The 42,499-nt window shown below is 71.0% G+C and carries 36 protein-coding genes; 27 read left to right on the top strand and 9 right to left on the bottom strand.

Features of this window, described 5'->3' with window-relative positions; translation table 11 throughout:
* The first annotated feature begins 301 nt into the window (after positions 1–301).
* The 3 genes from ABTX18_RS30780 (at position 302) to ABTX18_RS30790 (ending at position 5,243) form a co-directional block, all read left to right on the top strand.
* Positions 302–841 (top strand): alkyl sulfatase C-terminal domain-containing protein, encoded by a 540-nt coding sequence (locus ABTX18_RS30780; protein WP_352126075.1) that lies wholly within the window; start codon positions 302–304, stop codon positions 839–841.
* Between the two features lie 179 nt (positions 842–1,020).
* Positions 1,021–4,389: an ATP-binding protein gene (locus ABTX18_RS30785; RefSeq protein WP_352126076.1), complete on the top strand. Its 3,369-nt coding sequence runs from the start codon at positions 1,021–1,023 to the stop codon at positions 4,387–4,389.
* A gap of 317 nt (positions 4,390–4,706) precedes the next feature.
* Entirely contained in the window at positions 4,707–5,243 is a 537-nt protein-coding gene (locus ABTX18_RS30790; RefSeq protein WP_352126077.1) for an AAA family ATPase, read from the top strand.
* Positions 5,244–5,257: 14 nt separating this feature from the next.
* Here the strand turns inward: ABTX18_RS30790 and ABTX18_RS30795 are convergent, their stop codons facing one another.
* Complete coding sequence (locus tag ABTX18_RS30795) at positions 5,258–5,680, bottom strand: secondary thiamine-phosphate synthase enzyme YjbQ (protein WP_352126078.1); 423 nt, start codon at positions 5,678–5,680, stop codon at positions 5,258–5,260.
* Between the two features lie 157 nt (positions 5,681–5,837).
* Between ABTX18_RS30795 and ABTX18_RS30800 the strand changes: the two genes are divergently transcribed.
* Entirely contained in the window at positions 5,838–6,908 is a 1,071-nt protein-coding gene (locus tag ABTX18_RS30800; RefSeq protein WP_352126247.1) for an NAD(P)-binding domain-containing protein, read from the top strand.
* A gap of 61 nt (positions 6,909–6,969) precedes the next feature.
* On the opposite strand, the gene mltG is transcribed toward ABTX18_RS30800, so the two are convergent.
* Together mltG and ABTX18_RS30810 are read right to left on the bottom strand one after the other, a co-directional pair.
* Positions 6,970–7,830, bottom strand: coding sequence for an endolytic transglycosylase MltG (mltG, locus tag ABTX18_RS30805; RefSeq protein ID WP_352126079.1), 861 nt, complete (start codon positions 7,828–7,830; stop codon positions 6,970–6,972).
* A 105-nt stretch (positions 7,831–7,935) separates the two neighbouring features.
* Entirely contained in the window at positions 7,936–9,744 is a 1,809-nt protein-coding gene (locus ABTX18_RS30810; RefSeq protein WP_352126080.1) for an ABC transporter ATP-binding protein, read from the bottom strand.
* Positions 9,745–9,947: 203 nt separating this feature from the next.
* Between ABTX18_RS30810 and ABTX18_RS30815 the strand changes: the two genes are divergently transcribed.
* Positions 9,948–10,391, top strand: a complete 444-nt coding sequence (locus ABTX18_RS30815) for a MarR family winged helix-turn-helix transcriptional regulator (protein ID WP_352126081.1) — start codon at positions 9,948–9,950, stop codon at positions 10,389–10,391.
* Positions 10,392–10,493: 102 nt separating this feature from the next.
* Here ABTX18_RS30815 and ABTX18_RS30820 read toward each other — a convergent pair whose 3' ends face one another.
* The gene (locus ABTX18_RS30820) at positions 10,494–11,234 is read right to left on the bottom strand and encodes a L,D-transpeptidase family protein (RefSeq protein WP_352126082.1); all 741 of its coding nucleotides are present in this window, start codon (positions 11,232–11,234) and stop codon (positions 10,494–10,496) included.
* Between the two features lie 352 nt (positions 11,235–11,586).
* On the opposite strand from ABTX18_RS30820, the gene ABTX18_RS30825 reads away from it, so the two are divergent.
* Both ABTX18_RS30825 and ABTX18_RS30830 read left to right on the top strand, forming a co-directional pair.
* Positions 11,587–13,470, top strand: coding sequence for an ABC transporter transmembrane domain-containing protein (locus tag ABTX18_RS30825; protein ID WP_352126083.1), 1,884 nt, complete (start codon positions 11,587–11,589; stop codon positions 13,468–13,470).
* Positions 13,467–15,248, top strand: coding sequence for an ABC transporter ATP-binding protein (locus tag ABTX18_RS30830; protein WP_352126084.1), 1,782 nt, complete (start codon positions 13,467–13,469; stop codon positions 15,246–15,248). Before ABTX18_RS30825 ends, ABTX18_RS30830 begins: the two co-directional genes overlap by 4 nt.
* Before the next feature lie 115 nt (positions 15,249–15,363).
* Here ABTX18_RS30830 and ABTX18_RS30835 read toward each other — a convergent pair whose 3' ends face one another.
* Positions 15,364–16,155 (bottom strand): metal-dependent hydrolase, encoded by a 792-nt coding sequence (locus ABTX18_RS30835; protein WP_352126085.1) that lies wholly within the window; start codon positions 16,153–16,155, stop codon positions 15,364–15,366.
* Between the two features lie 168 nt (positions 16,156–16,323).
* Here ABTX18_RS30835 and ABTX18_RS30840 point away from each other — a divergent pair, with 168 nt between their 5' ends.
* Entirely contained in the window at positions 16,324–18,837 is a 2,514-nt protein-coding gene (locus ABTX18_RS30840; RefSeq protein WP_352126086.1) for a DEAD/DEAH box helicase, read from the top strand.
* 46 nt (positions 18,838–18,883) lie between these two features.
* Positions 18,884–19,765: an acyl-CoA thioesterase gene (locus ABTX18_RS30845; protein ID WP_352126087.1), complete on the top strand. Its 882-nt coding sequence runs from the start codon at positions 18,884–18,886 to the stop codon at positions 19,763–19,765.
* Between the two features lie 55 nt (positions 19,766–19,820).
* On the opposite strand, the gene ABTX18_RS30850 is transcribed toward ABTX18_RS30845, so the two are convergent.
* Positions 19,821–20,045 (bottom strand): DUF6011 domain-containing protein, encoded by a 225-nt coding sequence (locus tag ABTX18_RS30850; protein ID WP_352126088.1) that lies wholly within the window; start codon positions 20,043–20,045, stop codon positions 19,821–19,823.
* 78 nt (positions 20,046–20,123) lie between these two features.
* Here ABTX18_RS30850 and ABTX18_RS30855 point away from each other — a divergent pair, with 78 nt between their 5' ends.
* The 3 genes from ABTX18_RS30855 (at position 20,124) to ABTX18_RS30865 (ending at position 24,142) form a co-directional block, all read left to right on the top strand.
* Positions 20,124–20,813 carry a hypothetical protein gene (locus ABTX18_RS30855; RefSeq protein ID WP_352126089.1) on the top strand — a complete coding sequence of 230 codons (690 nt, stop codon included), beginning with the start codon at positions 20,124–20,126 and terminating at the stop codon, positions 20,811–20,813.
* Positions 20,814–20,988: 175 nt separating this feature from the next.
* The gene (locus tag ABTX18_RS30860) at positions 20,989–22,746 is read left to right on the top strand and encodes a cation:proton antiporter (RefSeq protein ID WP_352126090.1); all 1,758 of its coding nucleotides are present in this window, start codon (positions 20,989–20,991) and stop codon (positions 22,744–22,746) included.
* Between the two features lie 55 nt (positions 22,747–22,801).
* Complete coding sequence (locus ABTX18_RS30865; protein ID WP_352126091.1) at positions 22,802–24,142, top strand: chloride channel protein; 1,341 nt, start codon at positions 22,802–22,804, stop codon at positions 24,140–24,142.
* Positions 24,143–24,163: 21 nt separating this feature from the next.
* Here the strand turns inward: ABTX18_RS30865 and ABTX18_RS30870 are convergent, their stop codons facing one another.
* Positions 24,164–24,598 carry a DUF7144 family membrane protein gene (locus tag ABTX18_RS30870; protein ID WP_352126092.1) on the bottom strand — a complete coding sequence of 145 codons (435 nt, stop codon included), beginning with the start codon at positions 24,596–24,598 and terminating at the stop codon, positions 24,164–24,166.
* Between the two features lie 158 nt (positions 24,599–24,756).
* On the opposite strand from ABTX18_RS30870, the gene ABTX18_RS30875 reads away from it, so the two are divergent.
* From ABTX18_RS30875 to ABTX18_RS30885, 3 genes are all read left to right on the top strand, one after another.
* Positions 24,757–25,335: a helix-turn-helix domain-containing protein gene (locus ABTX18_RS30875; RefSeq protein ID WP_352126093.1), complete on the top strand. Its 579-nt coding sequence runs from the start codon at positions 24,757–24,759 to the stop codon at positions 25,333–25,335.
* Positions 25,336–25,348: 13 nt separating this feature from the next.
* Positions 25,349–25,870 (top strand): GNAT family N-acetyltransferase, encoded by a 522-nt coding sequence (locus ABTX18_RS30880; protein ID WP_352126094.1) that lies wholly within the window; start codon positions 25,349–25,351, stop codon positions 25,868–25,870.
* A 68-nt stretch (positions 25,871–25,938) separates the two neighbouring features.
* Positions 25,939–26,427 (top strand): glutathione peroxidase, encoded by a 489-nt coding sequence (locus ABTX18_RS30885; protein ID WP_351398502.1) that lies wholly within the window; start codon positions 25,939–25,941, stop codon positions 26,425–26,427.
* A gap of 58 nt (positions 26,428–26,485) precedes the next feature.
* Here ABTX18_RS30885 and ABTX18_RS30890 read toward each other — a convergent pair whose 3' ends face one another.
* The gene (locus tag ABTX18_RS30890) at positions 26,486–27,715 is read right to left on the bottom strand and encodes an acyl-CoA dehydrogenase family protein (RefSeq protein ID WP_352126095.1); all 1,230 of its coding nucleotides are present in this window, start codon (positions 27,713–27,715) and stop codon (positions 26,486–26,488) included.
* Between the two features lie 173 nt (positions 27,716–27,888).
* Between ABTX18_RS30890 and ABTX18_RS30895 the strand changes: the two genes are divergently transcribed.
* Positions 27,889–28,539 (top strand): TetR/AcrR family transcriptional regulator, encoded by a 651-nt coding sequence (locus tag ABTX18_RS30895; RefSeq protein ID WP_352126096.1) that lies wholly within the window; start codon positions 27,889–27,891, stop codon positions 28,537–28,539.
* 10 nt (positions 28,540–28,549) lie between these two features.
* Here the strand turns inward: ABTX18_RS30895 and def are convergent, their stop codons facing one another.
* Complete coding sequence (def, locus tag ABTX18_RS30900) at positions 28,550–29,095, bottom strand: peptide deformylase (protein ID WP_352126097.1); 546 nt, start codon at positions 29,093–29,095, stop codon at positions 28,550–28,552.
* A 340-nt stretch (positions 29,096–29,435) separates the two neighbouring features.
* Here def and ABTX18_RS30905 point away from each other — a divergent pair, with 340 nt between their 5' ends.
* From ABTX18_RS30905 to ABTX18_RS30960, 11 genes are all read left to right on the top strand, one after another.
* Positions 29,436–30,674, top strand: coding sequence for a Mur ligase family protein (locus ABTX18_RS30905; RefSeq protein ID WP_352126098.1), 1,239 nt, complete (start codon positions 29,436–29,438; stop codon positions 30,672–30,674).
* A 34-nt stretch (positions 30,675–30,708) separates the two neighbouring features.
* The gene (locus ABTX18_RS30910) at positions 30,709–31,437 is read left to right on the top strand and encodes a type 1 glutamine amidotransferase (protein WP_352126099.1); all 729 of its coding nucleotides are present in this window, start codon (positions 30,709–30,711) and stop codon (positions 31,435–31,437) included.
* Positions 31,438–31,580: 143 nt separating this feature from the next.
* The gene (locus ABTX18_RS30915) at positions 31,581–32,606 is read left to right on the top strand and encodes a 6-phosphofructokinase (protein ID WP_351398483.1); all 1,026 of its coding nucleotides are present in this window, start codon (positions 31,581–31,583) and stop codon (positions 32,604–32,606) included.
* A gap of 119 nt (positions 32,607–32,725) precedes the next feature.
* Positions 32,726–33,676, top strand: coding sequence for a cytochrome c oxidase assembly protein (locus tag ABTX18_RS30920; RefSeq protein WP_352126100.1), 951 nt, complete (start codon positions 32,726–32,728; stop codon positions 33,674–33,676).
* Positions 33,677–33,742: 66 nt separating this feature from the next.
* Positions 33,743–33,898: a hypothetical protein gene (locus tag ABTX18_RS30925; RefSeq protein WP_352126101.1), complete on the top strand. Its 156-nt coding sequence runs from the start codon at positions 33,743–33,745 to the stop codon at positions 33,896–33,898.
* A gap of 218 nt (positions 33,899–34,116) precedes the next feature.
* Entirely contained in the window at positions 34,117–34,434 is a 318-nt protein-coding gene (locus ABTX18_RS30930; RefSeq protein WP_352126102.1) for a COG4315 family predicted lipoprotein, read from the top strand.
* 62 nt (positions 34,435–34,496) lie between these two features.
* On the top strand, positions 34,497–34,847 hold the full coding sequence (locus tag ABTX18_RS30935; RefSeq protein ID WP_352126103.1) for a cupredoxin domain-containing protein: 351 nt from the start codon (positions 34,497–34,499) through the stop codon (positions 34,845–34,847).
* A 722-nt stretch (positions 34,848–35,569) separates the two neighbouring features.
* Entirely contained in the window at positions 35,570–37,105 is a 1,536-nt protein-coding gene (locus ABTX18_RS30940) for a glycoside hydrolase family 10 protein (RefSeq protein ID WP_352126104.1), read from the top strand.
* A gap of 197 nt (positions 37,106–37,302) precedes the next feature.
* Complete coding sequence (locus ABTX18_RS30945; protein WP_352126248.1) at positions 37,303–40,056, top strand: glycoside hydrolase family 48 protein; 2,754 nt, start codon at positions 37,303–37,305, stop codon at positions 40,054–40,056.
* A complete protein-coding gene (locus ABTX18_RS35905) occupies positions 40,053–41,594 on the top strand; it encodes a cellulose binding domain-containing protein (RefSeq protein WP_503061238.1) in 1,542 nt (513 codons plus the stop codon). Before ABTX18_RS30945 ends, ABTX18_RS35905 begins: the two co-directional genes overlap by 4 nt.
* Before the next feature lie 226 nt (positions 41,595–41,820).
* A partial coding sequence (locus tag ABTX18_RS30960; RefSeq protein WP_352126105.1) for a glycoside hydrolase family 6 protein occupies positions 41,821–42,499 on the top strand: 679 nt, incomplete at its 3' end.

Raw genomic sequence — 42,499 nt, forward strand, 5'->3', positions numbered from 1 at the left:
GAAACGCCCGAATACATCCAGTATGCGGGCGCCTCTCCGCCTTGCGATGCACCGCATCTGACGCCGCGCGCTGATCCACCAGGAATTGCGGGACAACCCTTAGCGCGGCTCGACTGACACCCGTCGGCACGAACCGGCGCACCGGCGGCAGGCACGAACTCCCGTGCCTGCCGCCGTCCGCTTGATCGAGAGGCTCAGGCTCCCTCACCCCGCGCGGGTCTGCCGGGACTTGCAACCCTGGCGACCCAAGGGTGGCGGCCGAGGCGTCACGAAGCGATTCCCGTTCGATGACACCCAGGACATGGACGACGCCCGGCGCGGGTTCATGGGAACGGCGGAGAGCGATGAGGTCAGTACGACGGACGGGACGGCCGTATGGGATCTCGATGCCTACGGATTCCTGGCGCAGGACTGCCCGCCCACCGCCAATCCGAGCCTGTGGCGGCAGAGCCGGCTGGTCGCCGGCCACGCCGCGTCGGCGGACCTCCTCCGCGCGCTGACGCTGGACCAGCTCTTCGACGCTCTGTCCATCCGGGTCGACGGTCCTCGCAGCTGGGACGCGGACATCACCGTGCGCTGGAACGTGACGGGCGGGGAGCCCCTCACCCTGCGGCTGCACAACGGCGTGCTCACCCACATCGCCGGGACCGGACCGGCCGTCTCCTCCCCCGACGTCGAGTTGGCTCTGGACGAGGCCGCGCTGCGTGCCGTCCTGCTGGGCGGCCTCCCCCCGTCGGAACTTGCCGGCCGCGCCACCATCACCGGGGACGCGGCGAAGATCACCGAGCTCCTCGGCCACCTCAGTGCCCCGGACCCGGACTTCCCCATGGTCACCCCCTGATCCGACCGGCCACGGCGGCGTGATCCGGCTCGGGCCGGTCCGCGCCCGCCCGGTCGCCGCACGGTGGGCGGCCGACAGGAAAGGGCAGATCGCGGAGGCCTCACGGGGGCCGAGGCTGCTGCCCGGCATCGCGCCCCGGGCCCGGCGAACTCAGGCTGCTCGACTAAAGTGGCACCCCCATGAACACGCAGCAAACACCCCCCACCACCGGTCACCGCGTCGCCCCTTTGCTGCGTCTGCACCTTTTCGGCCGTTTCCGGGTATCGCGTGACGGTTTTCCCGAGCCGGCCGGGCGATGGCCGCGGCTGACGGCCCAGACTCTGGTCAAACTGCTCGCTCTGACGCCGGGCCATCGGCTGCACCGTGAGCAGATCATGGACCTGTGCTGGCCGGACACCGATCCGCACGCGGCGGCCGGCAATCTCCGTGTCGCGCTGCACGCCGCGAGGCGCGCGCTGGAGCCCGAACTGGCCCCTCGCGCCGCCTCGTCGTACCTCGTGTCGGACGGGGCGATGCTCTCGCTCGACCCGGCCACCGTATGGGTCGACACGGACCATGCCGAGGAGACCGCCGAGTCCGCACTGGCTTCGCAAGCCCCCGGCGCCCTGAACGACGCTCTGGGCCTGTTCACGGGCGAGCTGTTGCCGGAGGACCGTTACCTTCCGTTGGCGGAGTCGCGTCGGGCACGGCTCACCGCATTGAGAGACGAGATGCGCCTGGCACTGGCTTCGGCACACCTGGAGCGGGGCGCGATCCCGGAGGCGACTGCGGCAGCGGAGCTGCTTCTGCGATCCAGCCCGGCCGAGGAAGCGGCGCACCGGATCCTGATCGACGCCTACATACGCCAAGGTCTGCGACGGCGTGCGGTCGGCCAGTACCACCTGTGCCGTGAGGCACTCGCGGCCGACCTGGGCGTCGCGCCCGGTCCGGAGACGGAGCGTCTGCACCGGCTCGCCCTGGCCACCACGCGTAAACCGGGGCCGGCCCGAGTGGCCCTGCCCGCGCCGCTGCAGAGCCCGGACGTGGCCCCGTTGCGCGGCCGGGACGAGCTGCTGCACCGGCTGCTCGCCACCGACGGTGCGCCGGTACGCATACTGACGGGCGAGGCCGGGGTGGGAAAGACCCGGCTGGTGGCCGAGACCGCCCGGCTCGCCGCCGCCTCCGGATCGGCCGTGCTGTGGGGCGCCGGCCACGACGCGGAGGGGCACACCCCCTACGGCGTCTTCGCGGAGGCGCTAGACGGCTGGCTGGCCGAACGGGACGTGACCGAACGCGCCCGCGTGGGCTCGGAGTATCCGGAACTGGCGGCCTTCCTGCCGTCGCTGGGTCAGGTGCGGTCCTTCGGCGACCGCAGCCCGGAGGAGGAACGCGACCGACTGTTCGGCGCGACGGCCGGCCTGCTCGCCGAACTCGCCGCCGTTCAACCGGTGTTGTTGGTCCTGGACGATCTGCACGCTGCGGACTCCGGTTCGTACCGACTGCTGAGCCACCTGGCACGCCACGCCTCCCGTCCCGGATTCCCGTTGCGCGTCCTGGTGACGTACCGGGCCGAGGAGCTCGCCGACTCCGGTCCTCGGGTCGGGGATCTCACCGCTCTGCTGCGGCAGCCACAGGTCGTGCACGAGACCGTCCAGCGCCTCGACCGGGAGGCGTGCCTGGCGGTGGCGCGCGATGCCGCACCCGCGGTGGGCGACGCGGCCGGGGCTGCCGCCGCGGACCGGTTGGCCCGGGTGTGGGAACTGTCTCTGGGCAACCCGCTGTTCGCGAGCGAACTCGCCCGGAACCTGGGCGTCGACGGCCCTGAGGACATGGCGCCGGACGGGGTGCGGCAGTTGGTGGCGGAGAAGCTCGCCCGTCTCGACGGGAACACGCGCCGCGTGGTGGAGGCGCTGTCCGTCGGCGGGGCCGAGACGGCACTGTCCGAGCTGCTCGACGTGGCCGCCGACGGTTTGCACCCGCCCCTTTCCGGGGCTGCGGCGATCGCGGCTCTGGACGAGGCCATCGGCGCCGCACTCATCGAGGAGCGGACCGTCGTCGTGACCGGACGGCATGAGACGGGCATCGCCTTCCGGCACCCGTTGGTCCGCCTCACCTGCTACGAGCGGCTGTCCGCCATCCGCCGCAGGCACCTGCACGGCGCCTTCGCTCAGGCGGTGCGCCGGCGCCGCCCCGACGCCGTCGACACACTCGCCTCCCATTTCGCGCGCGCGGACGACGCCCGCGCGGCCGAGTACCTGCGCCTGGCGGCGGAACGGGCCGCGGCCCTGTACGCGAACGACACGGCCGACCGCTACTACCGGGACTTGATAGCCCGGCTCGATGTCGACGCGGGCCGCGCCCGGCTCGCGCACGCTCAGGTGCTGCGCAGCATGGGCCACTTCGAGCAGGCCGTCGGCGCCCTGCGGCCCGCCCTGGCCGAGTTCGAACGGCTGGGCGATCACGACAATCGCGTCCTCGCTGCGGCACTGCTGGCGGAGATGCTGGTCAGAACGGGATCCCCCGCACCCGGCCTCGCCATACTGCGGCAGCATCCCGTGACGGAGGAGACCTCTCCCGAACCGACGGCGGGTCACTTCCTGACGCTCTCCGTCGTTCTCAGTACCCAGGGACATTACGACGACGGGTGCGCCGCAGCCGAACGCGCCCTGGCAGCGGCGGACGAGGTGCCCGGACATGCCAGCCACGGCCTGAAGGCCCGTGCCTTCGTCCTGCAGGCCAGCAATCTGGGACTCGCGGGCCACTTCGACCTGGCACGTGCAGCGGGCGACAAAGCGCTGACTCCCGCCGAGGCCTACGGCGATCCCACGCTGCTCGGGTCGGTCCTGTCGATGCTGCGCGAGAACGCGCGCCGCGCCGGCCGGCTGCACGAGGCGATCGACCGGGGAGAGCGCGCCCTCGGCCTCGCAGAACGGTCCGGCGGCCCGGCGGCCGCCGCCTTCGAGCGGGCGAACCTCGCGGAACTCCGGCTGCTCCTGGAAGAGCCCGAGCAGGCCCTGGCTCTCGCCGAGGCCGCCGTCGCGGGTGCGGAACCGGCCGAGGTCTGGTGCCTCCCGTACGCGCTCGCGGCGCTGGCCCGTGCCCGGTGGGCCCTGAACGAGGCAGCCGCCGCCGAGGTCCTTCTGGACCGCGCCCAGTCGGTCGCCACGACGCTCGGGGACCGGCGGGCGAGCCACGCGGTGCGCACCGCACGTGCGGAACTTGCCCTGCACATGGAGCGTCCCGACACAGTGCTGCGAGTGCTGGAACGTTTCGGCGACGAGGCACCGGTTCTGGCGGCCTGGGGGGAGCTCCTCTCCGGCCGGGCCGCATCCGCCCGGCAGCACGCGCTGGCCGAGGTGTCGCGGGCGGAACGTACCGGGGAACATCTGGCCGAGGTGGAGGCGCGTATCGTACTCGGCGCTTCCTTGTCCATGCTCGCCGAGGAAGCCGAGGGGGCGGAGGAGCTGGCCCGGGCCGAGTCCCTGGCCGAACGCCTTCCCTACCCGGCCGGGACGAGCCGGGCCGCGTGGGCACGAGCGCTGTTGCGCGCCGCGAAGCACGGCGGCTGAGCAGAGAAATGGCATGTCCATGGTTGGGCAAGCCGCGTGGGTAATGCCCGAGTAACGGCGTCTGCCCAGTGTCCGAGCTCCCCCGTACCGTTCCTGGAGGAGCTCCCCCGATGCACCTGTCCCCACCGCCGTGGCGTGGCCGCGCCGTCTGGGCGGCGGCCGCCTTAGGAGGGACCATGACGAAGGCAACGTGAGGGAAACATCACCGACAGCGACATCAAGGGCACCATCGGCCTGCAACCAGTTGTGCAAGACCGGTGGCACCGTCATCTGGACCCGCAACCGTGCCGCCCCGACCGAGCCCCCGGTCGCGGGGTGTGGAGTTCGAGTCCGAGCAGGGCCTGTACTTCAGCGGCCGGATCCGAGTGCTGTCCGAACTCGTGGACTGGCTCACCTCGCCCCTGGGTGACGGTCGCGGAAGAGTGGTCACCGGTAGCCCGGGATGCGGAAAGTCGGCGGTGCTCGGACGGATCGTCGCCCTTTCGGACCTCGGATACCGGGCTCGTCTCGACCTCTCCGATGTCGACGCCTCGACCGTGCTTCCCGCCGGGTGCGTCTCGGCCGCGGTCCACGCGCGGCACAAACGGCTGGAGGAGGTGGTCGAACGCATCGCCACCGCGCTGGACACCCGTACCGACGGCCCCGCCGCTCTGCTGCAGGAGCTCACCCGGCGCGGGCGTCAGGGAGCTCCCATCGTCGTTGTGGTCGATGCCGTCGACGAAGCAGGCTCGGACACCGCCGCGGACGCCGGCGGCCACGGGGAGCCCCGCCGGATCACGCGCGAGTTACTGCGCCCCATGTCGGAGATTCCCGCCCCTCTCACTTGGTGCGGCCGGACATCACTCCTACAGTGACGGCAGACACAGCCCTACCCGAAGAACGACAGACGGACCTGGCGGTTTGCATTGTCGCGATTTGTATCCACCAGGCACACCGACTGCCACGTCCCCAGTTCCAGTCGCCCCGCGATCACCGGCAGCGTCGCATGGGGCGGGACGAGGGCCGGCAGTACGTGGTCGCGGCCGTGGCCCGGGCTGCCGTGGCGGTGTTGCCAGCGGTCGTCCGCGGGGAGCAGGGAGTGCAGGGCGGAGAGCAGGTCGTCGTCGCTGCCCGCACCCGTCTCCAGGATGGCGATCCCGGCGGTCGCGTGCGGGACGAAGATGTTGAGCAGGCCGTCGCGGCCCGGGGCCGACCGGGTGAGGAACTGTTCGCAGGCGGACGTCAGGTCGGTGACGGTCTCCGTCGTACCTGTGGTGATGTTCAGGACGCTGGTGCTGAAGGCAGAGGACATGGGCTCATTGTCCTGCCCGTACCGCGGGATTGCGCGTCCACGTGTCGAGACGGCGTGGTCGCGTCGCCCGGAGGCAGACGGGAGGTGAAGGGGTGACGGGGCCCGCGGGAAGATCCTTGTCACCGATGCGGTTGGTAGAAGCGTGAACAACATTGGGGTGCGCTCGGTGGATGTCGTGGTGATCGGCGCCGGACAGGCAGGTCTGTCGGGCGCCTACCATCTGCGTCGCAGCGGTCTGGAACCGGACCGCGATTTCGTCGTCCTCGACCACGCCCCGAGTCCGGGTGGCGCCTGGCAGTTCCGCTGGCCCTCGTTGACGTACGGCAAGGTGCACGGCATGCACGCCCTGCCCGGCATGGAGCTGACGGGGGCCGACGACAGCCAGCCCTCGTCCGAGGTGATCGGGGCCTACTTCGACGCGTACGAGCGACGCTTCGACCTGAGGGTTCACCGGCCCGTCGAGGTGAGCGCGGTGCGCGAGGGCGTGGGCGGGCGGCTGCTCGTCGAGACGTCCGAGGGTACGTACGCGACGCGTGCCCTGATCAATGCCACGGGCACCTGGGACCGGCCGTTCTGGCCGCGCTATCCGGGGCAGGAAACCTTCCGCGGGCGGCAGCTGCACACGGCGAACTACCCGGGGCCCGCCGAGTTCGCCGGGCAGCGGGTGGTCGTCGTGGGCGGTGGGGCCTCCGGAACCCAGCATCTGATGGAGCTCGCCGAGGTGGCGGCAAAGACCTACTGGGTGACACGCCGGCCGCCGGTGTTCCGCGAGGGTCCGTTCGGCGCCGAGCAGGGCCGGGCAGCCGTCGCCATGGTGGAGGAACGGGTGCGGCGCGGGCTGCCGCCGCAGAGTGTCGTGAGCGTCACCGGGCTGCCACTCACCGACGCGGTCCGGCATGCCCGCGAGTCGGGGGTGCTCGACCGGCTGCCCATGTTCGACCGGATCACACCGGCCGGCGTCGCCTGGGACGACGGTCGCACCGTCGAGGCGGACGTCATTCTCTGGGCGACCGGCTTCCGGGCCGCCGTCGATCACCTCGCCCCGCTGAGGCTCCGTGAGCCCGGGGGCGGGATCCGTGTCGAGGGAACGCAGGCCGTGCGCGACGAGCGCGTCCATCTCGTCGGATACGGGCCGTCCGCCAGCACCATCGGCGCCAACCGGGCGGGGCGCGCCGCCGTGCGCGCCATCGGCCGGCTGCTGGTGAGGTCGGCACCAGTGCCCGCGTGAGCTCCTGGAGCGGGCCGCACCGGTGCCCGCGTGAGCTCCTCGACCGGAGCCGGTGTGCTGTTCAGCCGTTGCCGGCGCCACGGCGGTTGCGGTTGAACTCCGCCACGTTGCGCCGTTGCTCCGCGTAGTCGTCGGTGAAGCGGGTGTCGCCGGGTGCGACCGTGACGAAATACAGCCATGGGCCGGGAGTGGGGCCGATGGCCGCCGCCATCGCCTGCTCTCCGGGATTGCCGATGGGGGTGGGCGGGAGCCCCTTGTGTGCGTAGCTGTTGTACGGGCTGTCGATCTTCGTGTCGCCCGTGGTGGTGTCCAGTGTGCTGCGGTTCAACGCGTAGTTGAGCGTCGAGTCCATCTGGAGGGGCATGCCCCGGTCGAGCCGGTTGTGGATGACCCTGGCCACCTTGCCCATGTCCGCCACGGTGTCCGCCTCGGCCTGGACGATTCCGGCGATGGTCACCGTCTGATAGACGGTGACGTTGTTGCGCTGTGCCCCGGCCGTGATGTGGTCGGCGCCGAACCGGCTCACCGCCGTGTCGACCATGTAGCGCAGCAGGCTCTCCGGGGTCGTGCCCGAGGTGACCGGGTACGTCGCCGGGAAGAGGTAGCCCTCGGGGTTGCCCTTCGCCTCGGCCGGAAGCGGCAGGTCCGCCGTCGCGACCGCCCTCTCCGTGGTTCCCGCGGGCTCGCCGAGGGCCTTGTCCACGGCCGCGTACACCTGCGAGGCCCGCCACCCCTCCGGAATGACGAGGGTGCGGGGCTGTTCGGTCTTCGGCTCCGTGGTGAGCAGGGGTACGAGTACGGCGGCCCCCACGGCGAGGACGAGGACGGCTCCCATGAGCAGCACCAGACGGCCGCGCCGGGTCGGGCGGACCCGGCGGCCGGGCCTGCGGCGGGGAGGTACGTCCGGGGACTCGTTCACCATGCGGGCACGCTACCTCCGCGCCGATCACTCCGCCGGTACCCCGCTCGCGGCGACACGCGGTGCGCAGCATGGGGCTGCTGCGGCGCCCGGTCGGACGCGGACCGGTCAGCCGGCCACCGGGGCGAGTCGGGTGTCGTCCCTGCGGACCAGGGCCGCGTACCGGCCGTCCTGTCGCAGCAGTTCCTCGTGGCTGCCGCGCTCCGCGGTGCGGCCGGCGTCGAGGACGACGATCTGATCGGCATCCCGCACGGTGGACAGCCGGTGGGCGATGGTGATCGTCGTACGTCCCGCGGAGAGTGCGTCGATCGCCTCCTGTACCGCGAATTCCGTACGGGTGTCGAGGGCGCTCGTCGCCTCGTCGAGGATCAGCACCGGCGGGTCGCGCAGGATCGTGCGGGCGATGGCCAGGCGCTGCTTCTCGCCCCCCGAGAACCGATAGCCCCGTTCGCCGACGAGGGTGTCGTAGCCATCGGGCAGTGAGGCGATGTGGTCGTGGATCTGGGCGGCGCGGGCCGCCGCCTCGATCTCCTCGGCGGTCGCCTCCGGCTTGGCGAAGCGAAGGTTCTCGGCGACCGAGGCGTGGAAGAGGTACGTCTCCTGGGAGACCACGCCGACCGCCCGTGCGAGGGTGTCGAAGTCCAGGTCGCGCACATCGACCCCGTCGATCGTGACCCGGCCGCCGGTGACGTCGTACAGCCTCGGCACCAGGTAGCTGAGCGTGGACTTGCCGGAGCCGGTGGGACCGACGACGGCCAGGCTCGCACCGGCGGGCACGGTGATGTCGACGCCGCTGAGGGTCGGGCCGCTCTTCTCGTCGTAGCTGAAGTCGACGTCCTCGAAGCGGATCTCACCGCGGATCTTCTCCAGGCGCACCGGCTTCTCCGGCTCGGTGATGTCCACCGTGAGGTCGAGGTATTCGAAGATCCGCTGGAAGAGGGCGAGGGACGTCTGCATCTGCACCCCGGTGGAGAGCAGGCTCACGGCGGGCCGGAAGAGGCCCTGCTGGAGCGAGACGAAAGCCACGAGGGTACCGATCGAGACGTCCGGACCGCCGGACTGCAGGGCGATGCCCGCGGCCCAGTAGATGACGGCGGGCATGGCGGCCATCACGATGCCGATCGTGGACATGCGCCACCGGCCGGCCATGCTGGAGCGCACTTCGAGGTCGACCAGGCGCTCGGACTCCTCGGCGAAGCCCTGGGTGAGCGAGTCCGAGCGGCCCATGGTGCGGCCGAGCAGGATCCCGCTGACGGAGAGCGATTCGGTGACGGTCGCCGCCATGGCGGCCATCTGCTTCTGGCGCTGAGTGGTGATCTTCTTCCGCTCGCGGCCGACCCGGCGGCTGATCCAGACGAAGACAGGCAGCAGGAGCAGCGAGACGATGGTCAGCCGCCAGTCGAGCGCGAGCATCGCGACGACCGTGGCGATGACCGCGGTGAGGTTGGAGACCAGCGAGGTCGCCGTGGAGGTGACCGTGGCCTGCATGCCGCCGATGTCGTTGGCGATCCGGGACTGGACCTCGCCCGTGCGGGTCCGGGTGAAGAAGGCGAGCGGCATCCGCTGCAGCTGTGTGTAGACGGCGGTGCGCAGATCGTGCATGACCCGCTGGCCGACCGTGGTGGAGATGAGGGTCTGGAGCACGCCGAAGACGCTGTTCATCACCGCGGTGGCGATCATGCCGAGGGCGAGCAGCGTGAGCAGCCCGGTCCGCCCCTGCGGGATGGCGGTGTCCAGGATCTCGCGCAGCAGGAACGGAGAGGCGACCGACACCAGCGACGAGGCGCCGACGAGCAGTCCGACCACCGCGAGGCGGCCGCGGTACGGGTGGAAGAGGCGGAGGATGCGGCGCAGCTCGGCAGGCGGCTGGGCGGCGTCCCGGGGCGGGGGTGTCCACGTGGGTCCGTCGGGTTTCATGGGCTCCTTCGTCAGGCGTGCGACAACGGCAGGGGCGGGCGCGGGCGCCTGCGAAGCGTGCGCGTCCAGTGTGTGGGCAGGACGGCCGCCGACGGCCGTGCTGCCGGCTGTGGGTACGTGCTCTGCACGTACCGGCCAGGATCAGAGCCTAGCTCATTGTTACCTATACTCACAATGAACAAGGTCCTGATATTGTTCCCGGTATGGATTCTCCCGACCCAGACGGCGTGCTCGCCGAACAGCTGCTGCGGCTGACCCGCAGGCTCCAGCGCATCCAGAGCCGTCAGCTGGAGCCGATCGGCATCACCCCCGCGCAGTTCCGGCTGCTGCGCACCGTCGCGCATTACGACGGTCCTCCCCGCATGGCGGATCTCGCCCAGCGTCTCGACGTCGTCCCCCGCGCCGTGACCACCCTGGTCGACGGGCTGGAGGCGAGCGGCCGGGTGCGCCGGACCTCCGATCCGGACAGTCGTCGGGTGGTCCGGATCCAGATCACGGACGAGGGCATCGCAACGCTCCGGTCGCTGCGCAACGCGCGCCGGGCGGCCGCGGAGGAGATCCTCGCCCCGCTGACCGCCGATCAGCGCGAGGTGCTCGGCGGCCTGTTGACCACCCTGGTGAACGGGATGCCGGAGCGCACCTGCTGACCCTCCGGGTAACGGGATGCCGCAGCACACCTGGCTGACGGCCCTGGCCGACCGGATGCCCGCGCACCTGCTCACCGCTCCGGTCGACGGGGCGCCGCTCCCTCAGCCCTTGAGCGCGGCGCGGTCCCCCATCACCACGACCGGGTTCTGCTTCGGGTCCAGGGTGCGCAGCAGCTTCACCATGGCCGCCTTCGGCAGGCTCACACAGGCCGATGTGCCACTGCCGTGATCCATGTGGAGCCAGATGCTGCCGCCCTTGGACTGACCCTCCGGGCGGGTCGGGTCGTTCGGGGCGGTGCCTTTCACGCGGTTGTAGTCGATGGCGATGACGTAGTCGAAGTCGTGCCAGTAGGGCTTGGCCCAGTAGCGCGGGGCGCGGATGGCGGCCGATTCGCTGTACGGGAGCAGCGCGCCCGGGTCGGGCAGTGCGCCGCCCGCGTCGGTGAGGGTGAAGACGCCGACCGGGGAGCGCTTGTCGTCCTCGTGGTGGTCGGTGGTCCAGCCCTTGCGGCCGTTGTGGGCCTTCCAGCCTGCGGCCTTGTCCCAGGTGGAGCCGGTCCGGGTGTAGAGCACGACCGTGGAGTCCGCGGAGTTCCTGCCCGCACCGTAAACGGCGACGACCTGCCGGGAGTTGTGCGGGATCTTCGACCGCAGCCGGTCGCCCACGTCCGGGATCCACTTCAGGCCGGTGGTCTGTTCCGCGTCCTTGTCCTTCCGGGCGCCGGCCGACCGCGCGTCGCCCTTCTCCGGGTCCTGTCCGTCACCGCACGACGTCAGCGTCGTGAGCAGGACACCGCAGGCGGCCGCCGAGGCCACCACTCGTACCGCACCGGCTATACGCATCCGTCCATGCTCGCACCACCCGGTGTCCGCAGCCGTCCTGTCCCCGGGGTCCGGCGACATGCGTGCCCAATCTTTACTTCGCGCGCCGGCCCCGCCCGGCCCGGCCCACGCGCAAAGCCGGCACCGGACAGCCGCGGCCCCTGGCAGTCGAAGGACGGCTCCATCGACTGCCAGGGGCGCGCCGCGCGCGTCGAACCGGCCCGCAACCGCCCCCACCCCCGCGCGTAAAAGGGTTTGCCTCGGCCCCTGCGGAGAGCGAGGCTTGTACGGTTTGGTTCCCCCACGCGCTTGCACCGAACGTGCCTCCGGAGATCCCTCGCGGTCCCGGCTCCTTACAATCTTTTGGGACGTCATGCACATTCGCGATCTTCCGTACTCGGATCCCGGCGATCCCGATGTCCGGTCGGGCCCTCGCTTCCTGCTCTGGCTCGGCCGCAACCAGATACGCGGACAGCTCACGTCCATGTCGTGGGGCCTGCTGCACCAGTGCTCCATCGCGGGGCTGCCGCTCGCCGTGGGATTCGCCGTCCAGTCGGTCGTCGACCGGTCCGGCGGACGGCTGGCGCTGGCCGGCGGCATGATCGCGGTGCTCGGCGTGCTGATCGCGGTGGGCGACACCATGCTCCACCGGACCGCCGTCACCAACTGGATCACCGCCGCCGCCCGGGTCCAGCAGCTGCTGGCCCGCAAGACCGCGGAGCTCGGTTCGGCGCTGACCCGCAGGGTCGCCGCGGGCGAGGTCGTCGCGGTGTCCACCGGTGATGTGGAGAAGATCGGCTGGTTCGTCGAGGCGCTCTCACGCTTCGTCGCGGCCGCTGCGGCCCTCGTCATCATCTGTGTCGGGCTCGTCCTCTATCTGCCCTCGCTCGGCGTGCTCGTGGCGCTCGCGATGCCGCTGCTCGCCCTGGGCGTCCTGCCGCTCCTGCCCCGGGCCACCCGCCGCGCCGACATCCAGCGCGAGAAGGCGGGCAAGGCCACCGAGCTGGCCTCCGACACGGTGGCCGGGCTGCGCGTGCTGCGCGGCATCGGGGGCGAGGAGCTGTTCCTCGGCCGCTACCGGCGCGCCTCGCAGGAGGTCCGCAAGGCGGCGGTGCGCAGCGCGCGGATGTGGTCGCTGATCTCGGCGATCCAGGTGCTCCTGCCGGGTGTGCTGCTGATCTCGCTGGTCACGTACGGGGCCGCGCTGGCCCGGGACGGGAGGATCGAGGTCGGTCAGCTCGTGACGGTGTACAGCGCGGCGACGCTGATGCTGTTCCCGCTGCGGCACTTCGAGGAGATCGCCATGGCGTACTCCTTCTCCCGGCCGTCCGCTCAGCGCGCGGTCCGGGTCCTCTCGCTGAACCGGGTGGCCCGGCCGTCCACGGTGGACGCCGCTCCGGCCGGTGACCTGTACGACCCGGCCACCGGGCTGATGGCTCCGGAGGGCCTGTTCACCGCGGTGGTCTGCGGCGATCCCGACGAGGCGGGCCGCCTCGCGGACCGGCTCGGCGGCCATGCCCAGCCTGCCGTGACCCAGGAGGGCGAGGCGGAGGACGCAGCGGCGCCCGCGCTGCCGTCGGTCCTGCTCGGGGGCGTACCCCTGGACGAGCTGGAGCTGGAGGCGGCCCGGAGCGCCGTCCTGGTCCAGGACAAGGACCCGGTGCTGCTCTCCGGCACGCTGCGCGAGCTGCTGGACGTCCCCTCGTCGGGCCGGATCGCCGCCGTGGACGCACTGGCGGCCGCCCAGTGCGGGGATGTGCTGGACGCGCTCGCCCAGGCGTCCGTCGACACGGACGGCGACCCCATGAACACCCGCATCACCGAACGCGGCCGGTCCCTGTCCGGCGGCCAGCGTCAGCGGCTCGCGCTGGCGCGGTCGCTGGTGACCGACCCGGAGGCCCTGGTGCTCGACGAGCCGACGTCCGCCGTCGACTCGCACACCGAGGCGCGGGTGGCCGAGGGCATCAAGGCGTTGCGCAAGGACCGTACGACGGTGGCGTTCGCCTCGTCACCGCTGCTGCTCGACCTGGCGGACCGGGTCGCGCTGGTCCACGGCGGCACCGTGGTCGCGGTGGGCACCCACCGTGAACTGCTGCGCGACGAACCGCTGTACCGCGCGGTCGTCACCCGCGAGACCGACGAAGAGATCGCCGCGGCCGGCCCCGACATGAGCGAAGCGCTCTCCGCCGCCGGACCGGACATGGACGAAGACATCGACACGATCGGGACGATCGAGGAAATCGAGGAGAGGGCATGATCGGCGTCGCACCACCGGCGTACGACCCGGCCGCCCCGGAGTCGGCGACGACCCTGCCGGTCGGCACCCCCACGACCGTACGCACCTACGTCCGTGAGCTGATGCGGCGCCATCGGCGGCCGTTCCTCGTGGTCACGGCGCTCAACTGCGTCGCGGTGACCTCGTCGATCGTGGGTCCGTACCTGCTGGGCGGACTGGTCGAGGACCTGTCCGCCGGAGTCACCGACCTCCATCTGGAGCGCACCGCCGCGGTGTTCGCCGTGGCGCTGGTCATCCAGACCGTGGTGACCAGGATGATGCGGCTGCGCAGCGCGATGCTGGGCGAGGAGATGCTGGCGGATCTGCGCGAGGACTTCCTCGTGCGCTCGGTCCGGCTGCCGCCGGGCGTGCTGGAGCGGGCCGGGACGGGTGACCTGCTGTCCCGTATCACCACGGACATCGACCGGCTCGCCAACGCCATGCGCGAGGCGGTGCCGCAGCTGGCCATCGGTGTGGTGTGGGCGGGGCTGCTGCTCGCCGCGCTCGCCGTCACCGCTCCCCCGCTGGCGCTCTCGGTGCTCATCGCGCTGCCCGTGCTGATCATCGGCTGCCGCTGGTACTTCCGCCGGGCTCCGTCGGCGTACCGCTCGGAGGCGGCCGGTTACGCGTCGGTCGCCGCGATGCTCGCGGAGACGGTCGACGCCGGACGGACCGTTGAGGCGCACCGGCTGGGTGCGCGGCGGGTCGCCCTGTCGGACCGGCGGATCAAGGAGTGGACGGCGTGGGAGCGGTACACGCTGTTCCTGCGGTCCGTGCTCTTCCCCGTCATCAACGTCACGTACGTGACGATTCTCGGCGCGGTCCTGATGCTCGGCGGCTGGTTCGTCATCGAGGGCTGGCTCACCGTCGGTCAGCTGACGACGGGCGCGCTGCTCGCCCAGATGATGGTCGACCCGATCGGTCTGATCCTGCGCTGGTACGACGAGTTGCAGGTCGCCCAGGTGTCGCTGGCCCGCCTCGTGGGGGTCCGCGAGATCGAGCCGGACGCGGGAGACGACACGGTCGCGCCGGACGGCCGTGAGGTGTGCGCGGACGAGGTCCGCTTCGGCTACCGCGCCGGTCTCGACGTGCTGCATCAGGTGTCGCTGGACGTCGCTCCCGGTACGCGGATGGCACTGGTCGGGCCGTCCGGTGCGGGCAAGTCCACCCTGGGCCGGCTGCTGGCCGGTATCTACGCCCCGCGGACCGGTGAAGTCACCCTGGGCGGCGCAGAGTTGTCCCGGATGCCGGCGGAACGGGTCCGTACACATGTGGCGCTGGTCAACCAGGAGCACCATGTGTTCGTCGGTTCGCTGCGGGACAATCTGCTGCTGGCCCGTACCGGTGCCGGGGACGCGGAGCTGTGGGCCTCGCTGGCCGCGGTCGACGCGGACGGCTGGGCGAGGGCGCTCGACGAGGGGCTGGACTCCGAGGTCGGCTCGGGCGGTCTGGTGCTCACCCCGGCGCAGGCGCAGCAGATCGCGCTGGCCCGGCTGGTGCTGGCCGATCCGCACACGCTGGTGCTGGACGAGGCGACGTCGCTGCTCGACCCGCGCGCTGCCCGTCATCTGGAGCGGTCGCTGGCCCGGGTGCTCGACGGCCGTACGGTCGTGGCGATCGCCCACCGGCTGCACACCGCGCACGACGCGGACGTGATCGCCGTCGTCGAGCGGGGCCGGATCAGCGAGCTCGGCAGCCATGACGAGCTGGTGGCGGCGGACGGCGCGTATGCGGCGCTGTGGCGGTCCTGGCACGGCTGACGGGACCGGCACGTCCGGGTGTTCCCGGGTGGCGCTTTCCAGCTTCCAGCCTTTCCGGCTGAAGGCTGGAAGGCGCCACCTTCGGCATGCAACGACCCGGAGACCGCGGTGTGCCTCAGATGACGTTCATGGCGGCGGCTCCGCCCACTCCCCCGAGCACCATGAACACCGGCATCAGCACCTTCAGCTCCACCCAGCTGCCGGCCCTGAACCGCATGGCCTTCGGCGGGCCGATCGGATACCAGCGCTTGCGGCCGACCGGGATCGGCCACAGGATCGGGCAGCCGGAGACGGTCAGCGCGTCGCCGATGTCATGGACGAGGGCACCGAGCACGATGGGCAGGCCGAGCCAGAGGTACTCCTGGCCGGGGGCGTCGAAGAGCCAGTCCGAGCCGTTGCCCGGCTTGTCCAGGACACCGGCGAGAATCCACGCGCTGGTCGCGCCGAGCAGCCACACCAGGACGTCGCTGGACATCCGGGCGGCCCGCCAGAGCAGCCCTTCGACGGCGAGCACCAGATGGATGAAGAGGATCGCCAGCACCGCCCACCGGCCGCCGGTGATCGCAGCCGCGGAGGCGCCCGCACCGATCAGGACCGCCCACAGCCAGGTGTGGGTCAGCGTCCGGTGTCCGCCGCTGCGGTTCTTGTCGCCCCGCATCTTGGTGGCCTTGTAGACGGCGTGCGAGAGCTTGTCGACGATCTCGCACAGTCCGCGTGAGATCGGTCCGAAGGCGCGTGAGATGGTCGCCGACTTGTGGTCGAGGTCCGGGGCGAGCGCCGCGCCCGCGGTGATCAGCGCGCCGACGACCAGAACGGGCCACGGCATGGTGTGGCCCGCGGCGGCCGCGGCCGCGCCCACCCCCAGCCAGGCCGCCGCCCCTGACAGAGAGTGTGCCGGTCCCATCATGGCTGTCCGCCCCCGTAGCTGTGGTGAGGTGCGCCGGGTCGTGCCCGAGCGCGAGTTCCGGCCACCATCGGTGCGGTGCGGCCGAGTTGAGTGGGAAGCGTATCGTCCGTGATCTTTCTGCCGTCGTCCGGTTCCCTCATCGGGGTGGAAGACAGGCAAGATGGGGGCGTGACCCTTATCGATCAGCTGCCCCCGACCGACGACCCCGACGCCCTCTTCGAGGCTTTCTCGTCATGGACCGAGACGCAGGGGATCACCCTCTATCCCGCTCAGGAGGAGGCGCTGATCGAGGTGGTCTCCGGGGCGAACGTGATCCTTTCCACCCCCACCGGCTCCGGAAAGAGCCTGGTCGCGGCGGGTGCGCACTTCACCGCTCTCGCCCAGGACAAGGTCACCTTCTACACCGCCCCGATCAAGGCCCTGGTCTCGGAGAAGTTCTTCGACCTGTGCAAGCTGTTCGGTACGGAGAACGTCGGCATGCTCACCGGCGACGCCTCGGTCAACGCCGACGCCCCGGTGATCTGCTGCACCGCCGAAGTCCTCGCGTCCATCGCGCTGCGTGACGGGAAGTACGCGGACATCGGCCAGGTCGTCATGGACGAGTTCCACTTCTACGCGGAGCAGGACCGCGGCTGGGCGTGGCAGATCCCGATCCTGGAGCTGCCCCAGGCCCAGTTCGTCCTGATGTCGGCCACGCTGGGTGACGTCCGGATGTTCGAGGAGGACCTGACCCGCCGCACGGGCCGGCCCACCTCCGTGGTGCGCTCGGCGACCCGTCCGGTGCCGCTCAGTTACGAGTACCGGCTGACGCCGATCACCGAGACGATCACCGAGCTCCTGGACACCCGGCAGTCGCCGGTCTACATCGTGCACTTCACGCAGGCCGCGGCCGTCGAGCGGGCGCAGTCGCTGATGAGCATCAACATGTGCACCAAGGAGGAGAAGGAGAAGATCGCCGATCTCATCGGCAACTTCCGCTTCACCACCAAGTTCGGCCAGAACCTCTCGCGCTATGTGCGCCACGGCATCGGTGTGCACCACGCGGGCATGCTCCCGAAGTACCGCCGCCTGGTCGAGAAGCTCGCGCAGGCGGGTCTCCTGAAGGTCATCTGCGGTACGGACACGCTCGGCGTCGGGGTCAACGTCCCCATCCGCACGGTGCTGTTCACCGCCCTCACCAAGTACGACGGCACCCGGGTGCGAACGCTGCGTGCGCGTGAGTTCCACCAGATCGCGGGCCGGGCCGGCCGGGCGGGCTTCGACACGGCGGGCTTCGTCGTCGCGCAGGCGCCCGAGCACGTCGTGGAGAACGAGAAGGCGGTCAAGAAGGCCGGTGACGACCCGAAGAAGAAGCGCAAGGTCGTCCGCAAGAAGGCCCCGGAGGGCTTCGTCGCCTGGTCGGAGACCACGTTCGACAAGCTCATCCAGTCCGATCCCGAGCCGCTGACGTCCCGTTTCCGGGTCACGCACACCATGCTGCTGGCGGTGATCGCACGTCCTGGCAACGCCTTCGAGGCGATGCGGCATCTGCTGGAGGACAACCACGAGCCGCGCAAGGCGCAGCTGCGCCACATCCGCCGGGCCATCGCGATCTACCGCTCGCTGCTCGACGGCGGCGTGGTGGAGCAGTTGGACAAGCCGGACGCGGAGGGCCGCATCGTGCGGCTCACCGTCGATCTGCAGCAGGACTTCGCGCTGAACCAGCCGCTGTCCACGTTCGCGCTCGCCGCGTTCGAGCTGCTGGACGCCGACTCGCCGTCGTACGCGCTGGACATGGTCTCGGTGGTGGAGTCGACGCTCGACGACCCGCGCCAGATTCTCGCCGCGCAGCAGAACAAGGCGCGCGGGGAGGCGGTCGGGCAGATGAAGGCCGACGGCATCGAGTACGAGGAGCGGATGGAGCTCCTCCAGGAGGTGACGTACCCGAAGCCGCTGAGCGAGCTGCTGTGGCACGCGTACGACGTCTACCGCCAGAGTCACCCGTGGGTGAGCGACCATCCGGTGTCGCCGAAGTCGGTGATCCGCGACATGTACGAACGCGCGATGACCTTCACCGAGTTCACGTCGAACTACGAACTCGCGCGCACCGAAGGCATCGTGCTGCGCTATCTCGCGAGCGCGTACAAGGCGCTGGAGCACACCATCCCGGACGACATCAAGTCCGAGGACCTGGAGGACCTCATCGCCTGGCTCGGCGAGATGGTCCGCCAGGTCGACTCCAGTCTGCTCGACGAGTGGGAGCAGCTCGCCAATCCCGAGGTCGAGACGGCCGAGCAGGCGCAGGAGCGTGCCGACGAGGTCAAGCCGGTCACGGCCAACCCCCGCGCCTTCCGGGTGCTGGTGCGCAACGCGATGTTCCGCCGGGTCGAGCTGGCCGCCCTGGACCGGGTCCGTGACCTCGGGGAACTGGACGGCGACGCGGGCTGGGACGAGGACGCGTGGGGCGAGGCGATGGACGCGTACTGGGACGAGTACGAGGAGCTGGGCACCGGCCCGGACGCCCGGGGGCCGAAGCTGCTGAAGATCGACGAGGACTCCGAGCACGGCCTGTGGCGCGTCCGGCAGACGTTCGCCGACCCGAACGGCGACCATGACTGGGGCATCAGTGCCGAGGTCGACCTGGCCGCGTCCGACGAGGAGGGCCGGGCGGTCGTCCGGGTCACCTCCGTGGGCCAGTTGTGAGCGCGTCCGTACCGGAGGCGCCGCTGCGAGAGTGGAGAAGAAGCGCATGACGAACCCCGCCGAGCGTCTGGTCGATCTGCTCGACCTGGAGCGGATCGAGGTCAACATCTTCCGCGGCCGCAGCCCCGAGGAGTCCCTGCAGAGGGTCTTCGGCGGGCAGGTGGCGGGGCAGGCGCTGGTGGCGGCGGGCCGCACCACGGACGGGGACCGGCCGGTGCATTCGCTGCACGCCTACTTCCTGCGGCCGGGCCGTCCCGGGGTGCCGATCGTCTACGACGTGGAGCGGGTCAGGGACGGCCGGTCGTTCACCACGCGCCGGGTGACGGCCGTCCAGCAGGGCAGGACGATCTTCAATCTGACGGCGTCCTTCCACCGCCCGGAGGAGGCGGGCTTCGAGCACCAGTTGCCGCCGGCCCGTGTGGTGCCGGATCCCGAGGACCTGCCGACGGTGGCCGAAGAGGTGAGCGAGCACCTGGGCGGTCTGCCGGAGGCGCTGGAGCGGATGGCGCGGCGCCAGCCGTTCGACATCCGCTACGTCGACCGGCTGCGCTGGACGCGGGAGGAGATCAAGGACGCGGACCCCCGCAGCGCGGTGTGGATGCGCGCGGTCGGCCCGCTGGGTGACGATCCGCTGGTGCACACCTGCGCGCTGACGTACGCGAGCGACATGACGCTGCTGGACGCGGTGCGCATCCCGGTGGAACCGCTGTGGGGACCGCGCGGCTTCGACATGGCGTCGCTGGACCACGCGATGTGGTTCCACCGTCCGTTCCGGGCCGACGAGTGGTTCCTGTACGACCAGGAGTCCCCGGTGGCCACCGGAGGGCGGGGTCTGGCGCGCGGCCGGATCTATGACCGCGAGGGCAATCTGCTGGTGTCGGTGGTGCAGGAGGGGCTGTTCCGGCGGCTGGGCGAGAAGCCCGCCTGACCCCGCTCCGCCTGGCCGCTCTCCCGGCTCTGCCGGGCGCAGCAGTGCTCGCCGCTCAGGTGCCCGGCAGCGGGTCCTGCTCGACCTCGTGCCGGCGGGTGCGGATGCCGGGCGGGGCCGGGTGGAGCTTGGCGTCGCAGGTGGGGCCGAGGCCGGTGCGGCGCGAGGACGTGCCGGTGAGCGGGCGTCCGCACACGCGGCAGCGCACCGGGCGTCGGCCGGTGGCCGCGGTGGTGCCGGGCAGCGGCTCGGCGTCGGGGGCGGGTTGCGGTGGTTCCACGCCCTGATCTTCGCAGGTACCCGGTGCGGACACGGCCTTAGGCTTCGACTTCCGACCACACCGACGGAGGAACCGTACGTGACCAGCGCCCTGAAAGTGATGGCCCTTCCCAAGCCCGGGAAAGCCCGGCCCGAGGTGCGGCCCGGCGTGGCCGAGGGTTTCGACCACGTCGTCGTCGACGAGTCGCAGGGCCCGTTCCACGTGGTGGCGTATCTGGAACGCGAACTGCCGGCGGGCGGCATACCCGCCTACCTCGCGGCGCGGAAGGACGGCGCCCGCTCCTTCGTGCTGTGGGCCGAACCCGAGCGCCGTTCCCGGGTGGCGACGCTCGTCACCACGTCGGCGGGCGGGGGCGTGTCCGAATATCAGGTGTGGGGCGGGCAGGGGGAGCTCCTCGGCACCCTCGTCCGGGAGAAGGCCCTGTCCGGCAAGGGCCTTCGCACGCGCTGGACGGTGGCCCAGACCGGCCGTCCCGTGGCCGTCGGGCTCAAGGGCCGGATCTTCTGGTGGTACGCGTGGTGGCTGCTGTCCCCCCTGTGGGTGGCCATCGGAGTGGGAAGCCTTTTCGCCGGCGGCGGCGACGTGCCGCGCGGGCCGCGGCGCATCGTCTGGCGGGCGGACGGCGAGACCCCGCTGGAGTACCGGTCCGAGGACAACGTCCTGGTGCACGCCCCATGGGCCGACTGGCGGCTGGCGGCCGCGCTCACGGCGGTGGTCCGCTCGTTCGACAGCTGGCTCGGCACTCCTTGGGACGAGAAAAAGAAGTGATCCCCGCCCCCGTGACTAGCCCATTGGATGGATAGGACAGCCTCGTACCCGCCCCCCGGCGCGCGCCTGACCGTCGTGCCGGGCCGACGCCGCGGAAGGTGGTCGCGCGCGGTGTTCCGCGGGCCGCGACCGCCACCCCGGCGCACCGCGGGATGTCGTCCGAGGAGGCACGGTCATGACGGCCGATCAGGTGCTGGTGGGTCTGGGTCTGATCGTGGTGCTCGCGGTCGCCTCGCAGCTGCTGGCGAGCCGGCTGCGCGTCCCGGCGCTGCTCGTCCTGCTGCCCGTCGGCTTCACCGCCGGGGCGCTCACCGACACGGTCAACCCCGAACGGCTGCTGGGCGCCACCTTCTCGCCGCTGGTCTCCCTTGCGGTGGCGGTGATCCTGTACGACGCCGGGCTGGGCCTCGAGCTCAAGCGGCTCACGGGACACACGCGGCGCGTCGTGGTCCGGCTGCTCTGGCTCGGAACGCTGCTCACCCTCGTGTCCGCAGCCCTGTTCGCCGTGCCGGTCCTGGACATGTCGATGCGGGCGGCGGTGATGCTCGCCGCGATCCTGGTCGTCTCCGGTCCGACCGTCGTCGGGCCGCTGCTCAACTTCGTCCGGCCGGCCGAGCGGCTTCAACGCGTCCTGATCTGGGAGGGTTCCCTGATCGATCCGGTGGGCGGCATTCTTGGGGCTCTCGTCTTCCACGGTGTGATCACCAGCGGCCGGCAGGGTTTCGGCAGCCAGGTCGGGGGGTTCCTGATCAGTACGGCCGTGGGGCTGGCCGGTGGTGCGGTCGGGGCGGCGGTGCTGTGGCTGGTGCTGAGCCGGGTGCGGCTGAGCGAGGAGCTGGGCACATCCGTGCAGATCGCCGCCGTCATCGGTGTGGCCGCGGCCTGTGACGCGCTGCGCGACGACACGGGTCTGATCTCGGCGGTCCTCATGGGGATGGTCATGGCCAATCTGCCCGGCCTGGACATCCCGGCCAGACGGCCGTTCTTCGAGACCCTGGTCTCGCTGACCATCGGTCTGCTGTTCATCTCGATCTCGGCCACGGTCACCCCGGCGTCGCTGCGGCACGTGGTGCTGCCGTCGCTGGCACTGGTCGCGCTGCTCGTCCTGGTGACCAGACCCCTGGTGGCCCACCTGGCCACGCTGCGTACGGATGTACCGCGCGGGGAACGGTGGTTCATCGGCTGGATGGCACCGCGCGGCATCGTCGCGGCTGCGACGGCGTCCACGTTCTCGGCCGAACTGGTCCACAAGGGCATCGCGGGCGCCGAGCGCATCCTGCCCGCCACCTTCGTCGTCATCGTCGCCACGGTCACGCTGTACGGCCTGACGGCGTTCCCGGTCGCCCGGCGGCTCGGGGTGCTGCGTCCGGCACGGTCCAGGCCCCTGCTCGTCGGCGGCGCGCCGTGGGCGGTCGACCTGGCGCGTGCGCTGAGTTCGGCGGGGCTGGACGTCCTGATGTGGGCCGGTGCCGAGCGGGAGCGGGAGCGGATCGCGGCGGCCGGGCTGAAGCTGGCGCCCGGCGAACTGCTCGCCTCGGCCACCGGCGCCGGTGCGGAACTCGAAGGAATCACCGGGGTGCTGCTGCTCACGGACGAGGACGACTTCAACGCCCTCGCCTCGACGACGCTCCGCGAGAGCGTCGAGGGCCCGGTGCACCGTCTCGCGGCGCCGTCCGCGAACCACGGGGTGGTGGCTCCGTACACGGGTGGGGAGTCACTGTTCGGCGGCGGGCTCACCGGCCCCGAGCTGGCCCGCCGGTACGAGGCGGGTGCCCGTGCGGTGGCGCGGCCGGCCGGCGACGCTCTCCCGGCCGGTCACCAGCTGCTGTTCGTGGTGCGGCCGGAGGGACGGCTCGCGCCGGTCACGGACGCGGGAATCCCTGCCACGGAGCCGGGCGACACCGTCGTCCTGCTGGGCCCGCCCAGCGGCTGACCCGGCCCGCGGGCCAGGCGTCCACAGGAATCCCGAGCGAGGAGAGAGAACGAGCATGTCGGACGAGCCCGCCGGAGCGCCCGCCGCCCGGCCACCCGATCCCGCCGCCCTGATCCGTACCCGCGGCTACGCGGTCCTGCTGGTGATCGTGGCGGTCCTGGGGGTCCCGATCTCGGCGGGGGCCTTCGGCTTCCTCGCTCTCGTCTCCGAACTCCAGTCGCTGACGTACGACGATCTGCCCCAGGGCCTGGGCTTCGCCGGGACACCCTCGTGGTGGCCGGTGCCGCTGCTCGGCGTGGCAGGGCTGCTGACCGGACTCGCCATCCGGTATCTCCCCGGGGGCGGCGGGCACAAGCCGGCCGAGGGGCTGGTCAGCACCGGTCCCCCCTCGGTCGCACACCTGCCCGGCATCGCGCTCGCGGCAATCGCCTCCCTCGGCCTCGGCGCGGCGCTCGGCCCCGAGGCGCCGCTCATCGCACTGGGCGGGGGCGCGGCCGTGTACGCGGTGCGGCTGATCAAGCCGGACATCGATCCGGGGGCGAGCGCGGTGGTGGGAGCCGCGGGCAGCTTCGCCGCCGTGAGCGCACTGCTGGGATCGCCGCTGATCGGCGCGTTCCTGCTGATGGAGGCGTCCGGCCTGGCCGGACTGATGCTCGGGGTGGCGTTGGTGCCCGGGCTGCTGGCGGCAGGGATCGGAGCGCTGATCTTCACGGGGCTGGGTTCGTGGACCGGTCTGGGCACGTACTCGCTGGCACTGCACCATGTACCTCCGGCCGAAGGGCCCACCGTCGCCGAATTCGGCTGGGCCGTCGCCCTCGGCCTGGGCGCCGCGTTCGCGGGGGCGGCAGTGCAACGGCTGTCGCTGTTCCTCCAGCCGCGGGTCGAGCGGCGGAGAGTGCCGGCGACCGTCCTGATGGGCCTCGCCATCGGTGTGCTCGCGTACGCGTACGCGGAGATCACCGGGCACTCCGCCTCGCAGGTGCTGTACTCGGGCGAGCACGCCCTGGATCCCCTGCTGGCCGACAGCGCGCGGTACTCGGCGGCCGCCCTGGTGGTGCTCATCGTCTGCAAGGCGCTGGCCTACTGCGCGTCGTTGAGCGCTTTCCGGGGCGGCCCCGTCTTTCCGGCCATGTTCGCCGGCGCGGCGGGGGGCCTCGCCCTGGCGCATCTCCCCGGGCTGAACCCGACGTCCGGATTCGCCATGGGGATCGGGGCGATGTGCGTGTCCATGCTGAAACTTCCGATGACATCGGTGCTGCTGGCCACGCTGCTGCTGGGGACCGAGGGCCTCACGGTCATGCCGCTCGTGATCGTCTCGGTGGTGGTCGCCTACGTCCTCACGCTCAGGATCACGCCCCCGGTGGCCGCGTTCTCGACGCGGCCACCGGGGGCGTGAGCATCCCGCGAGGCCTTGCGGTCAGACCTCTTCCCTGCCGCGGGGTCCGGCGCACAGTGCCCAGATGATGAAGATGTCGATGGCGATGAGCACGATGGACCAGAACGGATAGTGCGGCAGCCACAGGAAGTTGGCGAGCGCGCCGAGTCCGGCGAGGAGCACGCCGACGGCGCGCGCCCAGAACGCCCCGGTGAACAGGGCGCAGCCGGCGAGCACGATGACGATGCCGAGAATGAGGTGGATCCAGCCCCAGCCGGTCAGGCTGTACTGGAAGACGTAGTTGCGGGTGGCGACGAAGACGTCGTCCTTGGCGATGGCGGCGATCCCCTGGAAGATCGTCATGGCCCCGCCGAAGATCATCAGCACGGCGGCGAAGGCCGTCCAGCCCGTCTGGAACGGGTGGGTCTTCGAGGCAGTGGTGCGCGCCGCTCTGGGTTCGTTGCTCGTTCCGGCCATGCCGGCCTCCTCGGTAGCGGAGTTGCCCAGCAGGACCGGAGCGCCCGGCCGGGCATCCCCCCGTCCAAGCGTTGCATGACGGCACCCGACCGGCAGCCCGAGCGACGTTCACCCGGATCACGCAGCCCCTCTCTCCGAATGGAGATATCCTCTCCGATGTGAGAAACACTGACAGGGGCGAAGGGACCGTCGAGGCCGGGCTCGCGGCACGGCTCGGCGAGCTGCGCGTCGAGCGCGGCTGGTCGCTGGACGAGCTGGCCCGGCACAGCGGGCTGAGCCGCTCGACGCTCTCCCGGCTCGAACGGGGCGAGCTGAGCCCGACCGCCGCCCAGCTCGGCACCCTGTGCACCGTTTACGAGCGCACCATGTCCCGGCTGCTGCTGGAGGTGGAGGCGCAGCCGCCGCAGCTGGTACCCGCCGGGCGTCAGACGGTCTGGCGGGACGAGACGTCGGGCTTCGTCCGCAGATCCGTCTCGCCTCCGCACGCGGGTCTGCGCGCGGAGGTCGTCGAGGGCATCCTCGACGCGGGCGCCGTGATCGCGTACGAGAATCCGCCCGTTTCCGGTCTGGAGCAGCACATCTGGGTCCTGGAGGGGACGGTGGAGATCACCGTCGATGCCACCGTGCACACGGTCGGCCCGGGCGACTGCCTGCGGTTCCGGTTGCGCGGCCCCTCGCGCTTTCGTTGTCCGGGCCCGGAGCGGGTCCGCTACGCACTGATGATCGTCGCACCGTGAAAGGGTCTGTCCCATGACCGAGATCGTCCCGGTGTCCGGACCCGAACTGGTCACGTACGCCGATGAGCTGGCCGCCCTCCTGGTGGAGACGGTCGAGGGCGGCGCCTCCGTAGGATTTCTGGCGCCGCTGGACCGGGAGGCCGCCGCGTGCTGGTGGCGGGAGCGCGCCGCCTCCGTGGAAGCGGGGAGCCACCGGGTGTGGATCGCCCGGGACGCCGAGCGGATCGCGGGCACCATCGGCCTGTCCCGCGCGCCGCTGCCCAATGCCCGCCACCGCGCGGAGGTCGCGAAGCTGATGGTCCGTCCGTCGGTACGGGGCCGGGGGCTCGGGAGGCAGCTGCTCGACGCGGTCGAGCGCTCGGCGGCCGCCGACGGGGTCACGCTGCTGATCCTGGACACCGAGAGCGGCAGCCCCGCCGAGCGGCTGTACCGCGCCGCCGGCTGGACGGAGTCGGGATCCATTCCGGACTACGCCGCCGACCCGGCCGGCGTCCTCAAGCCGACCACCTTCTATTTCAAGACGGTCGGCGGCTGACGGCTTCGTACCGATGAACCGCCGGGAGTGACAATGGCCGTGGAAGACACCGACGAGGAGACACACCCATGACGCTGCACGACATCCCGCTCCACACCCTCACGGGCGAGCCGACCACGCTGGGCGCCTACCGCGGCCAGGCGGTCCTCCTGGTGAACGTCGCCTCCAAGTGCGGGCTGACCCCGCAGTACGCCGGTCTCGAACGGCTCCAGAAGGAGTACGGGGACCGCGGCTTCACCGTGCTCGGCGTGCCGTGCAACCAGTTCGGCGGCCAGGAGCCCGGGAGCTCGGAGGAGATTCAGACGTTCTGCTCGACGACGTACGGGGTGAGCTTCCCGCTGCTGGCGAAGACCGACGTCAACGGCGCGGGCCGGCACCCGCTCTACGCGGAGCTGACCCGACTCGAGGACGCGGACGGTGAGGCCGGGGACATCCAGTGGAACTTCGAGAAGTTCCTCATCTCCCCGGCGGGCGAGCCCGTCGCCCGGATCCGCCCCCGCACCGAGCCGGAGGCCCCGGAGGTCGTCGCGGCCATCGAGGCCCAGCTCCCCGCCTGAATGGCCAGACAGCCCAGTCCCTGTCCGCGTGGACAGGGACTGGGCTGCAGGCGCGGCCTCAGCGGATAGGCATGCCGGACAGCGTGCGGGCGATCACCAGGCGCTGGATCTCGCTCGTTCCCTCGAAGATCGTGTAGATCGCGGCGTCCCGGTGCATCCGCTCCACCGGGTACTCACGGGTGAAGCCGTTGCCGCCGAGGATCTGGATCGCCTGAGCGGTGACCTTCTTGGCGGTCTCGCTCGCGTACAGCTTGGACATCGAGCCCTCGGCCGAGTCGAAGGGCTTGCCGGCGGTCGCCATCCACGAGGCGCGCCAGACCAGCAGGCGCGCCGCGTCGATCTGGGTACGCATGTCGGCGAGCTGGAAGGCGATGCCCTGGTTGTCGATGATCGGGCGGCCGAACTGGGTCCGGGTCTTCGCGTAGTCCAGCGCGACCTCGTACGCGGCACGCGCGGTGCCCACCGCCATCGCGCCGACGGCCGGGCGGGACGCCTCGAAGGTGGCCATCGCGGCGTTCTTCACGCGCTCGCCGCCACCGGCGGCGGCGCGCTCGCGGGCGCGCGCGAGGCGCTGGTCCAGCTTCTCCTTGCCGCCGAGCAGACAGTGGCCCGGGACGCGCACGTCCTCCAGGACGACCTCGGCGGTGTGCGAGGCGCGGATGCCGTGCTTCTTGAACTTCTGGCCCTGCGAGAGGCCCGCGGTGTCCGGCGGCACGATGAAGGAGGCGTGCCCCTTGGAACCGAGCTCGGCGTCGACGACCGCGACCACGACGTGGACGCCTGCGATGCCGCCGTTGGTCGCCCAGGTCTTGGTGCCGTTGAGCACCCACTCGTCCTTGGCCTGGTCGTAGACGGCGCGGGTGCGCATCGCGCCGACGTCGGAGCCGGCGTCGGGCTCGGAGGAGCAGAAGGCGGCGACCTTCACATCGTTCGCGTCGCCGTACATCTGCGGGATCCAGGTGCCGATCTGCTCCTCGGTGCCGTTGGCGAGGACGCCGACGGCCGCAAGGCCCGTACCGACGATCGACAGGGCGATGCCCGCGTCGCCCCAGAACAGCTCCTCCATCGCCATCGGGATGCCGAGGCCCGTCGGGTCGAAGAACTGCTGCGCGTAGAAATCGAGGGAGTAGATTCCGACCTTGGCGGCCTCCTGGATGACGGGCCAGGGCGTTTCCTCACGCTCGTCCCACTCGGAAGCGGCAGGACGGATCACGTCTGCGGCGAAGCCGTGAAGCCAGTCGCGGACCTGCTTCTGGTCGTCGTTGAGCTCGAGCGTGAACTCGGCCATGTTCCCCTCCACGTACTGCCGTCGGAAACCGATTGTTACTTGCGGTAACCACAGTCTGTTACCGGCAAGTAGCCTCTGTCAACCGCCCGGACGGCGATCCTCGCACCGCTGGACAGGGTGTTACGTTGCGCAGGCAGGACGGACACGCAGGGGTCAGGGGTGGGAGAAACGACATGGAGACCACACGACAGGCCGAGCGACAGCGGACCGCGGCCGAACGCCGCCGCCGCGAGCTGCTGGAGGCCGCCGACCGCGTGGTGCTCAGGGACGGCCCCGGGGCCTCGATGAACGCCATCGCCGCGGAGGCGGGCATCACCAAGCCCATCCTCTACCGGCACTTCGGCGACAAGGGCGGCCTCTACCGCGCCCTCGCCAAGCGGCACACCGACGCACTGCTGAGCGCCCTGCGGGCCGCGCTCGACGCCCCCGCCGACCGCCGGGCCCGCGTGGAGGCGACGCTCGACACCTATCTCGCGGCGATCGAGGCGCGTCCGCAGGTCTACCGCTTCCTGATGCACCCCTCCGACGACGCGGCGCCCTCGTCCGAGCAGGGCTTCGACGTCGGGCGCCACTCGGCCCCGCTGCTGCGCCGCCTCGGCGAGGAGCTCGCCACGGTCATCGCGGAGCGGGTGGATCTGGGCCCGGACAGCCAGGAGATGGCCCGGATCTGGGGTCACGGCATCGTCGGCATGATGCACGCCGCCGGCGACTGGTGGCTGGGCGAACGCCCCTGCTCCCGCGAACAGTTGGTGCGGAGTCTGGCCGATCTGCTCTGGGGCAGGCTGGCCGCGGCGGGCGACCGCCCCGGCGGTCCCGGGTTCTGAAGGACGCCGGTCAGCCGGCGCGCCCCCAGGGCGCCCGGCGGGCCGCACGCAGCGCGCGCGCCCTGCGCAGTCCGGTCAGCCGGTCCGTGTAGACGGCGCCGTCGAGGTGGTCGCACTCGTGCTGGAGGCACCGGGCGAAGAAGCCCGTCCCACTGATCCGCACCGGCTCCCCCTCGGCCGTCAGGCCCTCGACCACGGCATGGTCGAAGCGCTGAGTGCCGGCCTCGATCCCCGGAAGCGACAGACAGCCCTCGGGGCCGCGCACGGTGATGCCGTCCGCCTCGACGAGCGTGGGGTTGACCACGTGCCCCAGGTGACGGACGTCCTCGTCGTCGGGGCAGTCGTAGACGAACACGCGCAACGGGACACCGACCTGGTTGGCGGCGAGCCCGACGCCCTGCGCCTCGTACATCGTGGCGAACATGTCCTCGACCAGCCGGGCGAGCGACGGCCCGAAGTCCGTGACCGGCTCGCACGCGGAGTGCAGCACCGGGTCGCCGAGCAGGCTCATGGTCCGGACGAGGCCGGAGCTGCCGGGGATGGGGCGGTTTCGCATGACCGACATCGTACGTTCCACCAGGACGCCCGTCACAGGGTGCGACCGCCTCCCCCCTCGTCGGGGCGGGAAGCGGCTCCGAGCAGGCGCTGAGCGGAGGGCGAGAGACATCACGCACGGTCAGGTTTCCCGGCGCCGCTGGGCCCGGCAGGAATCCGGGGCCGCGCCTGAAACCGACGAATCACCTCTGACCTGTATGTTTGCCAGATCAGTACGTGGGTGTTATTTGGCCCGCCGCACGTTCCACCGCAACTCCACGGCCCCGGCGGTGCCGCCGTGCCTCCGCCGCGCCGGACATCGATAGGCTGGGCGCGGACCGATGCAAGGAGGATCTAGGACGATGGCAGGCAACACGGAGCCGTTGTCGCCGCGGGCCAAGCTGGCCGTGACGGCGGGCAAGGCCGCTGCGGCGGTGTCGCGAGCGGCCGGGCGGGGCAGCGGATCGGTGATCGGCGGCCGGGTGGCGCTCAAGCTCGACCCCGACCTGCTGGGGCGGCTGGCGCAGCACCTGGACGTGATCCTCGTGTCGGCGACGAACGGCAAGACGACCACGACACGACTGATCGCCGAGGCGCTGCGCGCCGCGGGCCCGGTCGTGTCGAACGCGCTCGGGGCCAACATGCCCGCGGGCATCACCTCGGCACTGGCCGGCGGCTCGGACGCGCAGTACGGCGTGATCGAGGTCGACGAGAAGTACCTCGCCGGCGTCGCCCGGGACACGACGCCCAAGGTGATCGCGCTGCTCAACCTCTCGCGCGACCAGCTGGACCGGGCGGCCGAGACCCGGATGCTGGCCGAGAAGTGGCGGGAGGGGCTGTCCGGCTCGAAGGCCGTGATCGTCGCCAACGCCGACGACCCGCTGATCGTCTGGGCCGCCTCCTCCTCCCCCAACGTGGTGTGGGTCGCGGCCGGACAGGCGTGGAAGGACGACGCCTGGTCCTGCCCGTCCTGCGGCGGCGTGATGCAGCGTCCGGGCGACGACTGGTTCTGTGGCGAGTGCGGCTTCCGCCGCCCGCCGCCCAGCTGGGTCCTGAACGGCGACTACGTGCTCGACCCGCACGGATCGGCGTGGCCGATCCACCTGCAGCTGCCCGGCCGCGCCAACAAGGCCAACGCCACCAGCTCGGCCGCCGTGGCCGCCGTCTTCGGGGTGCCGCCGCAGGTCGCACTGGAGCGGATGTACCAGGTGCAGGCCGTGGCCGGCCGCTACGACGTGGTCACCTTCCTCGGCCGCGAGCTCCGCCTGCTGCTGGCGAAGAACCCGGCGGGCTGGCTGGAGACGTTCTCCCTGATCGATCCGCCGCCCACCCCGGTGATCCTCTCCGTGAACGCCCGTGGCGCGGACGGCACGGACACCTCGTGGCTGTGGGACGTGGACTACACCCAGCTCGCGGGCCACCCGATCTTCGTGCTCGGCGACCGGAAGCTGGACCTCGCGGTCCGCCTCGAGGTGGCCGGTCTCGACTTCCGGGTCTGCGAGAACCTCGACGAGGCCGTCCAGCAGGCACCGCCCGGACGCATCGAGGTCATCGCCAACTACACCGCCTTCCAGGATCTGCGCCGTCGTGTCGGCAACTGACCCCGGCCCCGGGCCCCTCAGGAGAGGACGAAGCATGAGCAACAACAGCCTGCGGCTGGTGTGGGTCTACCCGGACCTGCTGAGCACCTACGGCGACCAGGGCAACGCCCTCGTGGTGGAGCGCCGGGCCCGTCAGCGCGGTCTCGACGTGTCGCGCGTCGACGTGCGCAGCGACCAGCCGGTCCCCACGTCCGGTGACATCTATCTGATCGGCGGCGGTGAGGACCGGCCGCAGCGGCTCGCGGCGGAACGGCTGCGCCGCGACGGCGGGCTCAGCCGGGCCGCGTCCAACGGCGCGATCATCTTCTCGGTCTGCGCCGGGTACCAGATCCTGGGCCACGAGTTCATCAACGACCTCGGTGAGCGCGAGCAGGGTCTCGGGCTGCTCGACGTGGTCTCGACCCGCGGTGAGGGGGCCCGGTGCGTCGGCGACGTACTCGGGGACATCGACCCCCGGCTCGGACTGCCGCCGCTGACCGGTTTCGAGAACCACCAGGGCATCACGCACCTCGGGCCCACGGCACGGCCGTTCGCCCAGGTGCGGTTCGGCCGGGGCAACGGCACGGGCGACGGCACGGAGGGCGCGTACAACGACACCGTCTTCGGTACGTACATGCACGGCCCCGTGATGGCGCGCAACCCGTTCATCGCGGATCTGCTGCTGAAGCTGGCCCTCGATGTGAACGCCCTGCCGCCCACCGACGACCGCTGGTACGAGGCGCTGCGCGCCGAGCGGATCGCCGCGGCGACACAGCCCGCCTGATGAGGCGTTATCCGCTCAGCTGAGCGGAGTCCAGCAGGCGGACGCCCGGTTCGGTCCCGCCACCCTGCGCCGGTAGGGTGGCGGGGATCCAACCGGACGACGTGGTCCGGTCGTCGGCCCACGTTGCAAAGGTTTCCCGGGCAATGCGAATTGGTGTGCTCACCTCAGGCGGCGACTGCCCCGGCCTCAACGCCGTCATCCGTTCCGTCGTCCACCGCGCCGTGGTCGACCACGGCGACGAGGTCATCGGCTTCCACGACGGGTGGCGGGGCCTCCTCGAGTGCGACTACCGCAAGCTCGACCTCGACGCGGTCGGCGGCATCCTCGCCCGCGGCGGCACGATCCTCGGCTCCTCCCGGGTCCAGCCCGCGCATCTGCGCGGCGGCGTGGAGACGGCCAGGGGCCATGTCGCGGACCTCGGTCTCGACGCGATCATCCCGATCGGCGGTGAGGGAACGCTGAAGGCGGCCAACCTGCTGTCCGAGGCGGGGCTGCCGATCGTCGGCGTACCGAAGACGATCGACAACGACATCGCCTCCACGGACGTGACCTTCGGGTTCGACACCGCGGTGGGCGTGGCCACCGAAGCGCTCGACCGGCTGAAGACTACCGCCGAGTCCCACCAGCGCGTCATGATCGTCGAGGTCATGGGACGCCACACCGGCTGGATCGCGCTGCACTCCGGCATGGCCGCCGGCGCCCACGCCATCGTCGTTCCCGAGCGCCCCTTCGACATCGACGAGCTGACCGAGCTGGTCGGCCGGCGCTTCTCGGCCGGCAAGAAGTTCGCAATCGTCGTGGTCGCCGAGGGTGCCAAGCCGCGCGAGGGCTCCATGGAGTTCGACACCGGCGTCAAGGACATCTACGGCCACGAGCGCTTCGCCGGCGTCGCGACCCAGCTCTCCATCGAACTGGAGCAGCGTCTGGGCAAGGAGGCGCGCCCGGTGATCCTCGGCCACGTCCAGCGCGGCGGCACGCCGACCGCGTACGACCGTGTCCTCGCGACCCGCTTCGGCTGGCACGCGGTGGAGGCGGCGCACCGCGGCGAGTTCGGCATGATGACGTCCCTGCGCGGCACGGACATCACGATGGTGCCCCTCGCGGACGCCGTGGAGACCCTGAAGACGGTCCCGGCCGAGCGGTACGCCGAGGCCGAGTGCGTGCTCTGAGACACACCACGACCTGATACCGCCCCCGGCCGCAGCTGCGGCCGGGGGCGGTTCTACTCTGGTCGGGACAACCGGCACGAAACGGGAACGTCCCCGGCGTTCCCATCGGGAGTGAACAGATGGATCACAGCGGGCACGGCATGAACACGGATCTGCCGCCGTTCACGCTGGGACGCGGGCTCCAGTTCTCCGCGGACCCGTTCTTCCTGATCGGCTGCGTCCTCGCAGTGGTCCTTTACGGGTACGCGGTGCTGCGGCTGCGCAGGCGCGGGGACGGCTGGCCGGTCAGCCGGATCGCCTTCTTCGTCGTCGGGGTGCTGACCATCGCGCTGGTGATGTGCACCCGGCTGAACGACTACGGCATGGTCATGTTCAGCGTGCACATGGTGCAGCACATGGTGATCAGCATGCTGTCGCCGATCCTGCTGCTGCTCGGCGCGCCCGTGACGCTCGCCCTGCGCGCTCTGCCGGTCGCGGCGCGGGGCGCCAAGGGGCCCCGTGAGCTGCTCCTCATGCTGCTGCACAGCCGCTACATGAAGATCGTCACGCATCCCGCGTTCACCATCCCGCTCTTCATCGCCAGCCTGTACGCCCTCTACTTCACCCCTCTCTTCGATTTCCTGATGGGTTCGACGGCCGGGCACCTGGCGATGATGGTGCACTTCCTGGCGGTCGGCCTGTTCTTCTTCTGGCCGATCATGGGCGTCGATCCGGGGCCGCACCGCCCGGGTTATGTGATGCGGATGCTGGAACTGTTCGCCGGAATGCCGTTCCACGCCTTCTTCGGTATTGCGCTGATGATGGCGAGCGAGCCGATGGTGAAGGTCTACGAGAACCCGCCGGCCTCGCTCGGCATCGACGCCCTGTCCGACCAGAACGCGGCGGGCGGCATCGCGTGGGCGTTCAGCGAGATCCCCTCGGTGCTGGTCCTGGTGGCCCTGGTGTTCCAGTGGTACCGCTCGGAACAGCGGACGGCCAAGCGCTCGGACCGTGCCGCGGACCGGGACGGCGACCAGGAGCTCCAGGCGTACAACGCCTATCTCGCCTCATTGCAGGCACGCGGACGGTAGCGGTGGAGGGGCCTTCGGGGGGACGATGGCACCCACGGCCGCGCGGCCGGACGAGGAGGTGCGCGCATGTCCGCCACGAAGACCATGGGGGCGCTCACGGTAGGCGCCCTGGTGACCGTCACCGCGTACACGGTGGCGCTGGGCAGCAACGGCTGGCTCTGGTTCGGCTGGGTGGTGCTGGGGCTGATCACGGTCGGAATGGTCGCCACCCGCGAGACCTGAGCCGCACGCCTGCAGGGCCCGTCCGGTTCCGTACACCCGGACGGTGGCTCTGGGCGGCCCTCCCCGGGTGCCTGCCGGGGGGTCGGGCCGGTGCGCCCCTACTGTTCGGGCCACGGTGCCGCCGATCCGGCGGCCGGGCCCGAGGAGTTCGTGATGGGGAACCGCGCAGGGGCGGACGCTGTACCTCTGGGAGGCGGACACCGGCTCCGAGTCCACGCGTGACGGCGACTGTTGCCACTGCCTGGCCACCCGCGACGGTCACCGGAAAGCCCGTGGCCGGCAAGGGCGTGCAGGCCTCCCTCCTCGGCACCACGAAGCGTGCCGACGGCCGCACGGAGATCACCTACAACGGCCACCCGCTCTACCGCTACGCGGGCGACACGCACGCGGGCGACACGCACGCGGGCGACACCAACGGTCAGGGATCGAACGGCTTCGGCGCCGCCTGGTATGTGCTCGACCCGGCCGGAAACAAGGTCACGAAGAGCCCGCCCCCGCCCTCCTCCTCACCGTCTCCTGGCGATGGGGGGTACTGAGCCGTGCCTCGTCTGCTCCCCCTTCCCGCCCGTGCGCGCATCGCCGTCGTGCTCTCGGTGGCGTGTGCCGCAACCCTGGCCGGCTGCTCCGGCGGCGGCGGTGGCGGCGGCTCCTCGCCCTCGGCCTCCTCCACCCGGTCCACGGCGGCGCCGTCGGCAGCCGGCGCCCTGACACCATCAAGGACTTCGCGTTCCATCCGGCGGCGCCGACCGTCGCCCCGGGTACGAGGGTCACCGTCATCAACAAGGACGGGGCAACCCACACAGTGACGGCCACCGGCAACAAGGCCTTCGACACCGGTGAGGTGAAGTCGGGGCAAACGGTCACCTTCCGCGCTCCGGCCCGGCCGGGATCGTATCCGTACATCTGCACCATCCACCCGACGATGCACGGCTCTCTCACGGTGCGCTGAGACGGGATCCCGCGCCGTCTCGCGCGGCCGGCGCTCCGGCCGGGAGGCCGGCCGCGTACACCATCGCGTACGGGGACGGGGCGTCCGGGGGTCTCATGAGTCGCTCCCGGCCCCGGCCCTTCGTTACTCTCCGCTGACCCTTGTTACGCGCCGGTACCAACCGAGCGGAGACTTCACCGGAGGGTCACAGCCACCACCCCGCGCCCAGATGTCCAGCAGGTTCGCCATCGGGCCCGCACCTGGCGCCCCTCTCGTCACCGGCCCTCCGATGACCGTCGCCCGGACAAGCGGGCCTCGCCGTCCGTCACGCAACGTGCGTCATCGCGGCGGCGTCCACGGCACCCCACGCAGCCGTGCGCACGCAATCGCGAACGCGCCCCACCTGCCCCGTCGACACCTTCACCCCCACGGCGCCCGGAGCGTTCAGGCACCGGCGGGGGTGCTCCGCTCGACGGGTACCGCCGGCACCTCGCGGGGCGGCCGGCCCCACCGCTCCCGTCGTCCGTTCGACGTGTGGCCGAGTTAACGCGCTCGTAAGGCAGTTGTGATTTAAGTCTTGACAGGTGCCCATCACCACGCCACCTTGGGAGCGCTCCCACAATCAAGACTTGCACACTCCACTCCCCTCCCTTCTCCCCCAACACCGGGCGGCGAAAGGGGTGTTATGGGGCGCAGCCGCGCTCCCCGTAGCACCCGCCGCCAGGCCGAGGAAGGCGTTTGTCATGGATCTGGTGAAGCGCTGTAGACACAGCCGTACAGGTGGGCTCCCGACCCTCCTGGCCGGCGCCCTGGCCCTCGCCACCACCCTGATGGCCGGACCGGCTCACGCCGCCCAGCAGGGCACGTTGCACGAACTCGCCGCGGCTCAGGGCAAGTACTTCGGCTCCGCCACCGACAATCCCGAACTGCCCGATGCCGCCTACGCGGCCACCCTGGGCTCCGAGTTCGGGCAGATCACCCCCGGCAACTCCATGAAGTGGGACACCACCGAGCCGGCGCAGGGACAGTTCAGCTTCGCCAAGGGCGATGTGGTCGCCGACTTCGCCCAGCAACACGGCCAGACGGTGCGCGGCCACACCCTGGTGTGGCACAACCAGCTGCCCGGCTGGGTCGGCGCGCTCCCGTCGGCCCAGGTCGAGGCCGCCATGACGCACCACATCACCGAGGAGGCGACGCACTACCGCGGCGTGGTCTCCGCGTGGGACGTGGTGAACGAGCCGTTCAACGAGGACGGGACCTTCCGCGCAAGTCCCTTCTACACAGCCATGGGCAGCGACTACATCGCCACCGCCCTGCGTGCCGCCCACGCCGCGGATCCGGACGCCAAGCTGTACATCAACGACTACAACGTCGAAGGGCTCGGCGCGAAGAGCGACGCCATGTACGACCTGGTGAGCGAGCTGCTCGACGAGGGCGTGCCGCTCGACGGCGTCGGCATGCAGGCGCACCTGGCCGTCCAGTACGGCTTCCCGTACCAGATGCAGGCGAACATGCAGCGGTTCGCCGACCTCGGTCTCGACGTGGCCGTCACCGAACTCGACGTGCGCATGCCGCTGCCCGCCGACGCCGCGAAGACCGCCGCGCAGACCTCGTACTACCGGCAGGCGACCGAGGCCTGCCTGGCGGTCGCACGCTGCGTCGGTATCACCGTCTGGGACTACACGGACAAGTACTCCTGGGTCCCGAGCACGTTCCCCGGTGAGGGGGCGGCCAATCTGTACGACGAGAACCTGCTGCCGAAGCCCGCGTACTCCGCCGTGCGCACCGCGCTGGGCGGAGACGACGGGGGCGGCGAGGGCGGCGACCCCGGCGCCCTCAAGGCGCAGTACCGCAGCAGCGACTCCTCGGTGGGCGACAACCAGATCAAGCCCGGTCTCCAACTCGTGAACACCGGAGCAACGGCGGTCAGCCTGACGGACGTGACGGTGCGTTACTGGTTCAGTTCCGAGAACGGGGCCTCCACGTACAGCAGTTGGTGCGACTGGACCCCGATCGGCTGCTCCACCGTGACCCACCGTGTCGTCGCCGTGAGCACCCCGAAGGCCGGCGCCGACCACTACCTCGAAGTGGGCTTCGGCAGCGGGAGCCTGGCACCGGGCGCCACCACCGGAGAGATCCAACTGCGCCTGAACAAGACGGACTGGTCGAACTTCAACGAGTCGGACGACTACAGCCACGGCACCGGAAGCTCCTACGCGGACGCTTCCCGGATCGCCGTCTACGCCGGTGGCGAGCTGATCTGGGGCATCGAGCCCTGACCGCCGGCCACCCCGGCCCGCACCGCGCTTCCGCTCCCCCACCACACCTCCCCACTCCTTCGCCACCGCTCCTTCCCCACCGCATCCCGCTCCACCCCCGTCCCCCTCTTTCGTCCCCTCCTTCCCCACCGACACCCGCCAATGGAGGATTTGTGTCGATATCACGTAGAACATTCAGCAGCGCCCTGGGCGGCAGCCTGCTGGCCATGGGCATGGCGCAGGGCACCGCCATCGCCGAGTCCGCTTCCCCGGCGGCCGGCACCGGCGCCCGTGCGGCCGCGGCCGACGACCCGTACACCCAGGCCTTCCTCACCCAGTACGGCAAGATCAAGGCGTCCGCCAACGGCTACTTCAGCCCGGAGGGCCTGCCGTACCACTCGGTCGAGACCCTGATGGTCGAGGCGCCCGACCACGGCCACCAGACCACGTCGGAGGCCGTCAGCTTCTGGATGTGGCTGGAGGCGGCGTACGGACGGGTGACCGGCGACTGGGCGCCGTTCAACGCGGCCTGGGCGGTCGCGGAGAAGACGATCATCCCCCAGCACGCCGACCAGTCGACCGCCGGTTCCTACAACCCCTCGGCCCCCGCGACCTACGCCCCGGAGCACCCGCTGCCCGACGGCTACCCCTCCGCCCTGGACCCCTCGGTCAAGGTCGGCACGGACCCGCTCGCCACCGAACTCGCCTCGTCCTACGGGACGATGGACGTCTACGGCATGCACTGGCTGATGGACCTGGACAACGTCTACGGCTACGGCAACAAGCCGGGCACCGGCGGCGAGTCCGGTCCGGGCGCCGGGGCCTCCTTCATCAACACCTACCAGCGCGGCGCGCAGGAGTCGGTGTGGGAGACGGTCCCGCAGCCCACCACCGATCTCTTCAAGTACGGCGGACCCAACGGGTATCTCGACCTGTTCGTGGATGACGCGAGCTACGCCAAGCAGTGGAAGTACACCAACGCGCCGGACGCCGATGCCCGCGCGGTGCAGGCCGCCTACTGGGCCTTCCGCTGGGCCTCTGCGCAGGGCAAGGCGAGCGACGTGTCGGCCTCGGTCGCGAAGGCCGCCAAGATGGGCGACTACCTCCGCTACGCCATGTTCGACAAGTACTTCAAGCGGGTCGGCGACTGCACCGACCCCGCCTCCTGCCCGGCCGCCACGGGCCGCGACTCCCAGCACTACCTGCTGTCCTGGTACTACGCCTGGGGCGGCGCGGCGGCTGGCAGCGGCGGCGGCTGGGCCTGGCGCATCGGTGACGGCGCCTCCCACCAGGGCTATCAGAACCCGCTGGCGGCCTGGGCCCTGTCCAACGTGCCGTCACTGACCCCCAAGTCGGCGACGGCCAGGTCCGACTGGTCCAAGAGCCTGACCCGGCAGCTGGAGTTCCTGACCTGGCTGCAGTCGAGCGAGGGCGCCTTCGCGGGTGGCTGCACCAACAGCTGGGAGGGCAGCTACAGCAAGCCGCCGGCCGGCACTCCCACCTTCTACGGCATGGCCTACGACTGGCAGCCGGTCTACCACGACCCGCCGAGCAACAACTGGTTCGGTTTCCAGGCCTGGGGCATGGAGCGCCTGGCCGCGTACTACCACGAGACGGGCAACGCGAGCGCCGAGGCGGTGCTGTCCAAGTGGGTCGCCTGGGCCTCGTCCGAGACGACGGTGGGCGCCGACGGCAGCTTCCGCTTCCCCTCCACGCTCAACTGGACGGGACAGCCCGACACCTGGAACGCGGCCTCCCCCGGGGCCAACGCGAATCTCCACGTCACGGTCGTGGACTACGCCAACGACGTCGGCGTGGGCGCCGCGTACGTCAAGACGCTCACGTACTACGCCGCCAAGTCGGGTGACGAGGACGCCGCGGCGCTGGCCAAGGCGCTGCTGGACGCGATGGCGCTGAACGCCACGGACAAGGGCATCTCGGTGCCGGAGACGAGGAGGGACTACAACCGCTTCAACGACGAGGTGTACATCCCGGCCGGGTGGTCGGGCACGATGCCCAACGGCGACACCATCGAGCCGGGTTCGACGTTCATCGACATCCGCAGCTGGTACAAGGACGACCCGGACTGGCCGAAGGTACAGGCCTACCTGGACGGCGGTGCGGCGCCCACCTTCACGTACCACCGCTTCTGGGCGCAGGCGGCGCTCGCACTGGCCTTCGCGATCTACGCGGAGCTGCTGGTGGACGGCGGCGGCACCGGCGGCGACACCGAGGCGCCTACGGTTCCGGCCGGCCTCACCGTGACGGCGACGACCAGCAGCAGCGTCTCGCTCTCCTGGTCGGCCTCCACCGACAACGTCGCCGTGACCGGCTACGACATCTACCGCAACGGGGTGCTGGTGGGTAACGCCACCACCCGGACGTTCACCGACCCGGACCTGGCCGCGGCGACCGCCTACAGCTACGCGGTCGCGGCACGGGACGCGGGCGGCAACACCTCGGCGCTGTCGGCCGCGGTCACCGCCACCACCAAGACGGGCGGCTCGACCGGCACCGGCGCGGTGAAGGTCCGGTACAAGAACAACGACTCGTCCACCGGCGACAATCAGATCAGGCTGGGGCTGCAGGTGCAGAACACGGGCAGCGCCCCGATCGACCTGTCGACGGTGAAGCTGCGCTACTGGTTCACCGCCGACGGCGGCCCGAACACCTTCGGCACGTACTGCGACTACGCCGCGCTCGGCTCGTCCAACGTCACCCACTCGGTGGTCGCCGTCTCCAGCCCGAAGACGGGCGCCGACCGCTATCTGGAGATCGGCTTCACCGGCGGTGCGGGCACCCTGGCGGCGGGCGCGTCGACGGGTGAGATCCAACTGCGTCTGAACAAGAGCGACTGGTCCAACTTCAACGAGACCAACGACTACAGCCGCGCCACCAACACCGCGTACGCCGAGTCCTCCAAGGTCGGCGCCTATGTCGCCGGCACCCTCGCATGGGGGGTCGAGCCGTGACAGGCCCGAGACTCCCGGCACTGGCCGGGGCCGCGGCGGCGCTCGTGCTGGCCGCTGCCTCGATGCTCACCGGTGCGCCTGTCGCGTCCGCCGCGCCGGTCACCGACTGCACCCAGTGGGGAACCACCGAACTGCAGGGCGGGGAGTACCTCTACCAGCAGAACGAGTGGAACTCCGAGACCGAGCAGTGCGTCAGTGTCGACCCGGACACCGGTGCGTGGAGCGTCACCAAGTCCTCGTTCAACCTGCCGACGAACGGTGCCCCGGCGACGTACCCCTCCAGTTACAAGGGCTGTCACTGGGGGGCGTGCACGACGGACAGCGGGCTGCCGCTGCGCGTCGACGAGCTGGGCAGCGTGACGACCGACTGGTCGACCACCCAGGTCGGCTCCGGCGCGTACAACGTCTCGATGGACATCTGGTTCAACTCGGCGCCGGTCACCGACGACCAGCCGGACGGCACCGAGGTGATGGTCTGGATGAACCACCGCGGCGGAGTCCAGCCGATCGGGTCCCGTACCGCGACGGTGCAGCTCGACGGCCGTAACTGGGACGTCTGGACGGGTCCCGGCGCCTCGGGCTGGAAGGTGATCTCGTACGTCCTCCAGGGCGGGGCCACCGAGCTCGCCGACTTCGATGTGAAGGACCTGATCGACGACGGCGTCGGCCGCGGATCGATCAACCCGGCGCACTACCTCATCGACGCCGAGGCCGGGTTCGAGATCTGGCAGGGCGGTCAGGGGCTCGGGATGAACCGGTTCTCCTTCGAGGCGAGCGCGGAGTCCGGCGGCGGGGGCGAGGACACGCAGGCGCCGACGGTGCCGGCCGGCCTGGCCGTGACCGGGACGACCAGCAGTTCGGTGTCCCTGTCCTGGACACCGTCGACGGACGACACCGGTGTCGCCGGGTACGACGTCTACCGCGACGGGGCGAAGGCTGCCTCCACCACGACCACCGTCTTCACCGACACCGGTCTCGCCGCCTCGTCCTCGCACAGCTACACCGTGCGCGCCCGGGACGCGGCCGGGAACACCTCCGCCTCCTCCGCGGCGGTCAGCGCGACCACCGCGGCCGGAGGCGGGAGCACCGGCTCGCTCAAGGCGCAGTACAAGAACAACGACTCCTCACCCGGCGACAACCAGATCAGGCCCGGCCTCCAGTTGGTCAACACCGGCACCACGGCGGTGGACCTGGGCAAGGTCACCCTGCGCTACTGGTTCAGCGGTGAGTCCGGCTCCGCCTCGTACGGCACCGCGTGCGACTACGCGGTGATCGGCTGCGGCACGGTCACCCACCGCGTGGTGACGGCCGGTACCGCCAAGCCGGGCGCGGACCACTACCTGGAGGTCGGCTTCACCGGCGGCAGCCTGGCCCCCGGCGCCTCCACCGGGGAGATGCAGCTCCGGTTCAACAAGGCCGACTGGTCCTCCTTCAACGAGACCGACGACTACAGCAGGGCCGCCAACACGGCCTTCGCCGACGCCTCGAAGGCCGGGGTGTACGTCAACGGCACCCTGTCCGCCGGGACCGCACCGTGACCGGCCCCTGAACGGCCGGCCACCCACCCACTCCCGATGGCGGGCTTCCATTCACCCCGCTCCGCCCGCCATCGGGGAACCACCCCCTTCCACCCCGTCCTCACCGACGAACCACGGGTCGCCGTCCCCGCTGACGGCGGCCCGAGGGGCCCCGGCCCCAGGCAACACCCCCACGACCCGTCTGCGGGGAGCTTCCGCAGGCGTATGAGAGGAGCACGGAGCCGCAATGAGTACCAGAGGCACGACCACGCGCGGGCTGCGCCGGAGGCTGGCCGCAGTCTCCGCCCTGGCCATGGGCGCAGCACTGATGGTGGCGATTCCCACCCCCGCGTCGGCAGCCGCACGCGTCGACAACCCCTACGTGGGCGCCAAGGCATACGTGAACCCGGACTGGTCCGCCAAGGCGGCGGCCGAACCGGGTGGCGCCGCCATCGCCGACACGCCGGCCTTCGTCTGGATGGACCGCATCGCGGCCATCGGCGGCTCGGCCTCCGCGATGAGCCTTCGGGATCACCTCGACACCGCTCTGGACCAGGGGGCGAACCTGTTCCAGGTCGTCATCTACGACCTGCCGGGACGCGACTGTGCCGCGCTGGCCTCCAACGGTGAGCTCGGTCCCACCGAGCTCGACCGGTACAAGAACGAGTACATCGACCCGATCTCCGACATCCTCGCCGACCCGGCGTACGCGAGCCTGCGGATCGTCACCATCATCGAGCCGGACTCGCTGCCCAACATCGTCACCAACGCGGGCGGCACCGCCGGTTCCACGGACGCCTGCGCGACGATGAAGGCGAACGGCAACTACGAGAAGGGTGTCGGCTACGCGCTGCACACCCTCGGTGCCATTCCCAACGTCTACAACTACATCGACGCCGCCCACCACGGCTGGCTGGGCTGGGACA

This window comes from Streptomyces sp. NPDC096323, assembly GCF_040302845.1.
In the GTDB taxonomy this organism is placed as follows: Bacteria; Actinomycetota; Actinomycetes; order Streptomycetales; family Streptomycetaceae; genus Streptomyces.

Excerpts from the sequence above, each read along its gene's own strand:
- ABTX18_RS30780 (WP_352126075.1), top strand. The coding sequence starts at position 302 with ATGGACGACGCCCGGCGCGGGTTCATGGGAACGGCGGAGAGCGATGAG.
- ABTX18_RS30785 (WP_352126076.1), top strand. The coding sequence starts at position 1,021 with ATGAACACGCAGCAAACACCCCCCACCACCGGTCACCGCGTCGCCCCT.
- ABTX18_RS30795 (WP_352126078.1), bottom strand. The coding sequence starts at position 5,680 with ATGTCCTCTGCCTTCAGCACCAGCGTCCTGAACATCACCACAGGTACG.
- mltG (WP_352126079.1), bottom strand. The coding sequence starts at position 7,830 with ATGGTGAACGAGTCCCCGGACGTACCTCCCCGCCGCAGGCCCGGCCGC.
- ABTX18_RS30810 (WP_352126080.1), bottom strand. The coding sequence starts at position 9,744 with ATGAAACCCGACGGACCCACGTGGACACCCCCGCCCCGGGACGCCGCC.
- ABTX18_RS30815 (WP_352126081.1), top strand. The coding sequence starts at position 9,948 with ATGGATTCTCCCGACCCAGACGGCGTGCTCGCCGAACAGCTGCTGCGG.
- ABTX18_RS30820 (WP_352126082.1), bottom strand. The coding sequence starts at position 11,234 with ATGCGTATAGCCGGTGCGGTACGAGTGGTGGCCTCGGCGGCCGCCTGC.
- ABTX18_RS30825 (WP_352126083.1), top strand. The coding sequence starts at position 11,587 with ATGCACATTCGCGATCTTCCGTACTCGGATCCCGGCGATCCCGATGTC.
- ABTX18_RS30830 (WP_352126084.1), top strand. The coding sequence starts at position 13,467 with ATGATCGGCGTCGCACCACCGGCGTACGACCCGGCCGCCCCGGAGTCG.
- ABTX18_RS30835 (WP_352126085.1), bottom strand. The coding sequence starts at position 16,155 with ATGATGGGACCGGCACACTCTCTGTCAGGGGCGGCGGCCTGGCTGGGG.
- ABTX18_RS30845 (WP_352126087.1), top strand. The coding sequence starts at position 18,884 with ATGACGAACCCCGCCGAGCGTCTGGTCGATCTGCTCGACCTGGAGCGG.
- ABTX18_RS30860 (WP_352126090.1), top strand. The coding sequence starts at position 20,989 with ATGACGGCCGATCAGGTGCTGGTGGGTCTGGGTCTGATCGTGGTGCTC.
- ABTX18_RS30865 (WP_352126091.1), top strand. The coding sequence starts at position 22,802 with ATGTCGGACGAGCCCGCCGGAGCGCCCGCCGCCCGGCCACCCGATCCC.
- ABTX18_RS30870 (WP_352126092.1), bottom strand. The coding sequence starts at position 24,598 with ATGGCCGGAACGAGCAACGAACCCAGAGCGGCGCGCACCACTGCCTCG.
- ABTX18_RS30880 (WP_352126094.1), top strand. The coding sequence starts at position 25,349 with ATGACCGAGATCGTCCCGGTGTCCGGACCCGAACTGGTCACGTACGCC.
- ABTX18_RS30885 (WP_351398502.1), top strand. The coding sequence starts at position 25,939 with ATGACGCTGCACGACATCCCGCTCCACACCCTCACGGGCGAGCCGACC.
- ABTX18_RS30890 (WP_352126095.1), bottom strand. The coding sequence starts at position 27,715 with ATGGCCGAGTTCACGCTCGAGCTCAACGACGACCAGAAGCAGGTCCGC.
- ABTX18_RS30895 (WP_352126096.1), top strand. The coding sequence starts at position 27,889 with ATGGAGACCACACGACAGGCCGAGCGACAGCGGACCGCGGCCGAACGC.
- def (WP_352126097.1), bottom strand. The coding sequence starts at position 29,095 with ATGCGAAACCGCCCCATCCCCGGCAGCTCCGGCCTCGTCCGGACCATG.
- ABTX18_RS30905 (WP_352126098.1), top strand. The coding sequence starts at position 29,436 with ATGGCAGGCAACACGGAGCCGTTGTCGCCGCGGGCCAAGCTGGCCGTG.
- ABTX18_RS30910 (WP_352126099.1), top strand. The coding sequence starts at position 30,709 with ATGAGCAACAACAGCCTGCGGCTGGTGTGGGTCTACCCGGACCTGCTG.
- ABTX18_RS30915 (WP_351398483.1), top strand. The coding sequence starts at position 31,581 with ATGCGAATTGGTGTGCTCACCTCAGGCGGCGACTGCCCCGGCCTCAAC.
- ABTX18_RS30920 (WP_352126100.1), top strand. The coding sequence starts at position 32,726 with ATGGATCACAGCGGGCACGGCATGAACACGGATCTGCCGCCGTTCACG.
- ABTX18_RS30925 (WP_352126101.1), top strand. The coding sequence starts at position 33,743 with ATGTCCGCCACGAAGACCATGGGGGCGCTCACGGTAGGCGCCCTGGTG.
- ABTX18_RS30940 (WP_352126104.1), top strand. The coding sequence starts at position 35,570 with ATGGATCTGGTGAAGCGCTGTAGACACAGCCGTACAGGTGGGCTCCCG.